Consider the following 57,671-nt stretch of genomic DNA (forward strand, 5'->3'; position numbering starts at 1 on the left):
TATCGCGGTCTTGGTAAGCCGTTACCTTACCAACTAACTAATAGGACGCATACTCATCTTTAAGCCATAAATGTTTAATGAAGTCTCCAGGTGAAGTCTCCATACTATGGGGTATTAATCCACGTTTCCATGGGCTATTCCCCGCTTAAAGGCAGATTGTATACGCGTTACGCACCCGTGCGCCACTCGTCAGCAAATTAGCTAGGCTAATCCCTGTTACCGTTCGACTTGCATGTGTTAGGCCTGCCGCTAGCGTTCATCCTGAGCCAGGATCAAACTCTTCATCGTTAAATCTTAAATATATTCAACAACTACTAAAGAAATTGCTCAGTATGACTTTTCTAGTCTTAATTCTTATACACTTGATTCTATCTCCTAAAAGATAAAACCCTTTGTCAATTCAATATATCAATGAACTTAATTGGTCTCCCAATCTGTCTTGTTAAAACCTAAGGAATCGAACCTTATTCTCTCACCCCATCCGGTGGTTTTCAGTAATTTTAGTCTGTAATTTCTGAACGTTTGCTTGCTCTCAAAGCGGGTGCAAATATACAACGCCTTTTCTTTACCAACCAAAACTTTTTTAATAAAATTTTTAATTTCTTTTTCTAAAGCTTTCCTACCTTTAAACTCCGCAAACCTTCTTATGAACGTCGCTTCGTTTTCAAAGCGGGTGCAAATATAAAACTAGTTTTGCTCTCCAGCCAAATAAAATTTAAAGAAATTTAATTTTTATTTTTTTGCCTTAGACCAATAATAGCCTACCCTTTACATACCTTTCAGTGAACTCTCACCCTGCTCTCAAAGCGGCTGCAAATATACACTAACTTTTTCCTTTCTACCAAACTAAAATTTAATAAATTTTAGTTTAATTTTTTAAAGCCAGAGCCTTTCACATCACCCACCATTACTACTTTCAACGAACATACGCCTTGCTCCCAAAGCGGCTGCAAATATACACCCCATTCTTAATTACACAATAGCTTTCTGAAGAAATTATTCGATTTATGCTAACCGTAAAGACTTCAGAGAAAAGCTGCTTAAAATAGAACAGATAACGGCATTTTTATATCAATTCAGCAAGTAAAAATCAAACAAACTCCTGATATGATAAATTCAGCATAAAGAATACTACAGGAAAAGATCCCAAACCAGGCCAAATCTTACTAGAAAGTCGGTATATGGATAGTCTGGAGCAGAGAAATTGTTGTTCCCTGTAACCAAAGAATTTAAATGCTCCAACTTAAAGAAGATTCTTGCTTTGTCCACTTTTGCATTAAAGAAATAGTCCACTACAGGAAATCCACCAATTTCTTCTTCATTCTGAACATAGAATTCTGCAAGGATGGGATCGTACGCATTCGCTTCATACTTCGTGAAATACTTAAAAGTGAAACCTGTTTGAAGATACAGTGCCTTATCGAACCAGAAATCTTTATAGTATATAGAATTCCTGGTAACCAGATCTGGAACATTAAGAACGGCTGCTCCTTCGAGTACATTCTGATACATTATAGTATTGTAGCTTCCGAAGAGACCAAAATCAAATTCTTTTTCAGCCTTCAGCTTTAAATGCCTTACCGGCTGATCATATTGAAACGGTTTTACTGACCCATTTTCATTTTCAGTAAAGAATGTATAGTTATCAATTTGTGATAGTGAAAAATTTATGTTCGCATACTTTTCAGAAGAAAGACTGGCGTATAATCTCTGCGAGCTAACGTTATCAAAATCGTTCTGCCAGTTATAGTTGATGTAATCATTCTGATAGAGCAGAAAGTTGAAATTAGGCAAACTGCTATTTTGATCGAAACCAAAACGGATACTATTTTTATCATCAAATGCATAACCAGCGGAAATATTCAGGTAATTACCGGAAAAATCATCATCAAGATTGAGTCGTCCGGCAGCCTTAAGATCAAAATCACCAATACGCTCGTGGTAAGTAGCGCCCAGATGCAATAAATTTCCAAAGATTTTATTGCCTACTACAGACTCCTCTGTAATATACACGGCGTTATAACCATAATCATAATTCGTATGCCCGGCTTTTACGGAGAGTTTTCCAAGTACATCATTTTCAAAATTCACTGCGGCTTCATTAAAGGTTGTGTATAGTCGCGTAGATGTTTGCAAATTAGTAGCCTCAAAAGAATCACCATAAAGAGCATTCTCAGCAGTTTCTTGATTAAAGACAAACTTTTTGTAACTATGATCAAAGATGTGAGAAATACTCAGATTGTTGGTAGAATCCCTGGGATCTGTAATTTGATATTCATGATCAATAAAAAACCTTTTCCCAAAGAGAGTACTCTCAGCATCCTCGTATTTGACATCGAGTACAGATCTATCATCGAACTCTTCTTCCTCGGTAATATATTGAAGTACCGCAAGGCTATCAAGTCCTCCGTTTTCCTCATTCATTAGATCCTGAGAAACGAAATGTGCTTTTATACGATACCTATCATTAGTGGTATTATAGGAGAACCCCATTCTAAGATTTCCGGTGCTGGTCAAAATATTCTGGTATTTACCTAATGCCCTAGTTCCCTTATATGCAATAAACATATTTAAGTTTCTAGAAGTATTGATAGTAAATAAAGCATCGAGCTGCTGCCCCTGCTCCGGTACAGTCTTGAAATAAAGCTGAGTCCATGGCGTTGGAACCTGATAATAGTTGATATCATCCACTTCCATAAAATTATAATGCCTTGCTTCTGCTCCAAATCCGGGGAATGCTTTGCTATTATTCTCAGTGTAACTAAGAGCATTGTAGGTTTGTCCGGTATTTGAAAATGGTAGTAGCTCAAAATTATCCTTTCTCAGATAGTTGAACTTGTAATCTTTTAATATAGTAAGCGTGGTATCCAGGTGAGTAGTATCATTCTTCACCGAAATGATCTTATACAAATCTACCGGTGGTATGCTATCTTGTTTTTTCTGTGGTTCGGAATTCTGCCCAAAATCTTCCTGACTAGCAGCAGAAAATGAAATTAATAAAAAGAAAAAAGTTAAGGCTCTATACATGTAAATATAATGGTAACGCAAATTTATAATTTATAATGTAAGAAACTCTGTGAAATTAGGGAATAAAAAAAGCCGCTCTAAATGAGCGGCTTTCTATAAGATATAAAGAATTTAATTATTCTCCATAACCAGCATTCTGAGGAATATTTGAGTTAGCGTCAACTTCTGCAGCCGGGATCGGCAATGCAAAGTTAAAACTTCCATATGCAGGACCTTCATGTGTTTGAAGAACTGGATCTGGGTTAGGAATATCCATCATAGTTCTCGCAAGGTCATGAAATCTAAATCCTTCAAAAGCAAGTTCTTTTCTTCTTTCAAGCAAGACATTATCCTTAGAAGCAGAATCATATGACATAGCACCACGATTCTCAGGAATCATATTTAGCCAATCTAAAGCATCACCAGAATCATCTCCTGAAGTTTCTAATAATGCCTCTGCGTAAATCAATACAACTTCCTCATATCTAATAACCGGAATGTTGTCATCATAAGGAGCAGTAGAAGGATACTTTCCAATATTTCTAAGAGTTCCGTTAGCGTCAACACCTATAACAGTCTCAGCTTCGTAATCTGTAGAAGGATCATATTCACTTACACCTCTTACATCACCCTCATCATAGATAGCAGCGAGATTAGGAAGAACTACAACATCACCGTAAGCTCCTTGCTGATAGATATTAGCTAGACCATTAATACCCTCATTGTCAATATCTGATGCAGCAATTTCAAAAATTGAATTCGTGCCACCATCAGAAGAGAATGTGCTAAGGAATGCCTCTTCAGATACTACTGAAAATTGCCCTGAATCTATCACAGTTTTAGCTGCATCAAGAGATCTCTGCCAGTCACCGAAGTAATTCGCGATTCTAGCTTCGATTGCACTAGCAGCATAAGTACTGAAGTACTCAACTGGTGCACTAGCACCCATAAGACTTTTAGCCATATCAAGATCTGCGTAAGCCATGTCTCTTACTTCCTGTACAGTATTTCTACCTGGAAATAGTGCTGTCTCATCTCTAAAAGCTGTAACGTAAGGAACACCAGCAGCAGATAAACCACCGTTATTCACATTTTGCTGACCATAGAATTGCACAAGGTTGAAGTGCGCTAATGCACGTATAACATATGCTTCTCCTTTAATTTGATCAATCGCTGCCTGATCTCCAGTTATTCCTTCAGAATTGATAACAATATTGGCAGAACCAATTACAGAATAAAGTCTTGACCACAACGTTTCAACAACACCGGAAGTTGGAAGTAAATCCATTCTAGCTTCTGCAACGAACCTGTTAGAGTTTGCATTAGAGGCAGTATTATCAGAGAAAACTTCTCCAAGAATTATATAATCTCTACCATAATAATCTGTCAAGGACATTCTATTATAGGCACCGTTAATAATTGCGTTGAGATCATTTTGCGTGTTAACGCTAATGTCGATGTCTTTTGATTGTTGAAGAGTAGGATCAAGATCCTCATCTGAGCAGCCTATAAACACGCCGCATCCAATCATTAACATAAATAAATATTTAAAGCTCTTTTTCATTTTTCTTAAAATTTAACGTTAATACCTAAGGTATATGATTCAACTGGTGGAGTAGTCAATCTAGTAAATCCATCAGCTCTTGTTTCTGGATCTAGTTTAAGACCATCCTCTTTTACCCAGGTATATATGTTTGTACCTCTTAGTGTTAAGGTCAAACCATCAAGACCAATTTCATTAGCCCATGCAGATGGAAGATTGTAACCGAAGGATACATTTTTCAATCGTACATAATCACCATCATAAAGGTGTCTAGAACTCGTTGCATGGAAGTTATTATTCTGTGCCCAGTTGACAGCTGGAACGTCTGTCACGTCACCAGGCTGCTGCCATCTGTCCATTAATTCCTGAACCCCGTTGTAAGTACCTAAAGTAAAACTATTAGTTCTCAAGTAGAACTGAGCATATTGCTCATAGATCTTGTGACCTCCCTGGAAGTATGCATTAGCTTCAGCAAAGAAACCTTTATAATCAACACGCATACCTAAACCACCTGAGTAAGTTGGAAGAGCATTCGCTCCCTGATCAACTCTTTGAGCAGCGTTGTAGTTAGAAGTAACTTCACCGTCTACACCATTTACAAACCAAGTTGGAAGTCCAGTTTCAGTATCTACACCTGCCCATGTTCTCATGAACCAGGTATTTACAGGAAGACCACTACGTGTTGTAGTATAAACACTACCAGCATTAGGATCAAGTTCCTGACCATCTGCACCTGTTGCTAATTCCACAACCTCATTTTCTACTGTCGCGTAGTTAGCAGAGATATTCCAGTTGAAGTCTTTAGTACTAATGATATCGAAACCTAACTCAGCTTCAATACCAGAGTTTTTCATTTCTCCAATATTACGAGTTTGTTCAGCAAAACCAGTAGTTAATGAAAGTGGCACATCTAATAATAGATCATATGTCCTTCTGTTGTAATAAGAGAATGAACCAGTCAATCTACTATCAAACATTCCGAAACTTAAACCTAAGTCATAAGTTTCACCTTTTTCCCAGGTAAGGTCATTGTTTCCAAATTGAGAAGGAAAACCTGCACCGTTACCGGCATAGTTAGCGCTATAGGTAAGTAAAGCCTGGTAAGAATTTATATCAATGTTATTGTTACCAGTGATACCGTAAGAACCTCTTAGTCTAAGAGTATTAAACAAGTCAGTATTCATGAAATCTTCTCTATGAACATTCCAGGCTGCACCTACAGAACCAAAAGTACCAAAACGCTCTCCAGATGGAAATCTAGATGAACCTTCACGTCTAATCGTACCATCAACAACATACTTACCAGCATAGTTATAATTTAATAGCCCTAGGTAAGATACATTGATCCAATCTGAGTACTGGGAATCAGCATCAAAGGCAGCACTTGCCGTGTTGATCTGAATTAGACCATCAACCGGAAAGTTCTGTCCATATCCATATAAATAGTTATTCTGATTCTTTTGATATTCAAATAGAGTAGTTAAATCAAAATTATGATCATCAGCCAATGTGAAACCATAGTTGAAGGATCCTTGGTAAACCCAGTTGTAATTCTTCTCATCACTTACGGCAACATCACCATTAAAATCATCTGCATCGCCTTCGTATCTGTTTCTGTAATTAGTATACTCGTTTAACTGGTAATCCATACTTAATCTGTTAGAAAAAGTAAAATCTGTAAAAATCTCCCAGTCAAGTTTAGTATTTACTAATGCTCGAGTTAATGCGTTTCTTGTAATATTATTATCCTGTACATAAAAGATGTTTGGAAGAGAACCAAAAGGAAGGTTAATATTCAAAGATCCATCTGCATTATCAGGATTATTGAAAGGGTTCATTAAGTATCTTGTGATAAACGGGTTTGAAAAGAAAGTACCGTTTTCTAAAACTGGGTTCTGCTTAGTATTAGACACATTCACAGAAGTCGCTAACTGAATATTGTCACGTAACTGTCTATCGTAAGAGAAAGATCCATTTATCCTTTCAAAATCACCTCCAATAACTGTAGCTTCAGTGTTGTTATAACCTACAGAAGCATAAAAGTTAGAAAGATCATCACCACCAGAAGCAGACAACGTATAGTTTTGAGTTAAGGCATCATCATTTCTAATTCTACCATCCCAATCGTAATCTGTTCCATCGAAATCAGCTGTAGCTGGTGCCAAAAGATTGAACCCAATTGCCGTATCGATAGCGTTATCGATAGTGAAACCAAAATCATCGATGGTACCATTAGCACCATATGAATTCACTAAAGCTTCTCTTAACAGTTCTTCACGTTGAGCTCCAGTTAGAGATTCACGCTTGTTGAAAGCATCATTCTGGAAACCTACCTGACTGCTAAAAGTAAATGAAGTTTCACCTTTTTTACCATTTTTAGTTGTCACAACGATTACACCGTTAGACCCACGAGCACCGTAAGCTGCTGTAGCAGATGCATCTTTTAAAACAGTAATACTTGCGATATCCTGACTGTTGATAGAAGCCAATGGATTTAAAGACGTTTGATCCACACTACCAGAAATGTTGGCGTTAGAAACTGGCACTCCATCAATAACGTAAAGAGGATCATTATCAGCATTAATAGAGCTAATACCTCTAATACGAATATCCTGAATCGCACCAGGCGTTCCAGAAGATTGAGAGATCTGAACACCAGCAACTTTACCCTGTAAAGCTTGCTCTACAGATACAGTTGGAGATTCAGCAATCTCATCACCACCAATTTGCACAGATGATCCTGTTACTTCTTCTACACCTTTGGTGCTATAACCTAATACAACAACCTCAGCAAGAGCATCAGCATCTGTTTGCATAGTTACATCGTAAGAATCTGCAGCTCCAACTTTAATGTCCTGAGGTGCAAACCCAACGTAACTAAAACTCAATACAGAACCATTTCCAACCTCCAGTGTATATACACCATCGAAGTTAGTCTGAGTTCCATTACCTGTACCTTTTTCAAGAACAGTCACCCCAGGTAGAGGCAAACCCTCTTCGTCAACAACCGTTCCTGAAACGGTTTTGTCTTGTGCAAAACCAATTTGCACGACTAACACCAGTAACAGCGTTAGGAATCCATGTAATCTTTTTTTCATTATTTCGTTAAATTTGAATTAGCCTGCGTCAAAAATGCTAATAAATCCTTAACATACCAAAAAAACTTACACTTTAACTTATTAAAATTTTAACAGGCTCAATGAAAACGTTGTAATTCACTGCATCCTTAACCCCTTTAATTGTTAAAAGATTACAATCTTAAATGCATATGCTAAAATCTTATGATAAATCAAAACTTGTGGCGGGAACCGATGAAGCCGGTCGGGGCTGCCTCGCAGGGCCTGTTACTGCTGCTGCTATCATTTTACCTAAGAACTTTAAAAACAAGATTTTCAATGATTCCAAAGTCATGAGTCTAAAAAATAGGAACCTTTTAAGAAATCTAATACATGAAAATTCCTTCGATTTTGCAGTGACTCATGTTTTTATGGAAGAGATTGATAATATGAATATACTAAATGCGTCAATTACGGCGATGCAGAGGTCTATCATAAAATTGAAGACCAAACCAGATTGTATCATTGTTGATGGCAACAGATTCAAACCTCTGGACTCCATACCTCACGAGTGCATTATTAAAGGTGACGGTAAGTTTCTTAGTATCGCAGCGGCTTCTGTTCTGGCAAAAACCCACCGCGATGAGTATATGGAAAAGATTCATGAAGAATTCCCTATGTACAACTGGATAAAGAATAAGGGGTATCCTACCAGGGAGCATCGAGCTGCGATCGAAAAGTATGGTATAACCAAATACCACCGGAAAAGTTTTAAACTCCTGCCCGATCAATTGAAGATTGAATTCTAAGTTTATATTTTTGTAAGCCTACCTATTATATATGAACAAGTTTCTAAGTCTTATTTTCTGCCTGCTCCTTATTTCCTGTGCGGAAGATTCTGATAGTATTCTGAATAACACAGATCTTATACCTGATTCTGCGGAAGTGATCTTCGTTTCTCCTTCCAGCGAGCAACTTGAAAAAGATCTGATGCAACACGAAGCTATTTTTAACAGTGGAGACCTGAAAGATTTAAACAATGAAGCCAAAGATCTTTTGAAGTATATCAATTCTGCAAAAGAAACCACTCTTTATATAGATAGCGACAGTATAGGTTCTATATTTTCGGTTTTAATCATTCACAAAGATTCTACTTCCTTGGCGCTGGATAGTATTCAAAACAAACAGGTGGAAACTTTTAAAGAAGAAGATATTCAGTTTAAGAAGGTGAAACTGGAGAAATCTGAATTTTACCAGCGTGATATCGCCAACCTGAGCATCTTCAGTAAAAGTAAGTATGCCATCGTTCAGGCGAAGCGAAGTAATAAATCGAATCCGAAGGAATTCGAGAAAGCCTTGGATGCTTCAGATCCAAACAAGACCTCATTAATCTATGAAGATAGTATGAATGTAATGTTCTTTTCTGAAATGTTCTCCGAGGCAGATCTTCCGAAGAAAAAAGGAAACTGGAATGTACTGGACCTGCATGCGAATGAGTCTGAACTTATTTATAACGGGATTTCAATACATCCTAATTCCGAAGCCTCTAAAAACTTTACCTCTATAGCCGACTTTAAACATGAGGTCGCAAGGTTTTGCCCGGAAGACTTTATCACTATAGTTTCTATAAGTTCAGGGCTGAAACTTCAAAACAAGGATACAGCCGCTAATCTGGACTTTCTGGATAAAATAAGTGACATCTCAAGTATCAAGGTGAAACCCGGAAATATCCATATTTGGAATGCAATTGATACCGAACTGGTCAAAAACCGACTTTTCCACGAATATGAGCTTAATGAACGATTTAGGGAAATTGATATTTTTAAGGGAGATTTTGCTGTACCGGAATTGTTGCTAGATCCTGAAATTAACCTAAGCTCCGGATACTTTATTGTCATTGATCATTTTATAATAGCTTCTGAAGAGATCTCCGTCCTCGAAAACTTAATCGTTAATTTTCAAAATGGCAAGACGTTATCAGAAAACCCACAATATGCAAGAATGTTGAATTCGCTGTCATCTGAATCAAGCATGCTTGCGATAACGAATATTTCCGCAGCGAAAGAATTGGGCACCCTTGAAGCATCTGACTTTAAAAAAGGTAGCCTGGCTGCGTTTCAGGTGATTTCAGAAGAAACGTACGATCATCTACACGGTATTATCGCAGAACCAACGGAGGCCGACCGACTTTCTAAAGGCGCTGAACAGATTGCAACAATTACCACCAACCAACCTATCGCAGGAATTCTTCAGTTCTTCCGGAATCATGAAACAGACCAGATGGATATTCTGGTGGAAGATTCAGGAAATCACCTCAGCCTGTTTTCCAACAAAGGCAGCATGTTCTGGACCAAAAAACTGGACAGCCAAATTTCAGGAAAAGTGCACGAAGTAGATCTCTTTAAAAATGGCAATAAACAACTTGCTTTTTCCACTAGCTTTCAACTTGAAGTGCTGGACCGCAAAGGCCGCGATGTAGAACCCTTTCCTAAAAAGTTTAATGATGCGCTCACGCAGCCTCTGGCAGTATTTGATTACGATAACAACAGGAAATACAGGTTTGTTCTGACTCAGAATAATAAAGTTTACATGCTTGGGCCAAAAGGTAACAGTATTAAAGGTTTTGATTTCGACGGAACAAAAAGCACCATAATCAAAGCGCCAAAACATATTCGCCTTGGAAACAAAGATTATATTCTGGTTCAGGAAGAATCGGGCAGATTACAGATCCTGAGTCGGCAGGGTAGCATTCGTGTTCCTACCTCGAATAATTTTAATACTTCTGAAAATGAATGGTATGGCTATAAGTCTGATTTTATCATTACTCAACCTGAAGGCAACCTTATTGAAGTCGATCAAAATGGAAAAGTGGATCTGAAAAGCCTCGATCTTGCAGAAAACAATCGTTTAGTAGCAAATGCAAATCATCTTGTTTACCTGAATGAAAACGAACTTGTGATCGATGATTTCAGTGTCAATCTTGATTTCGGACTCTACACAGATCCACAACTATTTGAAATCGGACGCAAGACCTATGTAAGTATTACCGACACCCAGGCGAAGAAGGTCTATGTATTTAATGAAAAAGCGGAATTACTTCCCGGCTTTCCAGTATATGGAACTTCCGAAGTTGATCTTGCAAATGCAGATCTGGATAAACGCCTGGAAATGATTGTTAGAGGTGGAGATAATGAGATTCTGCTGTATAAGCTATAATCTTAAACCAACTCCGCTTCGAATAACTGACTGAAATGTTTCATCAATTTTTGCTGAACTTCAGCCATATCGACTTCTTTCTGACCTAGCTCTACATTCAAGGAAGTTACGGCTTTGTCCTTAATTCCGCAGGGAATAATATGATCAAAATAGCCGAGATCTGCATTGACGTTCAGAGCAAAACCATGCATGGTTACCCATCTGCTAGCTCTAACACCCATGGCACATATTTTCCTGGCGAATGGAGTTCCCACATCCAGCCAGACACCGGTTTCTCCAGGGCTTCTTTCAGTTTTTATTCCATACTCAGCAAGAGTCAGAATCACCATCTCTTCAAGTAATCTCAGGTATTTATGAATATCAGTAAAGAAATTATCGAGGTCCAGAATAGGGTAGCCAACTATCTGTCCCGGCCCATGATAGGTAATATCCCCTCCTCTATTGATCTTGTAAAAACTGGCATTTTTTTGCTCCAATTGCTCTTCAGACAAAAGAAGATTTGTATGATCCCCGCTTTTTCCTAAAGTGTAAACATGAGGATGCTCCACAAACAGCAAATAATTATGGGTAGCGATATTTTCGTTCTGTCTCCGGTTCCTGATCTTTTGATCCAGAGTATCCTTAAACAGTTGCTCCTGGTAATCCCAGGTTTCCTTATAATCCTTGCTGCCCAGGTTTCTAACTTCAACTTCTTTATTCATACTTTAAGACTTGGGATTATTTAATATAATGAGCGCAGCAATCACTCCGGGAACCCATCCCAGCAGCGTAAGTATTAGTACGATTAAAATTGAACCACAACCGCGATCATAAACTGCCAGCGGGGGAAATAATACCGATAGAATTACTCTCCAAATACTCATATTCACTAATTATAGAGGCAAAGATAGAATTATTATTTCGGCTTTTAATTGCATTGTATGGCAGGCTGATAGTCACTATATTTGCATCCGCATTTTTGTTGAATGCATAAAAAAAATTATATGCAGCAGTTATCAGAACAGGAACAAATTAGACGTGAGAAATTATCGGCGATACGCAAAGCCGGAATTAATCCATATCCAGCCGATCTTTTTCCGGTAGATCATACTACTACGAAAATCAAGGAAGAATTTGCTGAAGGTAAAAAGGTGGTGATCGCAGGAAGACTTATGTCAAGAAGGATCCAGGGAAAAGCATCTTTCGCTGAACTTCAGGACTCTAATGGTAGGATACAGGTGTATTTTAACCGTGACGAAATTTGTACTGGTGATGATAAAGCGAAATACAATGATTTCTATAAAAAATGGCTTGATATTGGCGATTTTATAGGAATTGAGGGAGAGTTATTTAAAACTCAGGTAGGAGAAATGACCGTCATGGTAAAAGATTTTCACCTGTTGAGTAAGTCATTGCGACCACTTCCACTTCCAAAAACAGATAAGGACGGGAATACCTACGATGGTTTTACAGATCCTGAACATCGCTATAGACAGCGTTACGCAGATCTTGCAGTAAACCCTAAGGTGAAAGAGGTTTTTGTAAAGCGTACGAAACTTTTCAACGCCATGCGTAACTTCTTCAATGATAAAGGATATTTTGAAGTTGAAACGCCAATACTTCAGCCAATTCCAGGTGGAGCAGCTGCAAAACCTTTTGTATCGCATCACAACGCCCTGGATATACCACTATACCTAAGAATTGCGAACGAGCTATATCTTAAAAGATTGATCGTTGGTGGATTCGATGGTGTATATGAATTCTCAAAAAACTTCAGAAATGAAGGAATGGACAGAACTCACAATCCTGAATTCACAGCGATGGAAATTTACGTGGCTTATAAGGATTATAACTGGATGATGGAGTTTACCGAAAACCTGCTCGAGCATTGCGCCATGGCAGTGAATGGTAAAACTGAAGCTACCTTCGGAAAGCATACCGTAGATTTCAAAGCTCCGTACAAGCGGATTACGATGACCGATGCCATCAAGCAGTTTACTGACTTTGATATTACCGGGAAATCGGAAAAAGAGCTATATGAGGCTGCTACTAAAATGGGCATCGATGTAGACGAAACCATGGGTAAAGGAAAACTGATCGATGAGATCTTTGGAGAGAAGTGTGAAGGAAACTTTATACAGCCAACTTTCATCACAGATTATCCTAAGGAGATGAGTCCGCTTTGTAAGACTCACCGCGACAACCCCGAGCTTACAGAACGTTTTGAATTGATGGTTTGTGGTAAGGAGATCGCGAATGCATACTCCGAGTTAAACGATCCAATCGACCAGAGAGAAAGATTCGAAGAGCAATTGAAACTATCAGAAAAAGGAGATGATGAGGCGATGTTTATCGATAACGATTTTCTTCGTGCACTGGAATACGGAATGCCTCCAACATCCGGACTTGGAATCGGGATGGACAGGCTGATCATGTTCTTAACCAACAACCAGTCGATACAGGAAGTTTTATTTTTCCCTCAAATGAAACCCGAAAAGAAACAGGTAGAACTATCGGAAGAGGAAAAGTCGGTGTATACTTTATTGAAGGATGACCAGGTTCATGACATGAATTTAGTAAAAGAGAAAAGTGGCTTGAGTAATAAGAAATGGGATAAAGCCTTAAAATCTCTTCGGAAGCATAAAATGATCGAAGTGTATAAGGAAGGTGAAGTTCTTAGCATCAAGATCGCTTAGTTCTGGGAATCATATTTGAAAAAAAAGAGGCTTTTCAGCCTCTTTTTTTTGGTTTGGATATTCCCGAGTTTCTATTTCCCAAACATTCCACCAAGCTTCCCCGCCAAATCACCAAGATTTCCAGCATCTCCGTCGCCTTTTAGATAAGAATCAAGATGTTTCGACATTGTTTCAGGCATTCTATCCTTTAATATTCCAGAGACCACCTGTACTGCAATTTTTGCCTGAGATTCAGAGATTCCAGCTTTTTCTGAAACCATTTTTACTATTTCTTCCATAATTTGAGTTGTTTTAGTTCTAAAATCAACCAAATATAACAAAACGACTCTTAAATTTTATTCCTTCAGAATTATAAATTCTTTTAACTTAATTTTAAACCTTTCAGCAATTTGCTAGTCCTAAAACTGCCGGGGGCTAAAGGTTCACCATAGTCGGGAATATGAAATCTTTACTTTCTGCTCAACTTATTAACTAAAAACAAACTATTTATGATTAAGAATCAGAGCTTTAAGCTTCTGCTTATCGCCCTTTCGTTATCGGTTTCCAGTTGTGCTGTTTTTCAGAAACAGGATAAAAAGGATGCTAAAACTGCTTCATCTGAAGAATCCAAAAAGGATAAAGATGGAATGAAGCCTTACGCAAAGGTGATCACCAAAGATGCGAAATCAGACGAAGGTCTGTTCACCGTTCATAAGGTTGATGAAAAGTATTTCTACGAAATTCCAGACAGCCTTTTTAACCGGGAAATGCTTACCGTTACAAGAATCGCTAAAACTGCCAGCGGAATTGGTTTTGGTGGTGGAAAACAAAATACTCAGGTTCACAGATGGCAGAAAAAAGGTAATAAGGTGCTACTAAGAGTAGTTTCTTACGATATCTATGCTGCAGATTCTCTTCCAGTACATGAGGCGGTAGTAAACTCAAACTTTGAGCCTATTGTTGAATCATTCGATATCAAAACAGTAGGAAAAGACAGTATCTCTAAATCTACTGTGATTGATGTTACAGATCTTTATACCAAAGATGTACAGGCACTTGGATTGCCCGACAGAACCAGAAAACAGTACAAAGTTTCCAGGTTAGATGATAACAGATCTTATATAGATACGATTAGATCTTACCCTGAAAATATCGAAATTAGGCACGTAAAGACCTATAATGCTGGTGATCCACCATCCAATGAGAGTCTTGGTTCCATTTCACTGGAATTCAGCAATTCGATGATTCTTCTTCCAAAAGTTCCTATGGAAAGAAGGTATTTTGATGAACGTGTTGGTTGGTTTACTACTGAACAAACAGATTATGGCCTTGCGGCTCAAAAAAGTGAAACGGTGGAATATCTTGACCGCTGGAGACTTGAAGTTAAGGATGAGGATATCGAGAAATTCAAAAATGGAGAACTGGTTGAACCAAAAGAACAGATCGTATACTATATCGACCGTGCAACACCAGAGCAATGGGTTCCATTCATCAAGCAGGGAATCGAAGACTGGCAGGTTGCTTTTGAAGCAGCAGGTTTTAAAAATGCCATTATCGCCAAGGATGCTCCTACTGTAGAAGAAGATCCGGACTGGAGTCCTGAAGATGTAAGATATTCTACAGTTAGATACCTTGCTTCTCCAATTCCAAACGCAAACGGACCTCACGTAAGTGATCCACGTTCGGGAGAAATTCTTGAATCTGATATTAACTGGTATCACAATGTAATGACTCTTCTTAGAAACTGGTTCTTCGTACAAACCGCGGCTATAAATGAAGATGCGCAGGGAGTTGCCTTCAAGGATGAAGTTATGGGAAGACTTATTCGCTTTGTTTCTTCCCACGAAGTTGGACATACTTTAGGTTTACCGCATAACATGGGAAGTAGTGTTGCTTACGCTGTGGAAGACCTTAGAGATCCGGAATTCACGAAAGAATTTGGAACAGCTCCATCTATTATGGATTATGCTCGTTTCAACTATATAGCACAACCAGAAGATGGTGATGTAGCGCTGATGCCAGAGATCGGGCCGTACGATAAGTACGCAATCGAGTGGGGCTACAGACCAATTCTTGACAAAGAAGGAAAGGAAGAAAAAGAAATTCTTGACCAGTGGATCCTTAAGCATGCAGGAGATGCTAAGTATCGCTTCGGAAGACAGCAAAGTGGTGTGATAGATCCAAGTTCTCAAACTGAAGATCTTGGTGATGACGCAATGCTTGCCAGCGAATACGGTATCAAAAACCTTAAGAGAATCGTTCCAAAATTGATCGAGTGGACTGCTGAAGATGGTAAGGATTACGATGATCTTGATGATCTTTATGGTCAGGTACTTTCACAGTACAATCGTTATATGGGTCACGTGACCGCTAATATTGGTGGTGTGTATGAATATTACAAAACCTACGATCAGGAAGGTGCAGTATATACTCATGTAGATGATGAAAAGCAGGAAAGAGCTATGGAATTCCTACAAGAGCAATTATTCACAACTCCGGAATGGATGATCAACCAGGATATTTTCAATAAGATCGAATTTGACGGTAATATTGAACGAATTCGTGGAATGCAGGAAAGAACTCTAAATAACCTTCTTGACTTCGGAAGAATGGCGAGATTGATGGAAAACGAGGAGATCAATGGAAAAGATGCTTATTCTTTACTGGATATGATGACCGATCTTAGAAAAGGCCTATGGAGCGAGATCTACAATGGAAGATCTATAGATCGTTATCGTAGAAATCTGCAACGTGCTTACGTAGAAAAAATGGGTGAACTAATGACTGAAGAGCAGGATGAGATCCCGGCGCGTTACAGAAGCTGGGTTACCAGAAGTAACGTAAATGTGGCACAAAGTGATATTCGACCAGTTGTACGAGGTGAACTTACTACGCTACAGAGACAGCTTAGAAATACAGCAAATTCTGGAGATACACTAACGCGCTATCATAAGCAGGATCTATTGAAAAGAATTGACCTCATCCTTAACCCGATGAAATAGATTTTTATTTAAATGATACAGAAAAGGCAGGATATTTGAATCCTGCCTTTTTTTATTTAAACCTTTTTAAAAAAAGGGGGTCTTATTTGTATAACTTAAAATGTTGGAAGATGAAAAAGATGATCACCATATTATTTCTTGCGCTTGGCTTGAGTACTTTCGCGCAGGAAAGAGGAGAAGGCCGTAAAGATCTTAGTAATGAAGAAATGGCTACGCTTAGTGCAAAAAGACTGGCGATGCAGCTAGATCTCAACGAAGACCAGGAAATGAAGCTTAAAACACTTTATATGACCAGAATGGATGCGAAAGAAGAAGGCCGTGCAGAAAATGCTGAAAAACGCGCTGAAATGATGGAAAAGCGTGAGGAGATGAAAGAGTAGCGTGAAGAAATGCGTGAAAAACGAGAGAACGAATCTGAAGAAATGAAAACAGAGCTTCAAAAAATTCTTACTGCTGAGCAATTCCAGAAATGGGAACAACTACAGGAAAAAAGACGTAAAGGTAGAAGATCTGGAAATGGCAGAATTCGAAACTAAAAATTTAGGTGTTAAGTTAAGTGTTAGTTAGTTGAAAAAACGGGATCTGAATAGATCCCGTTTTTGATTTTCAATCCTTCAGATCTGCGGATTTCAACCTCAGCGCATTCGCAATTACTGAAAAACTACTAAAGCTCATCGCAAGAGCAGCAATCATTGGTGAAAGTAAAATTCCGAATAATGGATAAAGTACACCCGCTGCGATAGGAACACCTACTGTATTGTAAATAAGTGCGAAAAAGAGATTTTCCTTAATGTTCCTCATCACTTTCTGGCTAAGTAAAATCGCCCTTCTTATACTTCTTAGATCACCATTAACCAACGTAAGAGCAGCGCTTTCTATAGCCACATCTGTCCCGGTTCCCATGGCAATTCCCACATCTGCCCTGGCAAGTGCCGGTGCATCATTAATCCCGTCTCCTGCTACTGCCACAATTTTCCCACTTTTCTGCAGTTTTTCGACCTCCTCCAGTTTATGATGAGGTAACATTCCAGCTTTATAATTTTTTATTCCAATTTCACTGGCCACTGCAGCCGCGGTATTTTTATGATCCCCTGAGATCATGATCACATCGATGCCATGATTTTGCAGATCTGAGATCACTTTTTTTGTTCCTTCCTTAATCTTATCGGTAATCACCACATAACCTTTTGTGGCAGCATTTATAGCTACGTAACTTACTGTATTTCCTCTCTGTTGTTCTTCGGAAACACTTGCAGCAACATCTGAGGGAATTTGAATATTATTAGAATCCATCAGAGCTTTGTTACCTATCAAAACTTTGCTTTCTTTAAAAGTCCCTGTCACTCCCTTACCTGTTTCCGACTTAAAATCTGAAGTTTCTATAAGTTCTATTTCGTGCTTTTCCGCATAGTCTACAGTCGCTTGTGCCAAAGGATGTTCACTGTTCGTGTTCAGACTGGCAATAATTGCTGTTAACCTTCCTGAAGTATATTCCGAAGAGACCGAAACTACTTTATCCACACTCGGCTTACCTTCTGTTAGGGTTCCGGTTTTGTCGATTATGAGCGTATCGACCTTATTTAGCCGTTCTAAGGATTTTGCATTTTTTATTAATATTCCATTACCGGCACCGCGACCAATTCCAACCATCACAGACATTGGAGTTGCCAGACCAAGGGCACATGGACAGGCGATGATCAAAACAGCAATTGCATTTACAAGCGCATAAACCAGTTGAGGTTCTGGACCAAATATCGACCAGACTATAAAAGTGATCACCGAAATAATCACCACTACAGGCACAAAATATCCTGAAATTTTATCAGCTAATTTCTGAATAGGCGCCTGGGATCTACTGGCTTCATTTACCATTTTGATGATCTGGGCAAGTAAGGTATCATCCCCCACTTTTTCAGCCTGCATGATGAAAGATTGATTTCCATTGATCGTCCCGGAACGAACTTCATCTCCCTTCATTTTATCCACCGGCACTGGTTCTCCGGAGATCATCGATTCGTCTATACTACTTTTTCCTTCTGAAATCTTACCATCCACAGGGATCTTATCTCCTGGCTTGATCCTTAAAAGATCACCTTTTTCAATTTTGCTGGTGGAGATTTTCTCTTCTTTACCGTCCTTGATTCTAAGCGCAGTATTTGGTTGTAACTTCAACAATTCCTTAATAGCCGAATTGGTTTTGCTGTGTGCTCTGGCTTCCAGCACCTGTCCCATTAACACCAAAGTAAGGATGACGGTAGCGGCTTCAAAATAAACATGTACCGTACCCGATTCTGTTCTGAATTGCACCGGAAAGAAATCTGGCACCAGCATTCCAAAAACACTGAAGATCCAGGCTACTCCTGCTCCAATTCCAATGAGTGTAAACATATTGAGATTCCACGTTACGATAGACCTCCAGGCACGCTGAAAAAACATCCAGCAGGCGTAAAATACTACAGGAAGAGATAGTCCAAATTGGATCCAGTTCCACGTTGTCGCATTAAACCATCCTTTTAATGGATTATTTGGAACCATGTCTGACATGGCAATAATGAAAATTGGGAGTGTAAATCCTATGGCGATCCAGAACTTGCGAAGTAATTTTTTATAGCCTTTTTCTTCGGCTGAAGGTTCCGGTTGCTTCGGCACAAGATCCATTCCGCAAATTGGACAATCTCCGGGTTCATCCTTGCTTACTTCGGGATGCATAGGGCAGGTAAATTCAACCGACTTTTGATTGGTATTGACCTCCTCTACAAGGTCCATCCCGCAAACCGGGCAATCACCAGGTTTTTCGTAGGTTTTATCACCTTCACAATGCATAGGACAATACCAGACACCCTTCCCGTTTCCAGCAGATTTTTTAACTTCTGATATTTTTTTAACTGGTCTTTCTGTGCCAGGTATATGGATCGTATAGTTCCCTCCTGCTTCTTCCAGTGCATTTTGTAATTCCTTCAGCGAAACTGGTTCTTTCATTTCAAGAATTGCTTCTTCATGATGAAGATCCACTTCCGCAGCATCAATTTTATCAAGATTCCCAAGTGCTTTTTGAACATGCATCTTACAACCATTACAGGTCATTCCATGAACATCATACTTTTCAACGATCTTCCCATTAATATTCGTTTGGAATTCTTCAATACCATAATTCCCGCCTTCGGACTCCAGTTTATTTCTAAGTACCGAAATATTGAGATCCTGTTCTGCCGATACAGTCGCAGTCTCATTATGCAAATTCACTTCCACATGATCCACAGCTTCGATCGCTGCCAGAGTTTCTTCCACATGCTGGCGACAACCATTACAGCTCATCCCCGTAATTCTATAAGTTCTTTTCATAAGGCATCATTAATTTGCAAAAATAAGGCTAGTTGTCACAAGTAAGTTTTAATCCTATGCGAATAACTTTCAGAAATTAAAAAAAGCTCTGCGTTATACAGAGCTTTAAAATTTATGCTGCGTAAGCTTCACAGGCTTTTACGCATTCCCGGCAGGCTTTCGCACAATCCTGACAATGCTTGTGTTCGTGCTTTCCACACTCATCTGCACAGGCCTGGCAGACTTTCTTACAATAATCTACTAATCCCTGTACATCCTGGTAACTGGTCGCAAGTACCTGATTTAATGTAGAGCACACCTCTGCACAAACTCGATCTGTCCTGATGCAATCTTTCATCATTTTGACATTCTCCTCGTCCAGACAGGCATCTGCACAATAGTTACAGTGGTTAATACAATTCCCTAGTGCGCTAATAAGTTTCTCATTTCTCATAATCAATTGATTTTTAAGGTTGAAACTCAATTTAGCAATGAAGTAGCGAGACGACTTTTAAAATTTTGCTAAGTTCTTTCAGTTTTAAAGCTTTTTAACTTCCGCAGCCATAGATTAAGAACTTTTAGGATCTACCTTTTCCCAAATCTAACCGATGAGCAAGAGAAACTATTAAAAATCTGCTGGGATTTTAGTGGTGCTTTCCACAATGGTCCGTGCAATTCCGTAAAATCTACAAATTAAACTCGCCCAATGACAATGAGCCATGAAAAAACTATGCATGTCAGCAATAAATTTTCCGCGTGACTTAAGTTGAATCTTCTACCGTAGCTCACTGATATTAAACAAAATACTTTCTAAAATAAATGCTAAGCCTTGCCGGTGATCCAGCCTCCACCCTGCATAGAAGTTGTAGTTTATAAAATAACTATAGCGATAAAGACACAAAGCAGAACGCCTATGATGATAAAGATTTCCATAAAATTTTATCGATTGGAAAGAAAATTAGAAAATTCTTCATCCTAATACATTCTCGCAATATTAGAATTTGAAATACAATGCTAAACCGAATCCAGGTTCTTCCTGTTCTTCCCTTCCATTTGGCGATATTCAGAAGGCGTAAGACCAGTTGCGTTTTTAAATGAAGTAGATAGATAAGCCGGAGTAGAATATCCAAGTAAATCAGCAATTTCAGCAATTCCAAGCTCATCATAATCCAGTAATTCCTTAGCGCGTTCTATACGAACGGCATTGTAGTATTTCTGAATACTCTGACCTTCACTTTCTGAAAATTGATGGGTTATATGACTATAATCAAAATTGAGTTTAGAAGCCAGTAAAGTCGATAGCTTCGTATTGGATAATTTATCCGAATAAACCTCCTCAATGATCGTAGATTTGATACTGTTCACCAGTCTTTGATCGCGATCCATGATAATTTCAAAACCAACTTTATCAAACTCCTTTTCCAGAATTTTAAGTTTATCAATTTTCAAGGGCTTTTTCAGAATGACTTCTCCAAGCAGAACCTCATCGAAAGGAATATCGAGTCTCTCAAGTATCTCGCTCACGGTCATAATACATCGCTGGCATACTATATTTTTAATATGGATTCTAAGATCTTGCAAGGTTTTTTCTTTAAGTTAAAAGGATCCCGGTACCTGGAATTACCGGGATTCTCTCAGTTCTACTGAATAGTTTCATCTACTCTTCCACATTTTAGCATCTTATCACCGTAATATGGATTCCTAATCTCTTCTGAAGTCGCATACCAGTAATCTCCTTTTCCTTCAAAAGCCATCGGGCAGTATTGCTTATAGATCTTCCCTGAAGAAATAGCACCTTTCAATACCGGATCCATTGCTGCAGTTAATTCTGAAAAGATCTCTCTTTGTACATTAACGTCCTGCTCTTCAGAAAGTCTTGCTGCGATCTTCGCGATCTCTGAATTTTCTTCGGTTAAAGTAGCTTCTAGCTCATTCGCAGCCTCCGCGGTAGCTTCAGCATCTGTTTGTACAAGGGCATCTTTTACCAAGATATACTTCTTAAAAGCTTCATCGATTGTAGCATTATTAAACTCCGCTTCAGTTATGTCTTTTGAAGTGTTATTGATTTCCTGCTGTTCTTCTACAGTGGTTTCTTCCTGTTCCTTCTTGGTTTCTCCACAAGATTGAAATACTAAACTTCCGGCTACCAGGCTCAACATTAGTATACTTCTTAATCTCTTTTTCATTTTCGATTATTTTTTAAAATTTAAATTTATAGAATCGAAACCACAAAATACAATTGCGTTTCATTTTACTTGTTTTCCAGTCTTTCGATCATTTTTTTCATTTCGGCAATCTCTTCCACTTGTGCCTTTATGATGTCATCAGCTAGTTTTCTTACTTCCGGGTCATCAATATCGGCCCTTTTACTAGTTAAGATCGCGATAGAATGATGTGGGATCATCGCTTTCATATACAACACATCCCCAACCACAGGACTTTGGGCTCGAACAAAACCAAGCGCACCTAAAAATAAAACAAGACTTCCCGCATAAATTGCAATATTTTTCTTCCGGTTTTTATACATTTTTAGCATCATAGACAGCATGATTACAGCCATTGCTGAAATTCCCAGGCAGGTCATATAAAATCTAGTTAGACTGAAATAAACGTGGTCAATTTCATAGGTATTCAGGTACATGGTGATATACATGGCTATAAAGGATAGTCCAAGCATTCCAAAGAATCTACCGTAATTGCTTCCTTTCATTTCGTGATTCGATGTTGATTTGTCATTCATAATTGTTGGTTTTTGATGGTTTATTTCAATATTTCGGTTACCTCTCCACAGCTTAACATAGCGTCCCCGTAATAAGGGTTTCTCACAACATTTTCCCGGCTTAGCCAGTCTGCACCCTGGTTAGAGTTAGCCATAGGACAGTGTTGAACATATAATTCATTTTTGATATTTGTCATATTCCTCGTGATCCCAATGATCTGTGCCGAAAGTATTCTGAAATGATCCCGCTGATTTTCAAGGTCTGTACTTTTTGAAATTGCCGTGAGCATTTCAAGTATTTTTTCTAAATGAGCAGCGAGCATTTTAACTGAAGTTCCTAATTCTAGATTCTCAAGTTCTGCTTTTAATTCTGAAGCTAAAGAGGCAGCTTTACTTCCATCTGAAGCTACCAGCGCATTTTTTAATTCAAAATATGTATCAAGACTTTTCTCAAATTGGGATTCAAACTTAGCTGAAAGTTCCGTTTTCATTCCAGGAACTGAATTCGCTTTGGATCCACCGTTCATCATACTATTCTTTCCCTGAAGCTGAGCTGCAGCGTCTACGGTAAAAGTTCCATTGGTCACAATCTCAGTTCCACTTTCGAGTCCGCTTAAAACCTGGTAAGTTTTTCCTGATGAATTTCCCAGTACAACTTCCCGCATTTCGAAAACCGGCTCGGTAGAAGAAGTTTTTAGATATACCAGTGAGCGTTCTCCAGTCCACATTACTGCCGTTTTGGGCACTTCGAGAGTTTCAGTCTTTACAGCTTGCTCCACATCAACCTCAGCCTCCACGAACATTCCTGGTTTGAGTTTATTGGAATCATTATTTAAAATCACCCGAACTTCTACAGTTCGGGAATCTGTATCCAGAATAGGATCGATAAAAGATATTTTACCGCTTAGTTTTTTATTTTGCAGGGCATTCACTCTAATATCCAGAGTCTGTCCTTCTTCCAGGTTACTAATCTGGGATTCGTAGGCATCAAAAACCGCCCAGACAGTGCCAAGGTTGGAAACCTTTAATATTGGCATCGCATCCTGGATATGCGAGCCTTCCTCCACCATGATCTCAGTAATGGTTCCGGTAACGTTAGAATGCACGGGCCAGTTGGTTCTTACATTCCCGGTTTGGACAATCTCATCCAGCATCGCATCACTTATCATCCAGTTATTAAATTTCTTACGTACCGCATTATATAGCTGTGGCTGGGAGTTTTTTAATTTCGCAGCTGTAATTAATTCCTGCTGGGCAGCCACAAGTTCAGGAGAATAGACACTGGCAACAATTTGCCCACGCTTCACCATTTCTCCAACTGTTTTAACGTAGAGCTTTTCTATTCTGCCATTGAAATGAGCAGGCATTACCGCTTTCTTATCTTCATTGATCTCGATCTTACCAGAAAGAGAAATCTTCCCTTCCAACCCGCTTCCCTCGCCCACAATACTTGTTTGAATGTTCGCCAGCTTCATCGCATTATCTGTGAGACTAAATTGATTTGCTGCCAGACCTTCCGAAGAATTTTCAGCGGGAATAAGATCCATCCCGCAAATAGGACAATCTCCGGGTTCAGGTTGCATGATCTGTGGATGCATAGAGCAGGTCCACATGGACTCCGCCTTAGAAGTTTCATGATCATGATCGCCTGTTTTTCCTCCAGAATCACTTCCGAAGAACAAATAGCCAAGGATTAGTCCGATGACCAGGATTCCAATATATACCAGTATTTTTTTCATCAGCTTAATTGTTTGTAGTGAGATATTGCACGACAGCATCCTTTTTATACCAGTTGCTCACGGCTTCTATAAGACTCATTTGTAGTTGTAACTGTATTTCCTGAATGTCCAGCACGTCGTCAAAATCGATCGTACCGGTTTCATACTGCTTCAGCAATAACTCCTCTGCATTCTTTGCCTGGGAAAGATTATCTAGCTGAGTTTCATACTTTATCCTCGCAGCTGCACGTTCGTTCAAAGCAGTTTGTAATCTAGTATTCAGATCATTCAGTGTATTGGCACGTTGCAAATCTATCTGTTCCAGTTTGAGGTCGTTTTGCCTGCTAACAGATTTGTATTTTTTATTGAAAACAGGAACAGAGAAAGAAAGCATCGGCATAATAATATCCTTCCCATTATCTGGAACCATCATATCTTTTCGCTCCTGAACGCTTATATAATCAATTCCAAATCCCAATTTTGGGGCAGATTCCAGTTGATTCAGTTCTTCTGAAGTTTTTACGCTTTCTGCAAATCGATCATAGCGTTGTAGCTCGGGATGTAATTGCAAACTTCTATTATCTTCTCGCTGTGGTGGTATAGAGATCGAATCTTTCCATTCTAAGACCATTTTATCTTCGGAATTTAAAAGGTTCGTAAACTCGTTTTCTAGTGTTTCAGAAGTTAGCTCAAGGTTCCTCAACTTTTCCAACAGATCATTTTGTCTCATTTTAAGCCGAAGGACTTCTACGGCAGAAGCTTTACCAACTTCAACAGAATTTAAGGCCATGGTCCTGTAAACCTCCAGTAATTCGACATTTTTCTCAAGTACTTCCATCTTCCGCTTTACTTCATATAGTTCAAAATAAACCTGGGCAACATTTAGCTTCAGCTTTCTCCTTGCGATCTCCAGTTCCGCTTCCTCGATACCTACCATAGAGCCCGCATAATTACGCCTGGAGTTAATAGTTCCAAACCAGGGCATCATTTGTCGTACAGAAAGTCTCAATTTTTGAGCTCCAGTCCTTGTTTCTGGTTCACTCACATAATATCCAACTCCAAATTCAGTATCAGACAGCGTATTCGCTTCATTGATTTTTTCTGAAGCAATCTCCACAGATGAATTCATCGACTGGATCGCAGGATTGTTCCCTAGAGCCAGATTTTGATAATCCTGTAGTTGCTGGGACTGCAATGAGTGGAAAGTAAAAAGTGAAACGATGAAAATCGTTACCAGTATAATGTTCTTACACATGATCAAATTATTATGAATTCTTTCTGCTTTCATCTTAAATAATATTAGACCTGCTAGTTTTAATGGAGCTAACGAGGATTGCATTCATTTCCTTATTTTTAAAAATACTACCTGCCATGATCAACTTTTGAGTCTTTTAATTTTAGCTTCCTGCCTCCAGCTAAAGAGCACTGGCACTACAAACAGAGTGATTAAGGCAATCAACATTCCGCCAAAAGCAGGAATTGCCATTGGGATCATGATATCACTCCCACGCCCAGTCGAAGTTAAAATAGGAAGTAAAGCCAGGATTGTAGTGGCTGTGGTCATTAAACAAGGTCGAATTCGCTTCTCCCCGGCTTCAATAACAGATTGCCGAATTTCCTTTTTATTATCTGGAGAATTGGCTTCGAAGGTCTGAGTAAGATAAGTAGCCATCACTACGCCATCATCTGTAGCAATGCCAAAGAGCGCAATAAAGCCAACCCAAACGGCAACACTTAAATTGATCGTTTTGATCTGAAATAACTGTCGGAAATTTTCTCCAAAAAGACTAAAATCCATAAACCATTCCTGCCCGTATAACCAGATCATCAGGAAACCACCACCAAAGGCAACTGCAATTCCCACGAAAACCATCAATGATGTAGAAACAGATTTAAACTGGAAATAGAGAATAAGAAAGATGATCAATAAGGATAAGGGAACCACCATAGAAAGCGTTTTTTCGGCTCTCACCTGATTCTCATAATTCCCGGTAAAACGATATTTGATCCCGGCTGGAACATTGAGTTCTCCAGAATCAATTTTCTGCTTAAGGAAGGCGGTGGCGTTCTCTACAACATTGGTTTCAGCAAAACCGTCCAGTTTATCGAACAGAACATAGCCAGTAAGGAATGTATTTTCACTTTTAATGACCTGCGGGCCCTGCTCGTACTTAATTTCCACCAATTCTCCAAGCGGTACGGGCGATCCACCTTCCACTGGAACATAAATATCCTTGATATCTTCTGGACTAGCTCGCAATTCTCTTGGGTAGCGAACCCGAATCCCATATCGCTCACGCCCCTCTACCGTCTGGCTTAGATTCATTCCACCTACGGCAACCTGCAAAACCTGCTGTACATCATCAATTGAAATACCGTACCTGGCCAGGTTTGCCCTTTTGATATCGATGAGTAAATATGGTTTCCCTACTATTCTATCGGCATATACCGCTTCGTTTTTCACTCCTTCGACCTGCTTTAATAATTCTTCAAGTTTCATCCCGAAATCCTGAATTTGTTTTAGATCCTGGCCCTGCACTTTAATCCCCATTGGCGCGCGCATTCCCGTTTGGAGCATGATCAAACGGGTTTCGATTGGTTGTAATTTTGGAGCTGAGGTGACTCCGGGTAATTTTGTTACTCGCGCAATCTCATTCCAGATATCCTCAGGCCTTTTAATCTCTGGTCTCCAGTTTCTGAAATACTCTCCGTCATCATCGGCAATTAACTGTTCAGGTCCAACCTTCAGAGGTTCGCTTACCAGTGAGTCAGTATAATTTTCTGGACTTTCTAATTCTGAATTAGGATTAGCTGCCAGTTTTCCGTTTTTCAGCATAAAGATTCCAGCATCATTAACTCGAAATTTTTGTTTCTCTCCCGCAGCGTCCTCCATATATTCAGATTTATACTGAATAATATTTTCATACATCGAGAGCGGTGCAGGATCCAGGGCAGATTCGGTTCTTCCGGCTTTTCCAACCACAGTTTCAATTTCAGGAAGACTTGCTACCGCCATGTCCAGTTGTTGCAAAACTCTTTTATTTTCTTCAACTCCAGAGTGCGGTAAGGATGTAGGCATTAATAGAAATGAACCTTCATTTAGAGAAGGCATGAATTCCTTACCGGTATTCTTCATATTAAAGAATCCAAGGACAATAATTGCGATTGGAATACTTAGAAATAAAGCTTTGTTTTCCAGCGTCCAGGTTAGAATGCTTACATAATACTTTCTGAAGTAATAGAATACCGCCAGTAAGCCGAAACAAATAACAGAAACGAAAAACAGGTTCAGCAAAATGTTATTCTGAAGTCCGAGTGGTCTCCAGTAAACGGATAACAGAAGAATGATTGTTAGTACTGAAATCGCAATCTTCAAGAACCTGCTTTGCTTTTCGTCGATCTTATCTAATTTCAGAATAAAGTCTACTAATCCAAATGCTATTATTGCCAGGCCTATCCAGTATCCTAGAGCAATCGCTACGATACCTGCCAGGATCAATAATCCGGATACTACGAAATTTAATTCTTTCCGAATTTTCCTCTTCTTGAAAAGTACGGCAGCAACTGGCGGAATCAGGAATAGCGCAACCAAAATAGAAGAAATTAATGCCATCGTCTTTGTAAAAGCTAGTGGACGGAATAATTTACCTTCTGCTCCTACCATCGTGAAAACCGGTAGAAAACTTATGATCGTGGTAAGTACAGCTGTTAAAATAGCTCCTGAAACTTCAGCAGTGGCTTCGTAAACCAGTTGATTTATAGGCCGGTCATCCTTCATATCCAGATGCCTGATAATATTTTCAGAAAGAATGATTCCCATATCCACCATTGTCCCTATTGCAATAGCGATCCCGGATAAAGCCACAATATTAGCTGCTACGCCAAAAAGTTTCATAGAGATAAAGACCATCAGGACCGCAACCGGTAATAATCCTGAGATCAGGATCGAAGCTCTTAGGTTAAAAACCATGATGATGACCACCAGGATGGTAATAAGGATCTCCATAGTTAGAGCTTCATTCAGGGTTCCAAGAGTCTCCTGGATCAATTCTGTTCTATCATAGAAGGGAACGATAGTTAGTTGGGATTCGGTGCCGTCCTGCAAGGTTTTAGAAGGAAGACCTGAACTAATTTCGTTAATTTCAGCCTTGACATTATTGATCACCTCCAATGGATTGGCGCCATAACGCGCTACCACGACTCCTCCAACAACTTCAGCACCTTCTTTATCCAGAATTCCGCGACGGGAAGCTGGTCCCATAGATACATTAGCAATATCACTAATCTCTATAGAGGTGAAATCTTTGGAAGTCACCACAGCATTTTCAATGTCTTCTACAGATTTTACGTAACCAAGGCCACGAACCAGGTATTCTGCCCGGTTGATTTCCAGAGTTTGCGCTCCTATTTCGCGATTACTTGCCTTGACCGCTTTTACAACCTCATCAAGACCAATATTATACTGTCGCATGAGCTCAGGTTTTACGTCAACCTGGTACTCCTGGACATATCCACCAATACTGGCTACTTCTGAAACTCCGCTGGCTCCTGAAAGCGCATATTTCACATAATAATCCTGAATACTTCTCAATTCCTGAAGATCCCAGCCTCCGGTAACATTTCCATCCTTATCACGGCCTTCAAGAGTGTACCAGAATATCTGACCTAATCCTGTAGCATCGGGACCTAAGCTTGGGTTCACATCTGCCGGCAGTAAATTTTCCGGGAGTGAATTAAGTTTTTCAAGAATTCTGCTTCTGCTCCAGTAAAATTCTACGTCTTCTTCAAAAATGATATAGATGCTGGAAAAACCGAACATAGAAGAACTACGAATGGTCTTCACTCCTGGAATCCCAAGTAAACTGGTAGTAAGCGGATAGGTGATCTGGTCCTCAATATCCTGGGGAGATCGTCCTTTCCATTCAGTAAAAATGATCTGTTGATTTTCACCTATATCGGGTATGGCATCTACCGCCACGGGATCATTTGGCAGCAAACCGGTATCCCAGTTAAAAGGTGAATTGACAATACCCCAACCAATAAACATCACCAGGAATATAAAGGCGACGAGTTTATTTTCGATCAGGTATTTGATGCTTTTATTCAGCATTATTCAATAGTTAAATTAGAAATAGCGCATACAACGCAAAGAGCCACTGCAAGAAACTGAGTGGTAGAAATTCTATAACTTAACTATCAAATAAGAAAGACCTGGTCTTCCAACTGTATGTTGGCAACCAGCAAGGGAGGAGAATAATCTTTAAAAGGAATGATCTGTTTTGGTAAGCTTTCAAACAGATTGATGTAGGAATACGTAAATGTGGTAATGAATAGTTGCTGATGAAAATCGAAAGAATCGAATGAAATCTTCAATTCATCCTGACCTTCAACTTCAACCTTTTTATTTGTGCAACAATGAGTTTCATCCTCGGCTTTCATCGACATTCCGCAGGTTTCTGCTTTTGAAAAAACAGCCTGATCAACCAGGTGACTTCCGCAGAAATGTTTATCTACAGTAAAAGACATCGTCGATAACATGACTATAAAGGCCATGCTCAAAGAAATCATATGTCGTAAAAGTTTTTTCACAGATTACAAAAGTACAAAATTCTGAACATCTACGGTTTACTACCTGATCTTCAAATATAAACAGCGAATGTAAAATCTAAATTCCAGACTGGATTGCAAAATTCAGGATGAAACTTTCAAATTTCTTTTTTACTGATCCGGTAATAATAGAACGCAGGAAGCAGAATGAGCAGAAATAATGGATGAATAAGAAATCTTCTTACATAGAATAAGGCGAGATAATGTTCTCTTTCGATGTTGAGGACAAGAAATATAAAAGCGCTTACAGCTCCCAGATATAGCAGGGCGTAGAGTATAACCGAGAATTTGAGCATGCTCCTGTTCTGAAAAGCGATATAGATGATTCCCAGTGAGATTGCACTATTAAGCGCATAGCGTATACTGAGGTGAATCATGAGTTCTGCCATGTTCATAGGCGGAATAATACCCAATAGATAATCTGACCTGAAAAACGCTATTAATGGATCGTAGAATAGACTATCTTCAAAAAAACGTATTGCTGCAAGTAGCAAAACCATGAAGCTAATAAGAATTATCTTATATCTTTTCTTCATGCTTTTTTGTATTTAGTGAAGATTCGTATCCATACCAGCCAGAGGAGGAAAACCATTCCGTAGATCGCTAATGGAAAAAATACGGTGTGCATAAAACCAGAATATTGCGGGTACTCAAGTATACTCACAGAGAGTATTACGATTCGTAAAATATTCGTTGCATAAATAAGTGCCGAGCCGGCTAAAATATAGATCAATGTCGTGGAGGTTTTTCCAAAGAACGCTAGAATAAAGGAGGTGAATAGTATAATGATACTTGCTGAATTGCAACCCTCAACTATACCGGCTAGAAAATAACCTTCCACCATTAGTTTCATGGATAATCCTGTATAATGCATCACCACCTTTACGTTGTCGTAACCAAGAGCGTGCATTACATCTCCACTCTGGTAGGCCACCAGTCTTGTGAGTGCATCGGGTACAGGCTGAGTTTGCTCATAAAACAAAAGAAATGCATTGTAAGCGCTGGAAAAAAGGAAATAGCTTCCCAGGAATACAAATATAAAACGCAATACCGTTCTGTATTTCTTGATGAGTTTCAGCAAAGTAGCGACTTGGTTTTTAACAAATTTATAGATTTAGGCTCCATGCTTTACACAGCAAATTGAATACTTTTGCACCAAAGATTGTTAATATGAATTTTCAGGAATTAAAACCACAAGTAGAACAGATTCTACAGGACTCGAATATTGATGTCAAACAGCGAATGACCCAGGTTTGCGAACTATTGGAGCAAAATATAAGTTATTATGACTGGGTTGGATTCTACTTCAAGAATGGAAATAAAGAAGAATTAAAATTGAAGGCATTTGCCGGGGAGCCAACAGATCATGAGATCATCCCATTCGGGAAGGGTATCTGCGGACAGGTAGCGGTAAGCAATCAAAATTTTGTTGTACCCGATGTAAAAGCACAGGATAATTATATAGCCTGTAGCATTAATGTAAAGGCAGAAATTGTAATTCCATTATTTGTAAATAGTGAAAATGTTGGGCAGATCGATATTGATAGCCACACAGCCGATCCTTTTACTGCGGAAGATGAAGAATTCCTGGTTTGGGTGAACGAGAAAGTAGCAGAGATCCTATAGGTTACTATTAAAGTTCAAAACAAAAAAACTCCTGATCTCTCAGGAGTTTTTTTGTTATTATATCGTGTTCAAAATTACATCTGAAGTGCGATAATAAAGAAAAGAAATGCAAAAAATCCTACTAATTGTAGTATAGATAGCAGGTAATTCTTTTCGATCTCATTTCCCATTTCCATAGCTTTTTGTTTTAAAATTACATAAGCTATGTCTTCGATATCAGACCTTTAACTAACTTTAGTTTTTTTAGAATAATTTATGTGAAATATGTTCTGAAAATCGCTTTCCGTTAAGATAATATTTACATCCCGGTGCGAATTGCTTCCACAGGATCAAGTTTTGAGGCGGACATTGCCGGGATAATTCCCGAAACCAATCCTATAATTGCCGAAACCAGTGTTCCAATAAACATATTATACGGTGAAAGGACGAATTCAAAATCACCGGTAAACTGTGAGGCAACGATTGAAACCAGCCACACAAAGAACAATCCTACCAATCCTCCAATCACGGAGAGTATGACAGCTTCAAATAAGAACTGAGAAAGAATAAATTTGTTTTTAGCTCCCAGAGATTTCTGAATACCAATAAGGTTGGTTCTTTCTTTAACACTAACAAACATAATATTCGCAATTCCGAAGCCTCCAACCAGTAATGAAAATCCGCTAATCACCAAACCAATGATATTCAGCTGGCCTGTAATATTGTCTACAAATTCTGTTAGACCCTTTAGTTCATTAACGAAGAAGTTGTTGATCTCTCCGGGCTTGATTCCGCGCATATTCCGAAGGTTTTGTTCCAGTAAGGCGATAAATTCATCGCTATCTGCTCCACTTTCAGGCTTCATCACCAATTGTGGAAAGACCGTTCCCTTCGTAGTTCCGTAAACCAGTCGGGCAAAGTTCGCTGGCACAAAAGCCTGTCCATCCCTGGAACCAGTAAACAAGGATTGCCCCTGTTTCTTCAAGACTCCAATGACTGTTGCTCTACGTCCAAAAATTCGTATTTCTTCACCAATTCCATTCGAACCACCAAACAGCGTTTGCGCTACTTCATGCCCCAGAACAACAACCCCAGATCCGCTTACAGATTCAGATTCGTTAAAAAACCGTCCTTCTGCGAGTTCCAGTGCTTCAATGTCGTAATATTCATGAGTAACTGCTCCTATATCCACACCACTACTGGTAACATCCTGATATTTGATCGCAGCTCCTCCAGGAATTCCCAAAACAAAACTAATATTATCAAGATCGGGTAAGCTCTTCTTTAGATTCTGGTATTCCTCATAAGTTACATCGGGAAACTGCTGACTCTTCCATCTGGGTATATCGCTAGGTCCAAATTTAAACCTCATCACGATCACCGTACTATTGTCAAGTGAACTCAAACTTCCGGTAATATCCTTTTTTAATGAATCTACCGCTGCAAGAACAGCGATAATGGAGAAGATACCAATGGTCACCCCAAGTAGGGAAAGAAAGGTTCTAAGCTTATTATTAGTAAGAGCGCTAATCGCAAAATTGAAGCTCTCTTTAAGTACCCGTAAATAGATCAGCATAATTTAAAATCTGCTATTAACTCATGAATTTAAGATAGGACGCAGGATCCAAATTTTCGTTACAAAATTTATCGATAATTCATTAGTTGCACTTTTAAATTTTTCGCTTTATTAGTTACTTTTGCAGCTTTAACAAACACAACACAATGAGCGAATTAAAACAAGCAAAGTCTGCTTTAATTTCAGTCTTCAGTAAAGATGGTCTTGAACCTATCGTGAGAAAGCTGGATGAGCTGGGCATTACCATTTATTCCACTGGTGGAACCGAGAAATTTATCAAGGATCTTGGAATAGAGGTGGTTCCTGTTGAGGATGTTACTTCCTACCCTTCTATACTGGGTGGCCGGGTAAAAACTCTTCATCCAAAAGTTTTTGGAGGAATTCTTAATCGTCAGGATCATGAAGGTGATGTAAAAGAACTGGAACAATATGAAATTCCTCAGATAGACATTGTGATTGTGGATCTATATCCTTTTGAGAAAACAGTTGCTTCAGGCGCTGCGGAACAGGATATTATAGAAAAGATCGATATTGGAGGTATTTCTTTGATTAGAGCTGCGGCTAAGAATTTCAAGGACGTAACTTGCGTTTCTTCCGTAGATGATTATGCTGAATTTTTAGAATTACTGAATGAAAAATCTGGTAATACTGAAATAGCTGATCGTAAAAAATTCGCTGCCAATGCATTTAATATTTCCTCTCACTACGATTCAGCAATTTTTAATTATTTCAATGCTGAAGGTGACATCAATTCTTTCAAACAAAGTGAACTGAAAGGTAAAGAACTTCGTTATGGAGAAAACCCTCATCAAAAAGGAACATTTTTCGGTGATTTCGATGCAATATTCGATCAGCTACATGGGAAAGAATTGAGCTATAACAACCTGCTGGATGTAGATGCTGCCGTGAACCTCATGAACGAGTTTAAAGGTGAAGCTCCAACTTTCGCGATTTTAAAGCATAACAATGCCTGTGGTCTTGCACAAAGAGACTCGATCCACCAGGCTTATGCAGATGCCCTTGCCGGTGATCCTGTTTCAGCTTTTGGAGGAATTCTAATTAGCAATGTGGAAATAGACGCCGATACTGCTGAAGAAATCCACAAACTATTCTGCGAGGTGGTCATTGCCCCTTCATTCTCTTCGGAAGCTGAAGAAATATTAAAAGGCAAAAAGAACAGAATCCTGCTTATTCAGAAAGAAGTTGAACTTCCGAAGAATCAGGTAAGAACATGTCTTAACGGAGTTCTAGTTCAGGATAAAGATCTAAAAACCGATGCTATCGAAGATCTTAAGCTGGTAACCAGCAATAAAGCAACAGATTCTGAGTTATCTGACATGATATTTGCTTCCAAGATCTGCAAGCATACAAAGTCAAATACGATTGTTCTGGCAAAAAACAAACAATTATGTGCAAGTGGTACAGGGCAAACGTCCCGAGTAGACGCTCTAACACATAGTATTGCCAAAGCGAAATCATTTGATTTTGACCTGAATGGTGCCGTGATGGCCAGTGATGCATTCTTTCCATTTCCAGATTGCGTGGAAATCGCGGGAAACGCCGGAATTACGGCTGTTATCCAGCCAGGGGGAAGCATCAAGGATGAACTGAGCATCAACTATTGCAACGAAAATAATATCGCAATGGTGATGACCGGGACACGCCATTTTAAACATTAAATTCATTACATTTACCCAAACCTCAACACCTAATAAACACTATGGGATTTTTTGACTTTCTCATTGAAGAAATTGCAATCGATTTAGGAACCGCCAACACTTTGATCATACATAATGACAAGGTAGTTGTGGATAGCCCTTCGATAGTTGCCAGGGACAGAACTTCTGGTAAAATTACCGCAGTAGGTAAAGAAGCTGCGATGATGCAGGGAAAAACTCATGAGAATATCAAAACCATCAGGCCGTTAAAAGATGGGGTGATTGCCGACTTTGATGCTAGTGAGAAAATGCTCACGATGTTCATAAAGGAGATCCCGGCGCTTAAAAAGAAACTTTTTACTCCTGCACTTCGAATGGTAATCTGTATTCCATCTGGAATTACAGAGGTTGAAATGCGAGCTGTAAAGGAAAGTGCAGAGCGGGTAAATGGAAAAGAAGTATACTTGATCCATGAACCAATGGCTGCGGCCATTGGTATTGGAGTAGATATCATGCAACCAAAAGGAAACATGATCGTTGATATAGGAGGTGGTACTACTGAAATTGCTGTAATCGCTCTTGGAGGGATCGTATGTGATAAATCTGTAAAGATCGCAGGAGACGTATTCACCAATGACATCGTGTACTACATGCGTACGCAGCATAACCTTTATGTTGGTGAGCGTACTGCGGAAAAAATTAAAATCCAGATTGGTGCTGCGACTGAAGATCTTGAAGTCCCGCCAGACGAAATGAGCGTACAGGGACGTGACTTGCTTACCGGAAAACCTAAGCAGGTGAACATTTCTTATCGCGAAATTGCCAAAGCGCTGGACAAATCTATTCTTAGGATCGAGGATGCCGTAATGGAAACTCTTTCCCAAACACCACCAGAACTGGCTGCCGATATTTATAATACAGGTATTTATCTCGCCGGTGGTGGTTCTATGCTTAGAGGACTGGACAAACGTCTTTCTCAAAAAACAGATCTTCCGGTTTATATAGCTGAAGATCCGTTAAGAGCCGTTGTTCGTGGAACAGGAATTTGCCTTAAAACACTGAACCGATACAAAGGAATTTTGATCAAGTAGGAGAAGCTTAATTTATGCAGCAGATTTTCAATTTTCTTATTAGGAATAAGAATTCAATTCTATTCCTGTTCCTTTTTGCTGTCTCTATTTTTCTCACAGTTCAAAATCACTCCTTCCATAAGAGCAGGTTTATAAGTTCTGCAAACTGGGTGACCGGTGGTGTATACTCGTGGTCCAATGGCATCAACACCTACTTGAACCTGGAAGAGTACAATGAACGACTGATCGCTGAAAACAACCAGCTTCGAAATATCATTTCTAATATGAATGATAGTATTTCAATTTCAAAACAGCTGGACAGTACATCATTTGAAGGAGATTACATTTTCAGACCGTCTCGCGTTATCAATAATAACTTTGCTAAAGTTGATAATTATCTGACTCTTAACCGGGGCGAAAATTCAGGAATTCAAAAAGAGTTTGGAGTAATCACCAGCCAGGGAATTGTTGGCATCGTAGATAGAGTTAATAATAAGTATTCCCGGGTTATTTCAATTCTAAACAGCAGATCCAGGATCAATGCACAATTAAGCAGCACCAATCATTTTGGTAGTCTCGTGTGGAATGGTCAAGATCCAAATATCGTACAGTTAATCGATGTTCCCAGACAGGCTCCGGTTCAAAAAGGAGATACGATCATTACGGGTGGCCGGTCGCTAATTTTTCCTGAAGGATTACCAATTGGTAGTATCGAAGATTTTACATTGGATCAAACCCAAAGTTATTACACGATCAACATTAAGCTATTTAATGACATGACTAATATTGGTTATGTTTATGTAATAGAGAACATCAATAAAGACGAAATCAAGGAATTGCAGGAGCCAGATGAACAGTAAACTACTATCAAATATTGCACGCTTCGTGATCCTGATATTTTTACAGGTTCTAATTCTGAATAACATCAATTTTCTGGGATATATCAATCCGTATCTATACGTGTTATTCATTCTACTTTATCCCTTTGCCGGAAACCAAAGTCTGTTCCTCCTTTTATCCTTTTTGCTGGGATTAAGCATCGATATTTTTGAGGATAGTGGCGGGATCAATGCAGCTGCATGTCTGGTTGCCGCTTTTGCCCGACCTAACCTGCTACGGTTCTCCTTCGGAATTAGTTATGATCACCAGAATATCAGACTGGCCTTTACGCCTTTTGGAGCCAAATTTAGTTATGTATCACTGATCGTACTTATCCATCATTTCGTGTTTTTTTCCTTGGAAATGTTCAGTGTAAATCATATACTTCTAATACTCAAGAAAACTCTTTTTTCAAGTATCTTTTCAGTAATTCTAATATTGCTGTCGTTAACACTTTTCAGTAGAAAACATCGATGAGAAAATTATTGCTGTATATCACGATCCTTACCACAGGCATCATATTCCTGGGGAGATTGTTCTATTTACAGGTGATCGATACTTCTATGGCCATACGCTCACAGGATAATGCCATCAAAGTGATCTACGATTACCCGCAGCGAGGTTACATCTACGATCGCAACGGAGAATTGATGGTTAGCAACCAGCCTTCTTATGATGTCATGGTTATCCCAAGGAACCTTAAACCTTTCGATACGACCGAATTTTGTAATATTCTGAATCTATCCCGGGAAGACCTGGAAAAGAAACTGGATAAGGCAAAGATCTATTCTCCCATGTTACCTTCAGTAGTTATACCGCAGCTTACAAAAAGTGAGTACGCGATACTTCAGGAGAAAATGAGGAATTACCAGGGGTTCTATATTCAGAAGAGATCATTAAGGGATTACCAGGTAGACCACAGCGCCAATGTACTGGGTTATATTGCCGAAGTAAACCAGAAGATCGTAAATGATAATCCTTACTATATATCCGGTGATCTTATTGGCCGGGCTGGTGTTGAGAGCTATTATGAAGAACTTTTAAGAGGTGAGAAAGGCGTAAAATATATTCAGAAGGATAGATTCAATAGAGATATTGGACCTTACAAAGAAGGTGTTTTTGACTCTTTGCCGGAAAAAGGCAAGGATATCACCTTAACGATCGACGCTATTCTGCAGGATTACGGCACAAAATTAATGGAAAATAAGCGCGGTGGTATTGTTGCGCTGGAACCTAACACCGGGGAGATCCTAACCCTGATCACGGCTCCAACTTATAATCCAGCAGATCTGGTGGGAAGAAAACGCTCTCCAAATTTTACCAAACTATATCTGGATGAAGACGCAAAACCACTTTATGACCGTGGTCTTTTAGCCGAATATCCTCCAGGATCTCCTTTTAAAACTCTAAATGCATTAATTGGACTCCAGGAAGATGTTGTGGATACAGATGATGCATTTTCCTGTAATCATGGTTATCCTTATGGCCGCGGTAGAAAACTGGGCTGCCATGCGCATAGTAGTCCGCTGAGCATGATTCCTGGCATCGCGCAATCTTGTAACGCCTATTTCGCCAATGTCTACCGAAGAATTATTGAGAAATATCCTAGTCCGCAGGAAGGAATGGACGCCTGGAATGCACATTTAAAGAGTTTTGGACTTGGAGATTACCTGGGATCTGACCTGAGTACAGGAAGATCCGGTAAAATTCCGGATTCTGAGTATTATAATAAGATCTACGATTATCCAACTTACAAATGGTATGCTACAGCAACTCTTTCCAACGCGATTGGACAGGGAGAGGTTCTAATGACGCCAATTCAACTGGCGAACATGGCGGCTACTATTGGAAATAAAGGCTGGTTCTACACTCCGCATATTCTAAAAGAGGTAAATGGGCAACCAATTAAAGAAGAAAAGTACACTACAAAGAATGTTACCACCATTGAAAAAAGACATTTTGAACCTGTAGTGGAAGGAATGCACGAAGTTTATAAGAGCGGAACAGCTTCTGCTTTAAGAATTCCGGGAATAGAAATAGCAGGTAAAACGGGTACTGCGGAAAATTTTACTAAAATTGATGGAAAAAGGGTTCAGCTAACAGATCACTCGATCTTTGTAGCCTTTGCTCCTGTAGATAACCCTAAGATCGCGATTGCAGTGTTCGTGGAAAATGGATACTGGGGTGGTCGCTATGCCGGAAGAATTGCCAGTTTAATGATCGAAAAATATCTGAAAGGAACTATTACCAGAACAGATATGGAAGACTGGATCCTGTCACACAGCCTGGAAGACGAATATGCCAAGCCATTAAGCGGCGAACCCTTCATAATTAATAGATAAATGGGGAGAAGCAATGGAGCCAGTTTTGACTGGATAAGTATCTTAATCTATTTAGCACTTATACTTTTTGGTTGGGCCAATATCTACTCTGCTTCATTGGGATCAACCAGCGGTTCTTTTTTTGACCTTGAACAGCCTTATGGTAAACAGGCTCTGTTCGTAGGTCTTAGCATATTTCTTGTTATTATCATTTTATCTATAGAAGCAAAATTTTACCAGCGCTTTTCGAGTATTATATATTTAGTATCGCTTCTCTCCCTAGCCGGACTCTTTGTCTTCGGAAAAACAATTTCAGGAGCAACATCCTGGTATTCCTTTGGAAGCTTTGGGCTTCAACCATCTGAATTTGCCAAATTTGCCACCGCGTTAGCCCTGGCGAAATATCTTAGTGATATTCAAACCAACATTCGAAGACTTGATCACCAGGTCAAGGCTTTTATCATTATCGCAATTCCTGCAATTCTAATTGTACCTCAGCCAGATCCAGGAAGTGCCCTGGTTTACGCTGCTTTCTTTTTCCCCTTATATCGTGAAGGTCTTTCTGGCTTTTATCTTATAACCGGACTATCGGCCGTCGCCGTATTTATTTTAACCCTTATTATTGGCCCCATCTGGGTTAGTGTAGTAGTTGCTGTAATTGCCTTAGTGATGTTCTTTATGAAGTCACGCAAAGGACCAGGCAAAGTCCTGATCAGCGTATTTTCGATCATATCCATTGCGTTAAGCTTTTCAGTAAATTATATTTTTGAGAATGTCTTTGAACAGCGTCACCGGGATCGTTTCAACATTGTTTTGGGAAAAGAGGTAGATTCCAGAGGTATTGGATACAACACCAACCAGAGTGAGATTGCGATTGGTAGCGGAGGATGGTTTGGCAAAGGCTGGACCGAAGGAACTCAAACAAAAGGTCATTTTGTGCCAGAGCAACATACAGATTATATATTCAGTACAGTTGGAGAAGAATGGGGCTTCTTAGGTAGCGCAATGGTTGTATTCCTGTTTGTAGGCCTGTTGTTAAGACTAATCGTTCTGGCCGAAAGACAAAGAGATCAATTCTACCGGATTTACGGTTACTCAGTCATTGGTATTCTATTCATTCACTTTCTGGTGAATATAGGGATGGTGATAGGTATTTTTCCAACAGTTGGTATCCCATTGCCTTTTTTTAGTTATGGTGGCTCAGGTCTATGGGGTTTCACTATTCTGCTGTTTATATTTATCAAACTCGATAGCGACAGGCTGTCTTATTAAGAGCACTGCTCTGTCATAAGTAGTATCGCAGCTATTAGAAGGATGATAAAAGGATAGATATATTTACGTTTCATAATTTCAGTATTGCGCATAAAAAAACCCGGAATTTCTCCCGGGTCATATTTAATTCTATGTTTCAGCTTTTCACTTTTTGAGATTTGTCTACACCTGCCATTTTATTTCTGGTAATGTTGTTCATCTTCATATCTGAAAGTACATTTACAGCTTCCTCAATATAAACATCTTTACTAAGGCTCTCATGCCATCTCAGCCTCTTTTCCTTCAGAATAGTATCTGTAGCAAAAAGTTGCTCTTCAAAAGGTAATGAGTTATAAGTCAGATTCGTTTTATAATCTCTGATAGCTTCAAACTGCTTCGCCATTTCTTTATCTTCCGCAGCTTGCGCAGCATATTCCGCATAATTTAATGGGTAACTACTTTCATCACTTTGAGTCTTCACCCATTTTGCATTTTCCTCGATCATCTTCAACTGACTGTTAGAACTCATTCGTTCCTTACTGGCAGCGATTGCTTCATCATAACCAACATAACCATCCCAGATATCATAATCTGCCGCATCAATCTTATCCCATGGTAATGGGTTTTCCTGATCTTTTTCACCAATGTCTACAAAACTGTAACGATCTGGAACCACGACATCACTCTTCACACCTTCCAGTTGGGTAGAACCACCATTCACGCGGTAAAACTTCTGGGTAGTGATCTTTAGGGCTCCCATATCGCCCATTTCATTATTTCGTAACCATCTATTCAGGTCGATCACATTTTGCACTGTTCCTTTTCCATAAGTTTGCTTACTTCCAATAATGATAGCTCTTTTATAATCCTGCATCGCAGCAGCCAGAATTTCTGAAGCTGAAGCTGAAAGTTCGTTTACCAGGATTACCAAAGGACCATCCCATAAAACCTGAGGATCTTCATCCTTTAGTACTTCTTTTCTTTGTCCGTTAGATTTTACCTGAACGATTGGACCTTCCTCGATAAACATCCCGGCAATATCCACTACGGTTTTAAGTGAACCACCACCATTATTTCTAAGGTCAAGAACCAAACCTTCCATTCCCTCCTGTTTCAGTCTAATAATATCTTCTTTAATATCTGAAGCAGCATTCCTGCTATTGTAATCTTCCATATCGAAATAGAATTTCGGAAGGTTAATGATTCCGAAGTTCTTCCCGTCTTTCTTTACCATCGAAGTCTTCGCATACGTTTCTTCGATCTCGATCACATCTCTAACCAAAACTACATCTTCGATATTTCCCATCACTTTTTTACGCACTGTAAGCGTTACTTTAGTGTCTTTAGGGCCCTTGATAAGATCTACTGCGTCATCGAGTCTCATTCCCACGATACTCACGGCATCTTCCTCATCTTCCTGCTTTACTTTCAGGATCACATCACCTTCAGTAATTTCATCACTTCTCCAGGCCGGACCTCCAGAGATCACTTCAGTAATCGTAATATTGTCGCTGTCTTTTACTAATCTTGCTCCAATTCCTTCCAGCTTACCAGACATAGCTATATCGAACCTGTCCTTTTCCTGTGGTGCGAAATAGAAGGTATGTGGATCAAATTCTTCCACGATAGCGTTGATGTATACTGAAAAATAATCCTCTCTTTCAAGATCATCAGTAAAATCATAATATCGTTCCATGTTAGAGAGCGTAGATTCCCTTGCTTCTTTTTCCAGTACAGTATCAGATTTTACTTCGTATGAATCATCTGCTTCCTTCTTGCTCTCTTCATCCTCCTTTAGATCATGATAAGTTATTAACGTATTAAACTTCAGCTGCTCTTTCCACCTTTTGGTTAATTCAGCTTTTGAAGAAACATATTTCAGGTTATCATAATCTGTATCGATCTTTTCATTTTCAGAAAAGTCAAATGGCTCCGCAAGTATTTCGTTGTAGATAGATCTCGCCTCTTCCATTCTCTGCTGAAGCCTTCCATAGGTAAGATTGAAAAACTCAATATTTTTACCCTTGATTTGATCGTCGATCTGATCCTTAAAAGAACTGAAATCTTCAATATCCTCTTTGTAAAAAAATCTTTTTGAAGGATCCATTCCTTCAAGATAATCCTCATATACATTCGCTGAAAACTCATCATTGATCTCCTTGGCATCATAGTGTCCCTGGTTAAGAACATAGGTGATAAGGTCTATCAACAATTTATCTTTATCTGGGTCGTCAAAAGTCTTAGTTGTAAAACTACAGGACGCAGCTGCCATGAAGACCATGACCGCCAGTAATTTAAAATTCCTTTTCATAACTCTCTTTAATTTCGTCATCGCGTGGTTACATCTAGTACAGTAAAAACTATGCCAACAGACACTTAGAAACCGACTAATTTGTCAAACCACTAATATAACGTTTCCTTATTTAAATTCTTATTTTAGCTAAACCAAATAAAACTGCATGAACAAGAAGAAACCACTAATTCTGGTTACTAATGACGATGGAATCACCGCTCCCGGAATTCGAACTCTTATCGAAGTAATGAAGGAAATTGGTGACGTGGTGGTGGTCGCTCCAGATAGCCCTCAAAGTGGAATGGGTCACGCCATTACAATTAGCGATACCTTATTTTGCGAACAGGTCACTATCAAGGAATCTTATAAACATAAAGAATACAGCTGCTCGGGAACTCCGGCAGACTGCGTGAAAATCGCTACCCAGGAGATCCTTGACCGCAAACCAGATCTTTGCGTAAGCGGTATCAATCATGGTTCCAACAGCTCTATCAATGTTATTTACTCCGGCACGATGAGTGCTGCGGTAGAAGCTGGAATTGAAGGAATCCCGGCCATTGGCTTTTCACTTCTGGATTATTCGCTAAACGCCGACTTTGAGCCTGCCAGGAAATATGTAAAAGCGATCGTTAGAAATACACTGAAGAATGGTCTTCCAGAAGGGGTTGTTCTTAATGTGAATATTCCCAAACTTGCTTCTGGAGATATCAAAGGTATGAAAGTATGCAGACAGGCAAACGCACACTGGGAAGAGGAGTTCGATAAAAGAAGGAGTCCGCAGGGCCGCGATTATTACTGGCTAACCGGAACCTTTGTAAATAAAGATGAAGGTAAGGATACAGATGAACAAGCGCTGGCAGATGGGTATGTTTCCATAGTTCCTGTACAGTTCGATCTTACTGCTCACCATTTTCTAAAAGAACTGAATAACTGGGAGTTTAATGATTAAACAGAATATTCTAACAGGCTTAATCACCGGGCTGGCTGCCAACATCGCCGGTGTCCTGGTATATACAGGATTATTCTCTAATGCCGGGATCGATGCTACGTTAGCCGATGCTGTTGCAAACGACTACCTTGGAAAGGTCGTCGCTTTAGGTGCTATTCTCAACTTCCTTCCATTTTATATTTTTCTTCGGAAGAAGCAGAATTACCATGCACGTGGAGTACTGTTAGCAACTATTACTGTAGCAGTCGCTGTAGCGATTTACAAATTCGTGTTATGAAGTATTATATAATAGCCGGCGAAGCTTCCGGAGACCTACACGCATCGAATTTAATGAAAGCTCTCAAGGAAAAGGATCCTGAGGCAGACTTCAGATTCTGGGGTGGTGATCTCATGCAGGCTCAGGGTGGCACAATGGTAAAACATTATCGCGAACTGGCCTTTATGGGTTTTGCTGAAGTTATTATGAACCTGCGTACCATCTTCAGTAATATTAAATTATGTAAAGAGGACATTAAAAGTTATAACCCCGATGTGATCATTTATATCGATTACCCGGGATTTAACATGCGTATTGCTGAATGGGCTAAGAAACAAGGGTACCAGAACCACTATTATATATCACCACAAATCTGGGCCTGGAAAGAAAACCGAATTAAAAAGATCAAAAGAGACGTTGATCATATGTACGTGATTCTGCCTTTTGAGAAACAATTTTATGAGGAGAAACACAACTTCCCGGTAGAATTTGTAGGTCACCCACTGTTAGATGCTATACAGGATAGGCAACCTCCTCAATCTGAAGAATTTAGAAAAGAACACAATTTAGGTAATAAGCCAATAATTGCGCTATTACCCGGAAGCCGAAAACAGGAAATTGAAAAAATGCTGAGCATCATGCTTAGCGTTACAGATCATTTTAAAGATTATCAATTCGTGATTGCTGGAGCACCCAGCCAGGATAGTGAATTTTACCAGGAATTTACCAGCAGAAAGAATGTAAGTCTTATCATGAATAAAACTTATGATGTACTGAGCCTTGCACATGCAGCGTTAGTGACTTCTGGAACTGCAACCCTGGAAACCGCACTTTTCAAAGTACCTGAAGTAGTATGCTACAAAGGAAGTTATATCTCATATCACATAGCCAAACGTATCATTAACCTTGATTATATCTCATTAGTCAATTTGATCATGGATCGCGAGGTAGTGAAGGAATTAATTCAAAGTGAGCTCAATACTGAAAATTTGAAAAAAGAACTTACCAAGATACTTCAGGATGATAAACGTGAAGAGATTTTTAGTGAGTACCATGAACTTGAATTGAAGCTTGGCGGAGCTGGTGCCAGTAAAAATACAGCGAAACTTATCATGGAAAATATATAATTTATGAAGACAGCGATACTTCTAAAGTTAATAATTGCCACTATGTTGATCGCTACCCTTAGCTCCTGCGGAAGCAGATCAAGGGTGATCACCACTAAAGAAGCACAATCCAGGGTTTCAAGAAGCGAAAAGAAACTGGAAAGGCTGGAGGATGCTGTTGAGCCGGAAGCTAATGTTAGAGTGGCTGAGAAGATCGTAAAACATGCCAAAGGTTTTGAAGGAACCAGGTACAAGTTTGGTGGCACGACCAAAAAAGGTATGGACTGTTCAGGGTTGGTTTATGTAAGCTTTCTGGAAGAAGGATTGTCGCTACCAAGAACATCACGGGCAATGTCCCTACAGGGAAGAAGATTGTATTTAAAGGAAGTTAGTACGGGCGATCTGTTGTTTTTTGAAACAAATAAGAACAAAAAGGTCATCAACCATGTTGGTTTGGTTGTGCAAGCCGACCGAGACAACATTTACTTCATCCATTCATCTACTTCCAGGGGCGTTATTATCTCTTCATTATCAGAAACTTACTGGAAAGATAATTTTGTGATGGCACGTCGCGTGATTTAAAAAATTACTTACTTTCAGGCGATTAATTCTATTGCTTGAAAAGTTCCGGATTCGTGTTTATCAGGCTTAGCCTGTATCTGTTAGCAGGCATACTGCTAGGCTTCTCTTTTACATTAAATTTGCGTTTGAGCTTAGTAATAACTATAAGTTGTCTCCTATTCTTTTTGATTGCGTATTACAGAAGCTCGAGATTAATCTTTCCAGATAGCATCTTCGGAATAGTCACTTTTCTATTAGTCGCAAGTGTTGGATTTACCGCTGTTCAGCTTAGGCAACCGGAAAATATAAATTCACATTATACCAATTTTGATAATGAAGCAGGGCAAATTCTTAAAGCTGAAGTTTCCGAAGAATTGAAACCGAACCAGTATAATTCCAGATATATTATTGAAGCCAGGTCACTTCAGAATAAAGATGAATCTCAACAAATTTCCGGAAAAATTCTTCTCAGCATCAAGAAGAACCTAGATGAGCCTAAGAGTTTAAAGCCTGGTGACATCTTATTACTCCCTTTTACACCGGAGCTTGTTAAAGCACCAGCCAATCCATTTATGTTTAGTTACCGCAACTACCTGGAGGGATTGAAGATCCATCGGCAATTGCAATTGACTCCTTCAGAAGTTGAAGTTCTTTCTTTTAATAAGGGTTTACACAGTTATTCCAGGTCATTGCGAACTAAGCTGATCGACAGTGCTCGAGAATATGATTTTTCGAGAAACGAACTTGCGGTTTTTCAAGCATTAATTCTTGGTCAACGCAGCGATTTGAATGACAAACTTTACAAGGATTACGCTGCTGCGGGCGCTGTGCATATTCTCGCAATTAGCGGACTTCATATTGGTATCCTTCTAATCATGCTTAACTGGCTATTAAAACCTCTAAAAAGATTTAAAGCGGGAAAATGGTTAAGTTTATTGCTTTGCATTGTTTTACTATGGAGTTTCGCGATGCTCACAGGCCTGCAACCATCGGTTGTAAGAGCAGTAACCATGTTTAGCTACCTTGCAATTGGTCTTAACTTGAAGAGGAAAACAGGAGCTTTTAACAGCCTTGCTTTATCATTCTTTTTCCTGTTACTTATCGACCCATATTATGTTCTGCAGGTAGGCTTTCAGCTGAGTTATCTCGCGGTATTCAGTATTTTATTGATCCAACCAAAACTTTATGGACTCATAAGTATCGATCATAAGTTCCTCGATTATTTCTGGAAACTAAGTTCGGTTAGCATTGCTGCACAAATAGGCGTATTGCCGCTTAGTATCTATTATTTTCATCAGTTTCCCGGGCTATTCCTGCTCACCAACCTATTTATTTTACCTTTTCTGGGCGTTCTGCTTTTTTCAGGAATTCTCGTATTGATACTGGCATATGTTGGCTGCTTACCAGATTTGTTGGTGTGGCTTTTCAACAAACTGCTGTCTATCATGAATTGGGTAGTAACCGAAATTGCGTCTATCAAACCATTCGTTTTTACCAATATTGATTTGAGCATTTTCCAAACAATCGCCTTTTATTTACTTCTAGCTGTGATTATGATGCTTTGGCAGAAGTTAAACTATAGAAACCTGATAGCCTTTGCTATAGGATTAATTATACTTCAGCTTAGTTTTATTGCTAATAAGTTTTCGAATCCTTCAGCTGAAATTGTGGTTATGCATCGCTACAAGGAAAGTATGATCACTTTTAAGGAAAACAAGAATTTAATAGTGGCTACAAGCACTTCGGAAGCAGCCGAACCAATTGATTATATACGGGAAAGGAAAATAGAAGAGCTGGAAAAAACCAGTTTAGAGGATTTTTATATGACTCCGGAAGGTCTGCTTTATATACAAAGCGATAGTATCAATCTGCCAGAACTGGAAATCCATCCTGACATTCTTTTACTTCGGAATTCTCCAAAGGTAAATTTTGATAGGTTATTAATAAATGCTCAACCGAAGCAGATCATAGCCGATGGTAGTAATTATCCTTATTTGATCAAGAAATGGAAAGCGACTGCCAGTAATAAAAAAATCCCTTTCCATGCCACTGCTGAAAAGGGAGCCTATATGATGAGGTAATGATTTTCTAACCAGAGAATTTACTTTCGAAGTTCTCCTGGTAAGCTTTCCAGTCTTCCTCTGTAGTTACATTTTTGTAATCATTGGAAGCGAAAACCTTCAAAAAGATCTCTAGTTTTTGGGGAGTAAGATACCCTTTAAGGGGAGAAAGAAACTTGCCTTTTTCATCAAAGAATACCATCGTTGGGTAAGCATTCACTCCCATTGCCAACGCAAATTCATGTACAGAATTTCTTCCTTTTTTGTTAGCCTGGTAATTTGGATTCTTGAATACCTTGTCGTTGTATTTTACCACCTCATTACCTTCAGCATTAAACTTTACGGCATAATAGTGTTTATTAATATAGTTGGCTACATCCTTATTACCAAAGGTATTTTTATCAAGAAGTTTACATGGACCACACCAGGTAGTATAAGCATCTACAAAGATCTTTCTTGGCTCCTTCTTTTGAGCTTCCAAAGCTTCGTTCATGCTCATCCAGTTAATCTCCTGCGCCTGTACCGCTGAAACAGCCGATATAAATGTTAGAAAGAATATTAGTTTTTTCATAAGCTAAAATTAATGAATTTAGCTAAAAGCAAAAAGCGTTCCTAAGCTAATAGAAACGCTTTGATAAAGCTTTCATTATTTGATTCCGTGCATTAATCTCTTCAGCAATGGATTTAGTAATGCTACCAGCAATCCACCGGCGATAGGAACTATGGTGAATATGAGGAAAAAGGTAGAAAGGTCATACTGTTCTGTAACAGATTCGATCATACCTCCAAGTGAACCGGCAAGTTTGTTTCCAATGGCGATCGCCAAGTACCACATCCCAAACATAAAGGCGATCATTCTTGCTGGCACTAGCTTACTAACATAAGATAATCCAAGTGGTGATAAACATAATTCACCCAGCGTATGTAATAAATAAGCCAGAATAAGCCAGATCATGCTCACTTTTGCTCCTTCTGCTAGTCCGCTTGACCCAAGAGCCAGTAGTCCAAATCCGAGTCCAAGAAGCACAAGCCCGAAGCAGTATTTGTAAGCAGCAGAGGGATTGTATTTACTCTCCCACCATTTCGAGAAGAAAGAGGCAAATACTATAATAAAGAAGGAGTTCAAAATGCTAAACCATGATACGGTGATCTCGGTCGTTGCTGCTGAAAATTCACGCACCAACATCCAGATCACCAGGGCCCAGATCCCCGCAAAGCATATTCCCAGGATTATATTAGAACCAGGTATTTTTGAAAAAGTCTGTTTCCATAAAAGATAAAGTACCCAGGTAATGATTGCCAGCGGAACTACCGTAAGCAGTGCATTCATGACATTGAAGATCATCGCTGAATTTCCCGTAAGTACCCTGTCCACATTATCTCTTGCAAAAATGATAAGTGATGAAGCTCCCTGTTCAAATGCCAGGAAGAAAAACACTGTAAACACAGCAAAAATAATCACTGCGATTAATCTGTCTCTAACTATAGGCGCATAGCGAGAGATTCTGGAAATAACCAGCACCAGAAATAATGCGAGACCGATCAATGCCATTCCAATTGGTCCTGAAAATGGCTCACCTCCAAGATCAAAAGGCATCACAACTGGGAGTAAGTTCAGATCACCGATCCTGGAGACCGGATCGTTAATGAGATAGAGCAATCCAATGGTGGCAGATGCGAATACAAGAATTTTATCGAGTAATGTAAAAGGATTAGGCTTATGACTAACGCCTTTACTCTCTTCCTCCCTTAGGTGCTTTGCTTCCAACTCTTTGTCTGGCACTCCTCCTATTTTTCCAAATAAAGGTTTAGCCAGCCAGAATTGTAGAGTTCCTAGAAGCATGAAGATTCCGGCAAGGCCAAATCCCCAGCTCCAGCCAATTTTTTCAGCTAGATATCCGCAAAGCATCATTCCAAAAAATGCTCCGGCATTTACACCCATATAAAAGATAGTGTATGCCCCATCTTTTTTATCAGTTTTGCCTTCATACATCTCAGAAATGATGGAGGTGATATTCGGTTTAAAGAAACCAGTTCCAATAACCAGTAAACCAAGTCCCAGATAAAGGGAAGTTTCGGTTTCCAGCGCCATGGATGCATGACCCAGAGTCATTATCGCAGCACCTATGATCACTGCCCATCGGTAGCCAGTAAATTTATCTGCAATGAGTCCGCCAAGAATTGGAGTTAAATATAGCAGTCCTGCATAAGTCCCGAAGAGAGCTCCGGCATTTTCTGCAGTCCATCCCCAACCTGGGTTATCTACTCCTACGATAGCCATCGTTAGGAAATTCACCAAAAGCACCCGCATTCCGTAGAACGAAAAGCGTTCCCACATTTCGGTAAAGAAGAGGACAAAAAGTCCTGCAGGATGGCCTAAAACTTTACTTTTAAAAAAGTCATTTTCTACATTAACTTCTCCGTTGGCTGTCATATTTAAATGATATTAAGACTGCGTATCACCAAGTTCAAAATTCTCCTGTTGTGGTAATTCAGATTCATTATCCTCAACTCCATGAGTAAGTCTCTTTAAAGGCTTTAACAATAAAATTACAAGTAAACCGAAAATTGCCGTAAATATGGTAATTCCCCAGAAGGTCTTGTATTCCATATCAGTTTGAATTTCTTCCACTATGAAGTTTCCACTCCATCCTTTTTTCTCATCACCCTGTTTGAAATCTATCAATACATGATAGGGATCTTCAGCAGTAACATTATCCTCCTGTAAAGTTTCAACTACTTCGTTACTTCTTTCACTATCCTTAAACTGAATGAAATCAAGCATTGGTTCATTGCCTTCCAGCGTGGTAAGTTTCAATTCCCCATTTTCTTCATAAACATTTCCTGCAAGTCTGAAATCCTGTTGTTTATCCACTACAGAATCGTTGATTTGAAGATTTTGGGTCATCTGTGAACCGGTAGCATTAAGATTCACTACCATTGGCTCTCCCTGGGAAAATTCTCCAATCACACCGGCAACTTTGTTCCCCAGACCTGTCGCTGCAAAATAAACACCCATCATAAGGGAAGCATATTTGACCGGAGCAAGTTTAGTAATGAATGAAAGCGCTACTGGTGAAGAACAAAGCTCCCCGATAGTATGCAGTAAATAGGCAAGAACCAACCAGTACATTGCAGCCTTTTCATCGTAAGGAGTATAGCTTTTTGCAGCCATCGCCATAAAGATGAATCCAAGACCCATAATAATTACACCTGTCGCCATTTTAAAAATAGACGAAGCCTCTTTATTCTTAAGTTTTCTCTTAGCCCAGAAGTTTGCGATGACCACACCAAATATGATGATGAACATGGCGTTTAATGACTGGAACCATGTCGCAGGAACTTCATTACCAATTAAAGGTAAATCGAATGGAATCGATCTATCAGTTTTATCCAATGCATAAATATTCATTAATCCACCGGCCTGCTCGAAAGCACCCCAGAATACAACTACCAATAGAAATGATAAGATCATTACAACGTAACGGTCTTTCATTATTTGGGTAGTAAGGTCTTTATAAACCATCAGCATTAAGGCTGTTACCAGGGTAAGGAAGATATAAAGTAAACCGTAAGGTAGGGATTCAAAGATCAGGTAGTATACAGATCCTGCCATTAATACGGCTGTAATACCCAGCTGTAGTGGTGATTTCAGCAATTTACTGAACATGTTACCAAGAGAAGCTCCTTCACTACGTTCTGCTTTTGAAAGAAGGTTACCAACATTTACAAGGTATTTCTGTCCCCATAGATAAACAAGAAGACCTAAAGCCATCGCGATTCCCGCAAGACCAAATCCCCAGTGCCATCCTATTTCTTCACCCACATATCCTACGATCAAACTGGAAAGAAAAGCCCCAAGATTGATCCCGATATAAAATATGGTAAAACCTTTATCTCTTCTAATATCGCCTTCCTTATAAAGTCCACCAACCATGGTGGAGATATTCGGTTTTAGCATTCCAACTCCGGCGATGATCAAAGCCAGGCCTGAATAAAAAGCCCACATTTCTTCCACGGCGAGAATACCGTGTCCTACTACCAGCACAATACCTCCAACCAGTACGGTCTTCTTCTGTCCTAATAGCTTATCTGCAATGATACCTCCGGGAATGGATGCCACATATACCAGCATGGTATACCAGCCATAAAGCGCGATCGCTTCTCCACCTGTCCAGCCTAAACCTGCATTTCCTCCTGTAGTGGCACTTACAAGATAAAGTACCAGAATTGCACGCATTCCATAATAGGAAAAACGCTCCCACATTTCAGTGAAAAATAAAATATAGAGACCAACCGGGTGGCCAAATAATTCTTTTTGATTAGCGCGTACGTCTTGAGTTGCCATTAATATGAGAGTATTAGATTAAAGTTTTTCGAGTATAAAGTCTGTCATCATCTGGTAAAGATGAAGCCTGGTGTTTCCCCCGTAAATTCCATGATTTCTATCCGGGTAGATGGCCCAGTCAAATTGTTTATTTGCCTGCACCAGTTCTTCTACCATTCGCATCGTATTTTGCACATGTACATTATCATCTCCGCCACCGTGAATAAGCAGGTAGTCACCTTCGAGCTTATCTACATGACTTAGCGGGGAATTCTCATCATATCCAGATGCATTTTCCTGCGGGGTACGCATATATCTTTCCGTATAAACAGTATCGTAGAATCTCCAGCTTGTAACCGGAGCCACAGCAATCGCCATAGAGAAAACATCATTTCCTTTTAAGATTGCGTTGGTAGACATGAAGCCGCCATAAGACCAACCCCAGATTCCAATACGATCTGCATCCACATAACTTTTTTCAGCTAATTGTTTAGCTGCTGCGATTTGATCTTCTACTTCAAATTTTCCAAGTTCCTGGTAAGTCACTTTTTTGAAGTCGGCTCCTTTAAATCCGGTTCCTCTACCATCAATACAAACGATCATATAACCTTTGTTCGCCAGTAACTGATACCAGTAATCATTACTTCCAAAATATGAATTGGAAACCGACTGTGATCCGGGACCTGAATACTGAAACATCAATACCGGATACTCCTTGTTTTCATCAAAGTTTGACGGTTTAATAGTCCACATATTCAGTTCATTGCCGTTTACTTCAATACTGGAAAGTTCTTTTGGAGAAAATTGGTAAGCTTCATTATTTTTTAGAACCTCGTTGTTATTTAGGATCTCACGCACCTGCTTACCATCCTTTGTCTTGTGCAAGGTATAAACTGGCGGAGTATTTACATTCGTAAATGTGTTGATGAAATAGGTGTAATCTGTACTGAAGTCGGCAGAATTCGTACCGTCTTTCTCTGTAAGTCTGGTTTTAGATTTACCATTCGGCTTAATAGCATATACATCACGATTCACACTTCCATTTTCAGTGCTTTGAAAATAGATGCGTTTAGCTTTTTTATCATAGCCGTAATAGTTGGTCACTTCCCATTGCCCTGAAGTAATCTGGTTCTTAAGCTTCCCATCTTCAGCATAATGGTAAATATGATTCCAGCCATCTTTTTCGCTGGTCCAGATAAAACTATTGTCTTCAAGAAATGTTAGATTATCTGTAATATCAACATAAGCCTTGTCGGTTTCGTTCAAGACAACACTGGCTTCATTATTTTCAGCATTTACAAAAATAAGGTCAAGATTATTCTGGTGCCTGTTCAAAACCTGAACGCTAAGCAGCATATCTTTTGAAGACCATTTAATTCGTGGGATATAGAAGTCGGTATAATCTCCCAGTTTGATTTCTTCGGAAGAGTTCGCTTCTACATCGTACATATGCAGACTAACTTCTGAATTAGACTCACCCGCCTTTGGATATTTAAAAACCTGTTGTGTTGGGTAAAGGTCTTTTCCGAAGAGATCCATAGAGAATTCAGGAACTGCCGATTCATCAAACCTTAAGAAAGCGATCTTTTCACCGGTTGGGTTCCATGCAAAAGCTTTTACAAAAGAAAATTCCTCTTCATAAACCCAGTCTGTAATCCCGTTAATGATACTATTGATCTCCCCATCCATGCTCACCTGCGTGCGTTCCATAGACTTAAGGTCCAGAATATAAATGTTGTTTTCGAAAACATAGGCAAGCTTGGAATTATCTGGAGAAAAAGAAGCTTCCTGAATTTTGTCATCGCTAACTTTCGTGAGTTTTTTAGAAGCTACATCGTAGATATGAACAACTTCTCTGGAAGAACGCCTGTAAATAGGTTCAATTTCAGTAGAAAGTAAAATTTTATTCTCGTCGTCGCTGAATTTGAAACTCTGAAAACTTTCGATCTCGCTAAGATCTTTACTGTCGAGAAGTGTACGGGTTTTTTTACCAGTTTTGTAACTGTAAATATCGATGCTCACCGAACCGGATTCGCGATCACGGTTCATCACCACATATTCTTCGCCATTATTCAAAGATTGCAGGGACTGAAGTCTTTCCTGACGGAAGCTGCCACTCCAGATCTCTTCAAGACTAACTTCCTTTTTTTGTGCAGATAGCACTGAAGTCGCCATGAGTAGAAAGGCAACAAAAGTATAGGGGAATTTCATAAAATTTGTAGAATATTTAATGCAGGCCAAGTTTACTAAAATTTAACCAAAAAATGACTATCGATTCTTGTAAATTACTAAGTAAGTGTTAAAGAGACCAGCCTTCATAAAGATCAAAAACCGCCTTGTGCAGGTCTTAATATAGCTTCGTATCTTTGTGCTCCTGAAAACTACTAAGATGATCAAACCCGTTAACGGATTTTCCAAGCTCAGTAAGCAACAAAAAATAGATTGGCTAGCTGAAAACTATCTTTCAAATACTCCTGAAGCTGTAACTGTTCTCCAGAACTACTGGAATACAGATGAAAGTCTTCAAAAGCTACACGACGAATTTATAGAAAATACGATCTCGAACTATTATCTCCCATTTGGGATTGCGCCGAATTTTAAGATCAATGACCGGCTATACGCCATACCAATGGCCATCGAAGAAAGCTCGGTAGTTGCAGCAGCGAGCAAAGCGGCTAAATTCTGGGGTGAACGCGGAGGCTTTAAAGCTGAAGTTCTCAATATGACCAAAATTGGCCAGGTTCATTTCATGTTCAAGGGCAGTAAGGAAAATCTGCATCGGTTTTTTGAAGAAAACCGTCAAAAATTGAATGATGCAGTAGCTCCAATTACCAGGAATATGGAAAAACGTGGCGGTGGTATTCTGGATCTTGAGTTAATAGATAGAACTTCAGATCTTGACAATTATCACCAGCTATTCGTAAAATTCGATACGCGTGATTCCATGGGTGCGAATTTCATTAATTCCTGCCTGGAGAAATTTGCAGAAGTGTTGCGCAACCAGGCCAGAACAACCGATTATTTTTCAGAAGAAGAAAAACAACTGGAAATTGTCATGAGCATTCTTTCGAATTATGTGCCTGAATGTATCGTACGGGCCGAAGTGTCCTGTCCGGTAAATCAATTATCAGACAATCCTGAGATAAAGGGTAAAGATTTCGCTGAAAAGTTTATTCAGGCTATTAAAATTGCCGAAATCGAACCTTATCGCGCCGTTACCCACAACAAAGGGATTATGAACGGGATTGATGCAGTTGTACTGGCTACCGGAAATGATTTTCGAGCTGTTGAAGCAGGAATTCATGCATATGCTTCTCGAAATGGGCAATATACAAGCCTGACTCATGCAAAGATCAAAAATGATATATTCCATTTCTGGATGGAAATTCCACTTGCCTTAGGAACCGTAGGTGGTCTTACTTCACTGCATCCATTGGTGAAACTAGCACTTAATATGTTGCAGGATCCATCTGCGGAAGAGCTAATGAAAATTACAGCGGTTGCGGGATTAGCTCAGAATTTTGCCGCGGTAAAATCACTGACTACTACAGGAATTCAGCAAGGACACATGAAAATGCACCTTATGAATATCCTTAACCAGCAAAAGGCTACCGAGGACGAAAAACAACAAATGATCACTTACTTCACCAAAAACACTATTACACATAGCGGAGTGATCGAACAACTTGAGAGAATAAGAAGCTAATGCAGAAGTATCACAGCAACGGCAAATTATTGCTAACCGGAGAATATGCTATTTTGGATGGCGCAAAATCTTTAGCCCTACCCACAAAGAAGGGTCAGTCGTTAGAGGTTGAAGCAAATGAATCTACAGTCATTTCCTGGGAAAGTTTTGATGAAAATAATAAAACCTGGTTCAAAGCCGATTTTCAGATCAATGAAGGTGAGTTCTTAACGCAGGCATCCTCTCTGGAAAGTCCTGAACAACAGGAGATCGCCAGGCGTTTACAGCAAATCCTGAAACACTGTTATTCTTTAAAACCAGAGAAATTCAAATCTGGATTTAGTATAAATACTTATCAGGATTTCAATAGAAAATGGGGACTTGGAACTTCCTCCACGCTTATTAACAATATCGCGAACTGGCTTGAAATCAATGCTTATCAACTTCTAGCTGAAACCTTTGGTGGCAGTGGTTACGATATTGCTGCAGCAAGTCACGACCATCCTATCAGCTTTCAACGTAACAACGGGGAAGCTTCAGTTTTTACAGTGGATTTTGATCCTCCGTTTAAGGAAGAACTATTCTTCGTTTACCTTAATCGCAAGCAGAACAGTCGCGAGGCCATTGCACATTATCGTAAACAAAGCCATACGAACAGATCACAGCTTATTGAGAAGATCTCTGGTATTACTGAACAAATATTGCAGTGTGAGCATTTGATGGAGTTTAAAATGCTTCTGAAAGCTCACGAGATTCTTATATCTAAAGCGATAAACAGTCCCAGAATCCAGGATCAATTATTTCCAGATTATAACGGACTCATAAAAAGTCTTGGCGGCTGGGGAGGTGATTTCGTGCTTGCCACCGGGAATGAATCTTCAAAGGATTACTTCAGAAATAAAGGCTATCATGATATTCTTAGCTATTCTGAATTGATTAAATAAAAAAAATCCTCATCAAACGATGAGGATTTTTTTATAAGTACAATCGCTAGGTCTTAGTAGAACTTAGCTCTGTTATCCTGAATATCTGCTTTTTCCTTCAAAGCTTCAAATACTCTTGTAGTTGCCTGAGCTCTTCGGGAAGCACTTTCCTGATTAGCAAAAGCTTTATAAGATTCCATTTTTGGAGCTTCGAACTTACTTACAAGTTCAGCAATATAAACACCTTTTTCTCCAGCGATAGGTTCGCTCATCTCTCCTTTTTCAAGAGAGAAAACAGTTCCAACCACTTCCGGCTCTTCACCTGCACCTGCTAGTGTAGGATTGTTAAGGTTCACCGCATCTGCAGTTTGAACACTTACACCTTGATTTCCGGCGATCTCCTGTAGAGAGTTTCCTTTAAGTCTTTCCTTAATAAGTTCCGCTTTCTTTTGTTTAACCAGGATTGGAGTAACTTCAGCTGAAGCTTCTTCAACACTCATTAAGCCTTTATCCTGCTTAGCTGTTAGCTGCGCAACTACGTATCCACTGTTAGTGTCAAATCTTCTTACGTCCCCAACTTTAGCATCATCTTCAAATGCCCACTGGATCACTCTTCTTTGAGCACCTGCACCAGGAATATTCTCATCAAGTGCTTTTACATCTTTTACTGTACGCACTTCGTAGTCACTTTCTTTTGCCACCTTGCTAAAGTCACCTTCAGCAGCAGCGATCTCAAACTTAGTTACTTCGTTGAACTGTTCGTTCATTGTTTTTTCTGAAGCCTGGATCTCTCTTGCGATCGTAGCAACTTTTACTGCTTTAGCAGCTTCAGTTTGATCATCTATAGAGATCACGTGGTATCCAAGTGGTGTTTCAACAACACCTACATCTCCGGTTTTATTATCAAATACATAGTTTTCGAAAGCAGGGATCATCATTCCAGGAACAAAATATCCAAGATCTCCAGCCTGTTTTTTATTTGATGTATCAGCAGAAAATTCAGAAGCAAGGGCCGCGAATTTATCTGAATCTGATCTTACAACTCCAGCAAGACTATCAGCTAACGCTTCAGCTTCAGCTTTAGTTCTATTACCAGCAGCTCCCAATTGAGATCCAGTGTAGCTAATAAGAATATGACTTGCTTTTACTGAATCTGGAATATTCTTAGTCTCAACAACTTTACTAAGTTTCCAGTATCCATTTTCTTTATAAGGACCAAAAGACTCTCCTTCGTTAAGATTGAAGATCTGCTCAGCATTTTCACCTTTTAGATCATTTCTGAATCTAAAGATGTTCTGGTAAGGAAGAT

At 39.3% G+C, this 57,671-nt stretch carries 44 protein-coding genes and 1 rRNA gene (1 of these 45 running past the window's edge); 20 read left to right on the forward strand and 25 right to left on the reverse strand.

The window, feature by feature from the left end:
* From ACSHZO_RS05940 to ACSHZO_RS05955, 4 genes are all read right to left on the reverse strand, one after another.
* Window positions 1-288, reverse strand: a 16S ribosomal RNA gene (locus ACSHZO_RS05940); the annotation flags it as partial.
* 843 nt (window positions 289-1,131) lie between these two features.
* Window positions 1,132-3,027, reverse strand: a complete 1,896-nt coding sequence (locus ACSHZO_RS05945; protein ID WP_298246649.1) for a putative porin — start codon at window positions 3,025-3,027, stop codon at window positions 1,132-1,134.
* Between the two features lie 115 nt (window positions 3,028-3,142).
* A complete protein-coding gene (locus ACSHZO_RS05950; protein WP_298246650.1) occupies window positions 3,143-4,570 on the reverse strand; it encodes a RagB/SusD family nutrient uptake outer membrane protein in 1,428 nt (475 codons plus the stop codon).
* Between the two features lie 5 nt (window positions 4,571-4,575).
* Window positions 4,576-7,647 (reverse strand): SusC/RagA family TonB-linked outer membrane protein, encoded by a 3,072-nt coding sequence (locus ACSHZO_RS05955; protein ID WP_298246651.1) that lies wholly within the window; start codon window positions 7,645-7,647, stop codon window positions 4,576-4,578.
* A gap of 170 nt (window positions 7,648-7,817) precedes the next feature.
* On the opposite strand from ACSHZO_RS05955, the gene ACSHZO_RS05960 reads away from it, so the two are divergent.
* The gene (locus tag ACSHZO_RS05960) at window positions 7,818-8,414 is read left to right on the forward strand and encodes a ribonuclease HII (RefSeq protein ID WP_298246652.1); all 597 of its coding nucleotides are present in this window, start codon (window positions 7,818-7,820) and stop codon (window positions 8,412-8,414) included.
* A gap of 31 nt (window positions 8,415-8,445) precedes the next feature.
* A complete protein-coding gene (locus ACSHZO_RS05965; RefSeq protein ID WP_298246653.1) occupies window positions 8,446-10,821 on the forward strand; it encodes a hypothetical protein in 2,376 nt (791 codons plus the stop codon).
* 2 nt (window positions 10,822-10,823) lie between these two features.
* Here the strand turns inward: ACSHZO_RS05965 and lipB are convergent, their stop codons facing one another.
* The gene (gene lipB, locus ACSHZO_RS05970; protein WP_298246654.1) at window positions 10,824-11,522 is read right to left on the reverse strand and encodes a lipoyl(octanoyl) transferase LipB; all 699 of its coding nucleotides are present in this window, start codon (window positions 11,520-11,522) and stop codon (window positions 10,824-10,826) included.
* A 3-nt stretch (window positions 11,523-11,525) separates the two neighbouring features.
* Entirely contained in the window at window positions 11,526-11,684 is a 159-nt protein-coding gene (locus ACSHZO_RS05975) for a YqaE/Pmp3 family membrane protein (RefSeq protein WP_084509746.1), read from the reverse strand.
* A gap of 120 nt (window positions 11,685-11,804) precedes the next feature.
* Between ACSHZO_RS05975 and lysS the strand changes: the two genes are divergently transcribed.
* The gene (lysS, locus tag ACSHZO_RS05980) at window positions 11,805-13,496 is read left to right on the forward strand and encodes a lysine--tRNA ligase (RefSeq protein ID WP_298246655.1); all 1,692 of its coding nucleotides are present in this window, start codon (window positions 11,805-11,807) and stop codon (window positions 13,494-13,496) included.
* Between the two features lie 71 nt (window positions 13,497-13,567).
* Here the strand turns inward: lysS and ACSHZO_RS05985 are convergent, their stop codons facing one another.
* Window positions 13,568-13,774 carry a hypothetical protein gene (locus tag ACSHZO_RS05985; protein WP_295180358.1) on the reverse strand — a complete coding sequence of 69 codons (207 nt, stop codon included), beginning with the start codon at window positions 13,772-13,774 and terminating at the stop codon, window positions 13,568-13,570.
* 210 nt (window positions 13,775-13,984) lie between these two features.
* On the opposite strand from ACSHZO_RS05985, the gene ACSHZO_RS05990 reads away from it, so the two are divergent.
* From ACSHZO_RS05990 to ACSHZO_RS06000, 3 genes are all read left to right on the forward strand, one after another.
* Complete coding sequence (locus tag ACSHZO_RS05990; RefSeq protein WP_298246656.1) at window positions 13,985-16,477, forward strand: zinc-dependent metalloprotease; 2,493 nt, start codon at window positions 13,985-13,987, stop codon at window positions 16,475-16,477.
* A gap of 110 nt (window positions 16,478-16,587) precedes the next feature.
* Complete coding sequence (locus ACSHZO_RS05995; RefSeq protein WP_298246657.1) at window positions 16,588-16,857, forward strand: hypothetical protein; 270 nt, start codon at window positions 16,588-16,590, stop codon at window positions 16,855-16,857.
* A 9-nt stretch (window positions 16,858-16,866) separates the two neighbouring features.
* Window positions 16,867-17,013: a hypothetical protein gene (locus ACSHZO_RS06000; protein WP_298246658.1), complete on the forward strand. Its 147-nt coding sequence runs from the start codon at window positions 16,867-16,869 to the stop codon at window positions 17,011-17,013.
* 70 nt (window positions 17,014-17,083) lie between these two features.
* Here the strand turns inward: ACSHZO_RS06000 and ACSHZO_RS06005 are convergent, their stop codons facing one another.
* The 11 genes from ACSHZO_RS06005 to xrtF all read right to left on the reverse strand — a co-directional run bounded on the left by ACSHZO_RS06005 (window position 17,084) and on the right by xrtF (window position 30,923).
* A complete protein-coding gene (locus tag ACSHZO_RS06005) occupies window positions 17,084-19,819 on the reverse strand; it encodes a heavy metal translocating P-type ATPase (protein WP_298246659.1) in 2,736 nt (911 codons plus the stop codon).
* A gap of 112 nt (window positions 19,820-19,931) precedes the next feature.
* Window positions 19,932-20,252 carry a four-helix bundle copper-binding protein gene (locus ACSHZO_RS06010; protein WP_298246660.1) on the reverse strand — a complete coding sequence of 107 codons (321 nt, stop codon included), beginning with the start codon at window positions 20,250-20,252 and terminating at the stop codon, window positions 19,932-19,934.
* Between the two features lie 560 nt (window positions 20,253-20,812).
* On the reverse strand, window positions 20,813-21,379 hold the full coding sequence (locus tag ACSHZO_RS06015; RefSeq protein ID WP_298246661.1) for a helix-turn-helix domain-containing protein: 567 nt from the start codon (window positions 21,377-21,379) through the stop codon (window positions 20,813-20,815).
* Window positions 21,380-21,438: 59 nt separating this feature from the next.
* Window positions 21,439-21,984, reverse strand: a complete 546-nt coding sequence (locus tag ACSHZO_RS06020) for a DUF3347 domain-containing protein (RefSeq protein WP_298246662.1) — start codon at window positions 21,982-21,984, stop codon at window positions 21,439-21,441.
* Window positions 21,985-22,049: 65 nt separating this feature from the next.
* Window positions 22,050-22,538, reverse strand: a complete 489-nt coding sequence (locus ACSHZO_RS06025) for a DUF305 domain-containing protein (protein WP_298246663.1) — start codon at window positions 22,536-22,538, stop codon at window positions 22,050-22,052.
* Window positions 22,539-22,558: 20 nt separating this feature from the next.
* The gene (locus ACSHZO_RS06030) at window positions 22,559-24,256 is read right to left on the reverse strand and encodes an efflux RND transporter periplasmic adaptor subunit (RefSeq protein ID WP_298246664.1); all 1,698 of its coding nucleotides are present in this window, start codon (window positions 24,254-24,256) and stop codon (window positions 22,559-22,561) included.
* A gap of 4 nt (window positions 24,257-24,260) precedes the next feature.
* Window positions 24,261-25,523, reverse strand: a complete 1,263-nt coding sequence (locus ACSHZO_RS06035) for a TolC family protein (protein ID WP_298246665.1) — start codon at window positions 25,521-25,523, stop codon at window positions 24,261-24,263.
* Window positions 25,524-25,610: 87 nt separating this feature from the next.
* Window positions 25,611-29,345, reverse strand: coding sequence for an efflux RND transporter permease subunit (locus ACSHZO_RS06040; protein ID WP_298246666.1), 3,735 nt, complete (start codon window positions 29,343-29,345; stop codon window positions 25,611-25,613).
* A gap of 86 nt (window positions 29,346-29,431) precedes the next feature.
* Window positions 29,432-29,824, reverse strand: coding sequence for an HYC_CC_PP family protein (locus ACSHZO_RS06045; protein WP_298593602.1), 393 nt, complete (start codon window positions 29,822-29,824; stop codon window positions 29,432-29,434).
* A 116-nt stretch (window positions 29,825-29,940) separates the two neighbouring features.
* Window positions 29,941-30,378, reverse strand: a complete 438-nt coding sequence (locus ACSHZO_RS06050; protein WP_298246668.1) for an exosortase F system-associated membrane protein — start codon at window positions 30,376-30,378, stop codon at window positions 29,941-29,943.
* On the reverse strand, window positions 30,375-30,923 hold the full coding sequence (gene xrtF, locus ACSHZO_RS06055; protein WP_298246669.1) for an exosortase family protein XrtF: 549 nt from the start codon (window positions 30,921-30,923) through the stop codon (window positions 30,375-30,377). Before xrtF ends, ACSHZO_RS06050 begins: the two co-directional genes overlap by 4 nt.
* 89 nt (window positions 30,924-31,012) lie before the next feature.
* On the opposite strand from xrtF, the gene ACSHZO_RS06060 reads away from it, so the two are divergent.
* Window positions 31,013-31,468, forward strand: coding sequence for a GAF domain-containing protein (locus tag ACSHZO_RS06060; RefSeq protein WP_298246670.1), 456 nt, complete (start codon window positions 31,013-31,015; stop codon window positions 31,466-31,468).
* Between the two features lie 298 nt (window positions 31,469-31,766).
* Here the strand turns inward: ACSHZO_RS06060 and ACSHZO_RS06065 are convergent, their stop codons facing one another.
* Window positions 31,767-33,023, reverse strand: coding sequence for an ABC transporter permease (locus ACSHZO_RS06065; RefSeq protein WP_295181904.1), 1,257 nt, complete (start codon window positions 33,021-33,023; stop codon window positions 31,767-31,769).
* Window positions 33,024-33,169: 146 nt separating this feature from the next.
* Here ACSHZO_RS06065 and purH point away from each other — a divergent pair, with 146 nt between their 5' ends.
* From purH to rodA, 6 genes are read left to right on the forward strand one after another with little or no spacing between them, the layout of a single operon-like run.
* Window positions 33,170-34,702, forward strand: coding sequence for a bifunctional phosphoribosylaminoimidazolecarboxamide formyltransferase/IMP cyclohydrolase (gene purH, locus ACSHZO_RS06070; protein WP_298246671.1), 1,533 nt, complete (start codon window positions 33,170-33,172; stop codon window positions 34,700-34,702).
* Between the two features lie 41 nt (window positions 34,703-34,743).
* Entirely contained in the window at window positions 34,744-35,772 is a 1,029-nt protein-coding gene (locus ACSHZO_RS06075) for a rod shape-determining protein (protein WP_011710806.1), read from the forward strand.
* 14 nt (window positions 35,773-35,786) lie between these two features.
* A complete protein-coding gene (gene mreC, locus ACSHZO_RS06080; RefSeq protein WP_298246672.1) occupies window positions 35,787-36,611 on the forward strand; it encodes a rod shape-determining protein MreC in 825 nt (274 codons plus the stop codon).
* Window positions 36,601-37,107, forward strand: coding sequence for a rod shape-determining protein MreD (locus ACSHZO_RS06085; RefSeq protein WP_298246673.1), 507 nt, complete (start codon window positions 36,601-36,603; stop codon window positions 37,105-37,107). Before mreC ends, ACSHZO_RS06085 begins: the two co-directional genes overlap by 11 nt.
* Window positions 37,104-38,972, forward strand: coding sequence for a penicillin-binding protein 2 (gene mrdA, locus ACSHZO_RS06090; protein WP_298246674.1), 1,869 nt, complete (start codon window positions 37,104-37,106; stop codon window positions 38,970-38,972). Before ACSHZO_RS06085 ends, mrdA begins: the two co-directional genes overlap by 4 nt.
* Window positions 38,973-40,223: a rod shape-determining protein RodA gene (gene rodA, locus ACSHZO_RS06095; RefSeq protein ID WP_298246675.1), complete on the forward strand. Its 1,251-nt coding sequence runs from the start codon at window positions 38,973-38,975 to the stop codon at window positions 40,221-40,223. It abuts the gene before it with no gap.
* Window positions 40,224-40,359: 136 nt separating this feature from the next.
* On the opposite strand, the gene ACSHZO_RS06100 is transcribed toward rodA, so the two are convergent.
* Entirely contained in the window at window positions 40,360-42,513 is a 2,154-nt protein-coding gene (locus tag ACSHZO_RS06100) for a carboxy terminal-processing peptidase (RefSeq protein ID WP_298246676.1), read from the reverse strand.
* 148 nt (window positions 42,514-42,661) lie between these two features.
* Between ACSHZO_RS06100 and surE the strand changes: the two genes are divergently transcribed.
* From surE to ACSHZO_RS06125, 5 genes are all read left to right on the forward strand, one after another.
* A complete protein-coding gene (gene surE, locus ACSHZO_RS06105; RefSeq protein WP_298246677.1) occupies window positions 42,662-43,444 on the forward strand; it encodes a 5'/3'-nucleotidase SurE in 783 nt (260 codons plus the stop codon).
* Entirely contained in the window at window positions 43,437-43,721 is a 285-nt protein-coding gene (locus ACSHZO_RS06110) for a hypothetical protein (protein WP_298246678.1), read from the forward strand. Before surE ends, ACSHZO_RS06110 begins: the two co-directional genes overlap by 8 nt.
* Window positions 43,718-44,827, forward strand: coding sequence for a lipid-A-disaccharide synthase (gene lpxB, locus ACSHZO_RS06115; protein ID WP_298246679.1), 1,110 nt, complete (start codon window positions 43,718-43,720; stop codon window positions 44,825-44,827). The genes ACSHZO_RS06110 and lpxB overlap by 4 nt, the downstream gene beginning before the upstream one ends.
* Before the next feature lie 3 nt (window positions 44,828-44,830).
* Window positions 44,831-45,388 (forward strand): C40 family peptidase, encoded by a 558-nt coding sequence (locus ACSHZO_RS06120; RefSeq protein WP_298246680.1) that lies wholly within the window; start codon window positions 44,831-44,833, stop codon window positions 45,386-45,388.
* Between the two features lie 125 nt (window positions 45,389-45,513).
* The gene (locus ACSHZO_RS06125) at window positions 45,514-47,448 is read left to right on the forward strand and encodes a ComEC/Rec2 family competence protein (protein WP_298246681.1); all 1,935 of its coding nucleotides are present in this window, start codon (window positions 45,514-45,516) and stop codon (window positions 47,446-47,448) included.
* Between the two features lie 7 nt (window positions 47,449-47,455).
* Here ACSHZO_RS06125 and ACSHZO_RS06130 read toward each other — a convergent pair whose 3' ends face one another.
* From ACSHZO_RS06130 to ACSHZO_RS06145, 4 genes are all read right to left on the reverse strand, one after another.
* Window positions 47,456-47,998, reverse strand: a complete 543-nt coding sequence (locus ACSHZO_RS06130) for a thioredoxin family protein (RefSeq protein ID WP_298246682.1) — start codon at window positions 47,996-47,998, stop codon at window positions 47,456-47,458.
* Window positions 47,999-48,073: 75 nt separating this feature from the next.
* Entirely contained in the window at window positions 48,074-49,861 is a 1,788-nt protein-coding gene (locus ACSHZO_RS06135; protein WP_298246683.1) for a peptide MFS transporter, read from the reverse strand.
* A 12-nt stretch (window positions 49,862-49,873) separates the two neighbouring features.
* On the reverse strand, window positions 49,874-51,775 hold the full coding sequence (locus ACSHZO_RS06140; RefSeq protein ID WP_298246684.1) for a peptide MFS transporter: 1,902 nt from the start codon (window positions 51,773-51,775) through the stop codon (window positions 49,874-49,876).
* 18 nt (window positions 51,776-51,793) lie between these two features.
* Complete coding sequence (locus tag ACSHZO_RS06145; RefSeq protein ID WP_298246685.1) at window positions 51,794-53,965, reverse strand: S9 family peptidase; 2,172 nt, start codon at window positions 53,963-53,965, stop codon at window positions 51,794-51,796.
* Between the two features lie 178 nt (window positions 53,966-54,143).
* Between ACSHZO_RS06145 and ACSHZO_RS06150 the strand changes: the two genes are divergently transcribed.
* Both ACSHZO_RS06150 and ACSHZO_RS06155 read left to right on the forward strand, forming a co-directional pair.
* The gene (locus tag ACSHZO_RS06150; RefSeq protein WP_298246686.1) at window positions 54,144-55,460 is read left to right on the forward strand and encodes a hydroxymethylglutaryl-CoA reductase, degradative; all 1,317 of its coding nucleotides are present in this window, start codon (window positions 54,144-54,146) and stop codon (window positions 55,458-55,460) included.
* Window positions 55,460-56,383 carry a GYDIA family GHMP kinase gene (locus tag ACSHZO_RS06155; protein ID WP_298246687.1) on the forward strand — a complete coding sequence of 308 codons (924 nt, stop codon included), beginning with the start codon at window positions 55,460-55,462 and terminating at the stop codon, window positions 56,381-56,383. Before ACSHZO_RS06150 ends, ACSHZO_RS06155 begins: the two co-directional genes overlap by 1 nt.
* A gap of 53 nt (window positions 56,384-56,436) precedes the next feature.
* On the opposite strand, the gene ACSHZO_RS06160 is transcribed toward ACSHZO_RS06155, so the two are convergent.
* Window positions 56,437-57,671, reverse strand: the 3' portion of a protein-coding gene (locus ACSHZO_RS06160) for a peptidylprolyl isomerase (RefSeq protein ID WP_298246688.1). 886 nt of this gene lie beyond the right edge of the window; the window shows 1,235 of its 2,121 coding nt (coding positions 887-2,121); the start codon falls outside the window, past its right edge; its stop codon occupies window positions 56,437-56,439.

The organism is Christiangramia sp. 3-2217-3z (assembly GCF_051195275.1).
GTDB lineage: Bacteria > Bacteroidota > Bacteroidia > Flavobacteriales > Flavobacteriaceae > Christiangramia > Christiangramia marina.

Excerpts from the sequence above, each read along its gene's own strand:
- ACSHZO_RS05945 (WP_298246649.1), bottom strand. The coding sequence starts at position 3,027 with ATGTATAGAGCCTTAACTTTTTTCTTTTTATTAATTTCATTTTCTGCT.
- ACSHZO_RS05950 (WP_298246650.1), bottom strand. The coding sequence starts at position 4,570 with ATGAAAAAGAGCTTTAAATATTTATTTATGTTAATGATTGGATGCGGC.
- ACSHZO_RS05955 (WP_298246651.1), bottom strand. The coding sequence starts at position 7,647 with ATGAAAAAAAGATTACATGGATTCCTAACGCTGTTACTGGTGTTAGTC.
- ACSHZO_RS05960 (WP_298246652.1), top strand. The coding sequence starts at position 7,818 with ATGCTAAAATCTTATGATAAATCAAAACTTGTGGCGGGAACCGATGAA.
- ACSHZO_RS05965 (WP_298246653.1), top strand. The coding sequence starts at position 8,446 with ATGAACAAGTTTCTAAGTCTTATTTTCTGCCTGCTCCTTATTTCCTGT.
- lipB (WP_298246654.1), bottom strand. The coding sequence starts at position 11,522 with ATGAATAAAGAAGTTGAAGTTAGAAACCTGGGCAGCAAGGATTATAAG.
- ACSHZO_RS05975 (WP_084509746.1), bottom strand. The coding sequence starts at position 11,684 with ATGAGTATTTGGAGAGTAATTCTATCGGTATTATTTCCCCCGCTGGCA.
- lysS (WP_298246655.1), top strand. The coding sequence starts at position 11,805 with ATGCAGCAGTTATCAGAACAGGAACAAATTAGACGTGAGAAATTATCG.
- ACSHZO_RS05985 (WP_295180358.1), bottom strand. The coding sequence starts at position 13,774 with ATGGAAGAAATAGTAAAAATGGTTTCAGAAAAAGCTGGAATCTCTGAA.
- ACSHZO_RS05990 (WP_298246656.1), top strand. The coding sequence starts at position 13,985 with ATGATTAAGAATCAGAGCTTTAAGCTTCTGCTTATCGCCCTTTCGTTA.
- ACSHZO_RS05995 (WP_298246657.1), top strand. The coding sequence starts at position 16,588 with ATGAAAAAGATGATCACCATATTATTTCTTGCGCTTGGCTTGAGTACT.
- ACSHZO_RS06000 (WP_298246658.1), top strand. The coding sequence starts at position 16,867 with ATGCGTGAAAAACGAGAGAACGAATCTGAAGAAATGAAAACAGAGCTT.
- ACSHZO_RS06005 (WP_298246659.1), bottom strand. The coding sequence starts at position 19,819 with ATGAAAAGAACTTATAGAATTACGGGGATGAGCTGTAATGGTTGTCGC.
- ACSHZO_RS06010 (WP_298246660.1), bottom strand. The coding sequence starts at position 20,252 with ATGAGAAATGAGAAACTTATTAGCGCACTAGGGAATTGTATTAACCAC.
- ACSHZO_RS06020 (WP_298246662.1), bottom strand. The coding sequence starts at position 21,984 with ATGAAAAAGAGATTAAGAAGTATACTAATGTTGAGCCTGGTAGCCGGA.
- ACSHZO_RS06025 (WP_298246663.1), bottom strand. The coding sequence starts at position 22,538 with ATGAATGACAAATCAACATCGAATCACGAAATGAAAGGAAGCAATTAC.
- ACSHZO_RS06030 (WP_298246664.1), bottom strand. The coding sequence starts at position 24,256 with ATGAAAAAAATACTGGTATATATTGGAATCCTGGTCATCGGACTAATC.
- ACSHZO_RS06035 (WP_298246665.1), bottom strand. The coding sequence starts at position 25,523 with ATGAAAGCAGAAAGAATTCATAATAATTTGATCATGTGTAAGAACATT.
- ACSHZO_RS06040 (WP_298246666.1), bottom strand. The coding sequence starts at position 29,345 with ATGCTGAATAAAAGCATCAAATACCTGATCGAAAATAAACTCGTCGCC.
- ACSHZO_RS06050 (WP_298246668.1), bottom strand. The coding sequence starts at position 30,378 with ATGAAGAAAAGATATAAGATAATTCTTATTAGCTTCATGGTTTTGCTA.
- ACSHZO_RS06060 (WP_298246670.1), top strand. The coding sequence starts at position 31,013 with ATGAATTTTCAGGAATTAAAACCACAAGTAGAACAGATTCTACAGGAC.
- ACSHZO_RS06065 (WP_295181904.1), bottom strand. The coding sequence starts at position 33,023 with ATGCTGATCTATTTACGGGTACTTAAAGAGAGCTTCAATTTTGCGATT.
- purH (WP_298246671.1), top strand. The coding sequence starts at position 33,170 with ATGAGCGAATTAAAACAAGCAAAGTCTGCTTTAATTTCAGTCTTCAGT.
- ACSHZO_RS06075 (WP_011710806.1), top strand. The coding sequence starts at position 34,744 with ATGGGATTTTTTGACTTTCTCATTGAAGAAATTGCAATCGATTTAGGA.
- mreC (WP_298246672.1), top strand. The coding sequence starts at position 35,787 with ATGCAGCAGATTTTCAATTTTCTTATTAGGAATAAGAATTCAATTCTA.
- ACSHZO_RS06085 (WP_298246673.1), top strand. The coding sequence starts at position 36,601 with ATGAACAGTAAACTACTATCAAATATTGCACGCTTCGTGATCCTGATA.
- mrdA (WP_298246674.1), top strand. The coding sequence starts at position 37,104 with ATGAGAAAATTATTGCTGTATATCACGATCCTTACCACAGGCATCATA.
- rodA (WP_298246675.1), top strand. The coding sequence starts at position 38,973 with ATGGGGAGAAGCAATGGAGCCAGTTTTGACTGGATAAGTATCTTAATC.
- ACSHZO_RS06100 (WP_298246676.1), bottom strand. The coding sequence starts at position 42,513 with ATGAAAAGGAATTTTAAATTACTGGCGGTCATGGTCTTCATGGCAGCT.
- surE (WP_298246677.1), top strand. The coding sequence starts at position 42,662 with ATGAACAAGAAGAAACCACTAATTCTGGTTACTAATGACGATGGAATC.
- ACSHZO_RS06110 (WP_298246678.1), top strand. The coding sequence starts at position 43,437 with ATGATTAAACAGAATATTCTAACAGGCTTAATCACCGGGCTGGCTGCC.
- lpxB (WP_298246679.1), top strand. The coding sequence starts at position 43,718 with ATGAAGTATTATATAATAGCCGGCGAAGCTTCCGGAGACCTACACGCA.
- ACSHZO_RS06120 (WP_298246680.1), top strand. The coding sequence starts at position 44,831 with ATGAAGACAGCGATACTTCTAAAGTTAATAATTGCCACTATGTTGATC.
- ACSHZO_RS06130 (WP_298246682.1), bottom strand. The coding sequence starts at position 47,998 with ATGAAAAAACTAATATTCTTTCTAACATTTATATCGGCTGTTTCAGCG.
- ACSHZO_RS06135 (WP_298246683.1), bottom strand. The coding sequence starts at position 49,861 with ATGACAGCCAACGGAGAAGTTAATGTAGAAAATGACTTTTTTAAAAGT.
- ACSHZO_RS06140 (WP_298246684.1), bottom strand. The coding sequence starts at position 51,775 with ATGGCAACTCAAGACGTACGCGCTAATCAAAAAGAATTATTTGGCCAC.
- ACSHZO_RS06145 (WP_298246685.1), bottom strand. The coding sequence starts at position 53,965 with ATGAAATTCCCCTATACTTTTGTTGCCTTTCTACTCATGGCGACTTCA.
- ACSHZO_RS06150 (WP_298246686.1), top strand. The coding sequence starts at position 54,144 with ATGATCAAACCCGTTAACGGATTTTCCAAGCTCAGTAAGCAACAAAAA.
- ACSHZO_RS06155 (WP_298246687.1), top strand. The coding sequence starts at position 55,460 with ATGCAGAAGTATCACAGCAACGGCAAATTATTGCTAACCGGAGAATAT.